This window comes from Geminocystis sp. CENA526, assembly GCF_050753365.1.
Taxonomy (GTDB): Bacteria; Cyanobacteriota; Cyanobacteriia; order Cyanobacteriales; family Cyanobacteriaceae; genus Geminocystis.
Map to the genome: position 1 here is coordinate 1 of NZ_JBLZFY010000012.1, position 57,671 is coordinate 57,671.

The following is a 57,671-nucleotide window of genomic DNA, read 5'->3' on the forward strand; positions in this document are numbered from 1 at the left end:
CTTTCAAAGAGAGTTTATGAGTGTGAAAATTGCGGTTTAAAGATCGATCGTGATCTGAATGCTAGTATTAATTTGGAGTTATATCCAACTACCGATAGCTTGTCGGAAAGTAAAGCCTGTGGAGAGTCAAACCAACTTAATGGCAAGTCTATTAGGGATTCGGTGAAGCAGGAAGTGAACGTCCATCCCATGAAGAGTGGGAACTTGACTATTCTTGATCAAGTTTGAGTAAGTTTCATAGAGCGGCAAAAGAGATTCCTTATTATGGCGTAAGCCATTAGTTTTGGGTACTAACACTATCTCTCGCCCTCTTTATCATTCAAGGAGTTTGAAATATGAATAAAGCAACCTTAAGATTATTTAATACGATCGAAGTTAAAGATAGAGAAAAGAAAAATTTATCTGAGTCAATATTACTGAGAACTATTCCAAATGGTTATATTCTTGAAAATACGATCGAGCCTGATGAAGATTTACTGGAGATAATTGAAAGTGTTGTCGGTATTTCAGGGGTTAAAGCCAATTCCGCCTTCCATAAATCATGGAAAATAATTCAAGATTCTTGGATGGAATCATTAGTTACCCAACAAATCATTCACTACATTACTACCTATGGTTTTGAAAGACTAGGTATTTATCGAGAAGACGCAGTTTATATCCCCAAAGAAATATTAGAATTACCAGCTATTACCGATGATATTCCGTTGGTGATAATTAAAGCCATGACAGCAGAGGAAATTCTTGAGCAGATTATCTATTTAGCCGATGGTATTGCCTTAGCCCAAGAAACCCTCGATGATATAATGGAAATTATCAAAAGTCATAACTTCAATGCTAGTTTTGTTGAAAAAATAGGCAACCGAGAATTAAAAGCCTTATTATATGACTTTTATGGCATTGTACCATCAGAACCTATAGAATTTTTGCGTCATTTGATCAGTAAATTAACCGATGAATCTTTGCTAATAAAAAATAAATATCTTATCGGTAAAATTAAACAATCTAACGGCAAATTTTTAGATACTTTACTAAAAAAAGCTCCCGATAATTTAGCTTCAATTTTCTTTCGCTTTAAGCCATTATTCTTAGCAATGAAATCAATTTCCAGTAATAAAAGATATTTTAATCAACTAAGAAAAAAAGCGAATAAATTACATAAACCTCTCCCCGTTGACTATCTAAATAATGTCACCAGTCAAATAAAATATGAAAAATTAGACTTAGAAACTTTAGCTCAAAAAATCAAAAAAGCAACCATTTTCCGCAAAATTCGTCTCGCTTATGCCTTAAAATACCGCTTGGATATTTCCGATTCGATCGTTTATCGAGTGAGAAATGGTAAAGGTTGGGCAACAGAATTTGATTTTGAATGGTGGTATATGGTTAAAGACAAAACCCAACAAGCCTTAGATATTGTCATCAATTCCATTGTGGAGGATTTGAAAAAAAATGTTGAGGGCAAAACTATTTATATTCCCCATAACGTTCATTATGCTTTACCCGCCACAGAAAAACAATTCACAGGATATTTTCCCACAGGTACTTATGTTACCACTACTGAAGATATGATTGTCGGGATTCATTGGACAAATACGAAGAAAAACAGAGTCGATTTAGACTTATCTGTGATAGGAGAATCAGGAAAAATCGGTTGGGATGCGGATTATTATTCGGAAAAAAAAGAAGTTTTATTTTCTGGAGATGTCACAGACGCACCGCCTCCTAATGGTGCATCTGAGCTTTTTTATCTCAAACAAGCACAGCAAGAAGCTCGAATTTTAATGGTGAATTATTATAATTTTATAAAAGGAGAAAAAGTTGAGGCTAAAATTTTAGTCGCACAGGAAAAACCGAATAACTTTCAGCAAAATTATATGGTAGATGTAAATAAAATTATTGCTTCTGCTAATATAACAATTAGTAAAAAAGAAAATATTTTAGGAGTAATTGTTAATATTAATGGAGAAAATAGAGTTTATTTTGCAAATATAAATATTGGTAATTTTATCACATCTAGTTATAATTATCAGTCAATGAAAGCCCGACAATATCTTGTCAGTAAGTTAGTTAATTCTCTTGATTTTAATGAAATTTTAATAACGGCAGGAGCAAAAATTATCGATAAAATACCAGATAATAAAGAAGAAGAATATATTAATCTTTCTCCAGAAGCATTAGATAAAACAACAGTTATGGCTTTGTTACTCTGATATATACCATTTCTCGTTATATGGATTTAAGTGAATTTTCTCCTAGTCTTACCTTCATCGATAATTTTATATCGAACTCAGGTAATACTTATCTATGCTAAAACAGGTTGTAAAGTAGATTCACTTTTTTTTTGCATTTTGAGGTTAGACTTACGACAAAAAATCTCACAAGAATTATTCGGACTTTCAATTAACTTAACTTTATCAAGTTCCGCTCCCAACTTTTTGATAGGTTCTTGTAATAATTGAGCAATATAAACAGCAATATTTTCCGCCGTAGGTACAACTTCCGCAAAATAAGGAATATCTTTATTTAAGAATGTATGATCGAAGGGTTCAACTACATAGTCATCAATCACTTTTTGTAAAGCAACTAAATCAATAATCATACCCGTACGACTATCCATTTCACCCGTTACTGATACTTCTAAATGATAATTGTGTCCGTGTCCATTAGGACGTGCGCATTTACCATAAATTTCGCTATTTTCTTCAAAACTTAACTCAGGTAAAGCCAAACGATGAGCCGCGCTAAAATGAGTTTGAACAGTTAAAGTGGCTTCCATATTATTTCCTTGATAATTAACCCAAAGTTGTGGATGTTCGTATAATTGTATATCTACTAAGGGTAGATAAGGGGATAAACGCTCCCAGATTACTCTTGCAATATTTTCGGTGGTAGGTAACGTTTGTTGAAACTCTACCCAAGTATCATTGAGATAACTATAATCTAGTTGACTGGTAACTTCCTGTTTGATGACTTTTTTCACCTCAGAAAGATTTTGCACCATGCCATATTTGTCTAACTCTCCAATGATAGAAACGTATAAGACGTAATTATGCCCATGCCCCGGAAAACGAGCATTTGCCCCAAAACGGCTATAGTTTTCTGCTTCTGATAATTCTGGCAACCAATAGCGATGACTGGCGCTAAATTTCGCTCTCCGATTGACAATACATTCCATAAACCAATACAGTTTTTGTTTTTTAATCTTTTTCTAATGTACCATGTTTTTATCGATCGAATTGAGCTTTTAAATGGATATTTTATTGTACATTAAGGGCAGAAAATAATTAAATTTTAGTAATATTTTTTCAATAATGAGTATTATCACCGTTACAACTCAAGCCTTTAATGATCAAAAACCGGGTACATCTGGATTACGCAAAGCCGTTACGGTTTTTCAGCAACCCCACTATTTAGAAAATTTTGTGCAGTCTATTTTTGACAGTCTTGAAGGAATCACTGGACAAACCCTTGTATTGGGAGGCGATGGTCGTTATTATAATCGTCAGGCTATCCAAATTATCCTCAAAATGGCTTCAGCTAATGGTATCGGTAGGGTGTTAGTGGGATTAAATGGTATTCTCTCCACTCCTGCGGCTTCTGCTATCATTCGTAAAAACCAAGCCTACGGGGGAATTATTCTTTCGGCTTCCCACAACCCCGGTGGTATTGATGGAGATTTCGGCATTAAATATAATATCAGTAACGGTGGACCTGCTCCCGAAAAAGTCACTGAAGCGATTTTCGACAAAACTAAAACTATTACTCAGTATCAAATTTTAGAGTCTGCTGACATCAATTTGGATCATGTAGGCTCGTTTAAGTTAGGTACAATGGATGTGGAAGTCATCGATTCTGTACAACCTTATCTTGAGTTGATGGAGTCTTTGTTTGATTTTGACTTACTGCGAAATATGCTCTCTAAGGGAGATTTTGCTATGTGTATGGACTCTTTACACGCTGTTACAGGTCCCTATGCTAAGGCAATTTTTGAGGACAAATTAGGGGCAAAAACTGGCACTGTAATTAATGGTGTACCTTTGGAAGATTTTGGAGGTGGACATCCTGATCCCAATCTCGTCTATGCTAAAAGTTTGGTTGATGTTTTATTCAGTGAGAATGCACCTGATTTTGGGGCGGCTTCCGATGGTGATGGCGATCGAAATATGATATTAGGACGTAATTTTTTCGTTAATCCTAGCGATAGTTTAGCCGTAATTACCGCCAATGCTCATTTAGTGAAAGGATACAAACAAGGTTTAACGGGTGTAGCTCGATCGATGCCCACCAGTGGTGCAGTGGACAAAGTTGCGCAGAAATTAGGCATCAACTGTTATGAAACCCCCACAGGATGGAAATTTTTTGGCAATCTTTTAGATGCCGATAAAGCTACTATTTGTGGGGAAGAAAGTTTCGGCACGAGTTCTAATCATATCCGAGAAAAAGATGGACTTTGGGCAGTGCTTTTCTGGTTAAATATTGTGGCAGTAAGAGGAGAATCTGTAGAAAATATAGTTCGATCGCACTGGAAAGAATACGGGCGGAACTTTTATTCTCGCCACGACTACGAAGAAGTAGCCACCGAAGGAGCAAACGCATTAGTAACCCATGTCAGAAGCCAATTTGAGACATTAAAAGGTAAACAATTTGGTAATTATACCGTTGCCTATGCCGATGACTTCAGCTACACTGATCCAATAGATGGTAGCGTCACCACTAATCAAGGTATTCGTATTGGCTTTACTGACGATTCGAGAATTATCTTCCGCTTATCTGGTACTGGTACGAAAGGAGCTACATTAAGAGTTTACCTCGAAAGCTACGAACCCGATGTGAATAAACAAGATTTAGACACTCAAGAAGCACTAGGGGAATTAATCAATATTGCCGAAGAAATTGCTCAAATCAAGAAATTTATCGATCGTGATGTACCCACCGTCATTACTTAGGGATTGACTCATAGTATTTTGATGGAGATAGTGAATAGTTAATAATGAATAGTTAATAGTGGTTACTGTTAATTCTTCATTCTTCATTCTTCATTCTTCATTCTTCATTTCTATTGACTACGGGTAAAAGATATGGTGTTTAAACTAATGGATTGCCCTTTACCTATATACCCATATAAAAATATTCTCACTAATCTGTTTTGCTCATTATCTTCATGAAGACAAAATCGAAACCCCCCTTTTTCATCCTTCATATCGCCATAAACATCTAAATTTCCCGTCCAATTGACACTATCTTGTGTACAAAAATTATTTTTATCTGTAACTGGATTTGCCTCTTTTTTGCCCAATAATCCATCGGCTACCACAATCCAATTTCCTTGATTATTAATGCCACAGTCAATTTTTCGCCGTAAAATAGCAGGTTTTAACCATATTTGGGGAGATGTACCACTAATATCCCGAAGTCCATAATAAATTTTAGGACTATTCGTACACCCTGCCCTTAATGGTGTGTTATTAGGATAGGTTAAGACTAAACAATATTCAGAGTCCACACCTGAAGAATTACAAACTCCTGTACCCACTTTTTCTTTGGTTACAGACTTTGCCCCTTTGATGTCTTCTTGCAGATAATTTAACGCTTTGATTAATCCAGCGTGGCGTACGGTTTTTGATTCTACGTCTTGATTCGCTCTGAGTAAATTAACGAATCCACTAGCGGCGGCGGTTAAAACTATACTTCCCATGACAACGCCACTCAACAATTCTGTAAATGTTAAACCTTGTTGTGACGATCGATCGGGGAAAATTTTTGTCATTACCATGATTGTTTGTTTCATGGCTTTATTTCTCCTAATACTGAATTTTTTGATTAATTCATAGACAATCCTTTCAATTATGTTATATTATTAACTAATATGATGTTAGGATAATTACATTTTGAAAAAAAATCCGATATAAGTAAATATCATGGCTTTTAACTACCTAATGTCTTGTGACGTATGTTTAAATTTAAGCCATGTTTAGTACCTGAGTACTTTAATATTTACTAAAATCGGATTAAGAAAAAGTCTATATTTACTTATCAGTAGCAAAAGATGATTTTATGCAGTAACTACTGAGAAATTTTAAAATTTCTTTAAAAGGCAACAGGTGAGACTTCTCAAAAAAATAAAAATATCACAAAAAAACATAGAGTTTGATTTTAAATTTGACCAAATGTCAATTTTTTGACACTTAAGTATTGCGTCTTTATTTTCAAGTAATTAATTATTTTAATTCTTACTTTTTAAGTTGATAATTTACAGCCATTCAAAAAATAATTTATTTTTTAGCCCTATATTTATTTTCAGAAAAAACAATTTAAAATATACTCAAAATATTATATTTTAGGGAGATGATTTATATTCTAATAAGTTAAATTCAAATAAATATTTAATCTATATATTTAATCCATAAAAACAATATTCACAAAAATTACAGTTTTTATTACCAATAGTATAAAAATAACTATATAATTTCGATGTTAATTTTACATAAAATTTATAATTAAAATCAGTATTCTTACTGATAGAATCAGGGATTAAAATGTTTATACTGTTAAAATAGCTCTGAAAAAAAACAGTATAAATGCGGGGGTGGGGTATTTTATGCACCTGAAAAAAGAATTGATATTTAAAGTTTTTAAAAGTAGAAAAAAAACTGGTTATACCTTATTAGAATTACTCTGTTTAATGACTATCATGGGAATCATTGGAGTATTAACAGCCCCTCGCTTTTTATTCAATGAATCTAAAAGTGCCAGTGATGGGCGTAATCAAATAAAGGGTATTTTACAACAAACCAGAGGAAGGGCAGTATCTACTACTTCCGCCATGAGAATTAAACCAAGTCCGAATAGTGCAACTAATAAGTTTGCCGTAGAAATCGCTAATACTAGAGGCTGTGAATCCCTGACGAAATTAGCAGAAGATGTCTCTATTACAGATACAGACTTGAAAGTCTTAAAAGTTTATTCTACGAGGGGATTTGTGGTTGGCGATCGAATCAACGTAGGAAGTGAAGACGATAACGAAATAATAGCTATTGACACTACCAATTCTACCATAACTTTAGGAACAGCATTAGGTTCTGATCAAAAAAAAGATGCCACTGTGGAATTGTCAAATAACTGGAGGGCAGATGGCACTTTTCAAGAAGACGATATAACTTTACCAAATCAGGCTTCTTTTACAGCAAATGTATCTAATTGGATGCTGTGTTTTAACAGTAGAGGAATTGCTTATATTTTCGATAATGAAGGTAATTTGAAACCTAATTTAACCTTGACTATTAGTAATAACAATAATGAGGACACTATAACTATTTTGCAAGGTGGAGCTATTGAAACTAATTAATATTAATTAAAAAATTAAACTTATATGATGAAAAATTATCGGCTCAAAAAATTAAAATATCCAGTTTTAAGTAAAAAAAAGAACTTAGAAGGAGGATTTTCTTTTTTAGAAAGTATCGTCGCTATTTTAGTTTTAAGTATGGCTTTTGCCTTTAATTTACAGTTTTTAGTCTTTTTAAAAATTGAGAATTTAAAACAAGAAATACAAACGGGTGCAGTATCTTTATCTAAAGAAATTTTGGATGATATAAGATACCGACTCAGTAATAACATCGGGGGAGTTACTTCAGGGAAAACCCAGATACTGAATAAAAATTCCTTTGGATATGACTACAATGCTGATATATATGTATGTCATACTGAGCCAACTTTAGACGCTCAAAATACAGTGACAACTTGTCCTACTACTACGGATTCCAATATCAGATACATCGTCGTTCAAATATTAGATAAAAACAGAAACAATGAAAAAGTTTATACAGTTCAAACTATATTTACAACTTTACAGCAATAAACACCAAAAGTATGGATTCACCATGCTAGAGGCGATGGCAACTTTATTAATCGGTAGCCTTATTCTGGGTTTTGCCTTTAGTGGCTTTTTGAGTGCGCGACAAATCTTTTTGAGTGACAGGGCAAAAGTGGAAGCGAATCAAAGACTAAGAACTATTTTTACCACGATCGGACCTGACATTCAACAAACGGGAGAAGGGTTAGTTTCTGATCCAAAATTACCTGCGATCGAAATTACGGAAGTAACCATTCCTGATAGCACGGAAAAAACCTCAGAAATCATCGTGAGAAAAGCCGTATCACCCTTATTTTTAAATCTTTGCACAGACATAACAGCAAATACAACAAGCTCTCCTAACGTAATTGATAATAGTGATCCTAACGACAACTTTTGTAAAGTTAATGATTTTCAACCTATTGACGGTTGGCCCGATACTCTCAAAAAATGGCGAGATTTAAGACAAAGTAATGGGGATACACTTTATGCTTACATTTATGATCAAAATGGTGGAGGTGAATTTTTTGATTATACGGGGGAAGAAATCCTCGATGAAGACGGAGAAGATATGACTCCTTCGGTAGATACACCTCCTCATACCGTGAATCTGACAACGAATAACCATACTTGGACTCGTGAATATTTAGAAGGGAGTGTTATTTATCTGATAGATGAGCGGAAATATCGAGTTGTGAATAATAATCTGCAACTGGTGTTAAACAATAGCCAAGTATTAGACATTGTTGAGAATGTTGATAAATTAGACATTACGGTTACTTTACAAATAGAGATGGGAGGAACAGAGTATGTTTGTCGAAAAATTCCGCCCACAGTTTCGGGTGATTGCACTCCTAATTTTCCTACGGATACTGAATATTCTTGGGCGCAAATCAAAAGTATTAACGTTACAGCAAAAATACTACCCGGTGAAGATACCAACTCTACTACGGCAGGGGTTTTACAAGAGGAAGATTTAAGCCTAACCCAGAAATTCTTCCCTCGTAATCGTCTCAGTTTTTAATTTTATTTTTAATAATTTATTTTTCTTACCATTTTTAATCACTATGAAAACCATCGATCGAAATTTCCGTCAAAAATTCCTCAGTTTTTTACTCCAAAGGAAAGCTAATCATCAAGAAGGTTATGTGCTAGTTTTAGCCATTGGTGTTGTTGTCGGTTTAGCAGGATTAGTGGCACTATACGCTCGAACAAGCCGAGTCGAAAAATATAGCAATACCGCTACGGTGGACAGTAATAGTGGATTTTATGGGGCAGAGGCGGGATTAAATTTAAGGGCAAATAAACTCAGGGAAGTCTATTTAAACTCTGAGCAACCAAAAGGAACTTCCCCAACTTCTACTACCGCCTGTTTTGATGATGATACGACCAATGATGGTACTCTTGATTTTAAATGTGACAGATTTGAAGTTCCCTCTGCTGATCCTCGTCGGGGTAGTGGTTCGGTGACAACCTATGTTGTACCAATTAATAACGGAGAAGGTTCGATCGGAGTTGTACCGAGGGGCAATGCTTTTCAGGGTTTAAATATGGTTGAATATGGTCATTCCATCTTCTCTTTAGCCTTTAAGGACAACAATGAAGCCACTGCTCAAGGAAAACAAGCGGTTGCTATTTTACAAATGGATGTGAAAAGTCGTTTAATTCCCATGTTTCAGTTTGCGGCTTTCTATACAGGAGATTTGGAAATCTTACCCGGTCCAAATATGACATTATCCGGACCTGTTCACACTAACGGTGATTTATATTTAGGCAGTGATAACACTTTAAGAATTAGAGGGCAAGTCACTACCGTAAGAGATATTTTTAATCGGAGAAAAAATAATAATACTACCTATCCTGATGGTAGAGTCCAAATTGATAACAGTGTCGCTACAGCCTTAAATTTATTATTTAATGGTACAGGTAGCACAACTCAAACTACCAATGCCATGGATCCGACTCGCATCAGAACCGCTTGGGGTACTCAAGTACAAGTAAGAACGGAAGCTCCTGTTTCTATCCCTACTCCCAGTATTTTAACCACCAGTGGAGACTATTATATAAATGCTGATATTCGCATCAAGTTTAAACCCCAAGCAACAGCAACAAATGGTAATTTTAACTATCTGAAAAACAACATACCTTTTGAAGTGACGGCGATCGATCGAACCAGTAGTACAGGTCAAGCTCTAAGTAGCCCTGTGACGAGAAATTTTACGAATCAACAATTAGCTAGTTTTTATCAACCAGTAATGGTTGGTGCAGATTTAGCCGCCATTCCTAGCACTTCTCCCTATCATATCTGTACCCCCGCAACCTTATCAGGTAGTTTAGCGACTTGGTGGAATGGTTTAACCGCCGTACAAAAAAATAACTTTAGGGAAGAAGCACAAAAATACATTCAAGAACAAATCCAGTCTCAAGATGCCCCCCTTCGTTTTTCTTTCATGTCTTTACCCATCAAAAATGTTAGAAATCAAAATACCAATTTATATGGTAGTTTTGCCACAAATACAGCTCAATTAAGACAAAATAGTAAATTACAACAGGCTTTTACTAATCAAAGCGAAAGAAATCAAGCTACTAATAATTTAGATGACATGACGGCTCAACAAATAGCTGGATTGTCACAATATGATGCTAGTAATAATCCTATTCCTAATACTGCCCGTTGTTTTATCGGAGCACCAATTACAGAAATCGGTCGAGATAATGCCAATCATTTATCTTTCTATCGTTTCTTTAATAACAGAGAAAACCGAGATATGCGTTTATTACAGCTAAATATTCAAAGTATGGCAGTATGGAATCGAGACGGAGTTCATCTTACTACTGGAAACAATTTAGCTTCTGCTAATGGTTTACTTTATATCAAAGCGCCTGCCGACAACAATGCCCCTGAACATTCTTTTCAACGTCTTGGTTTAGCAGCCATTGACAACTCTCAAGGAGGAATGGTTCTTCATGCTACGATCGATGGTGTAACTTATCTTAATGCCGCTACGAATGCAAGTCGCTATGGTTTTGCGGTGATCAAAGGGCAACAATTATTTGGTTTAGCTGAAACTGCCACTTATCCCGATCCTACAGGATTGACGATCGCCACGGATCAAGCCATTTATCCTCAAGGAGATTATAACAACGTCAACAAACAACCAGCCTCTTTTCTAGCAGACACTTTTAATCCCCTTTCTAATGCTTGTATTATCGTTGCCGATAGTGCAATTAATCGTGCCAATAATGCGAATTGTAATCAGCTCAATGGAGACGCTATTACTCCCACAGCCACTGTATTTAATGCGGCGGTGTTAGCAGGTACGGATGTCACTAATGGAACATCCTATAACGGTGGTTTAGAAAACTATCCTCGCTTTTTGGAAAATTGGGGAGGGACTCTTTGGCAATATAGAGGATCATTCGTCAGTATTTCTACTCCTTTACGCTCTAATGGTAACTGGAGTCATGGTGGAAATATTTATACTGCACCCCAACGGGATTGGGATTATGATCAAGATTTTAATAATCCTCTCAATTTACCCCCTTTAACCCCTCAATTTGTATCTTTAACACAGGAATCTTTTATTCGTAGTTTTGAACAATAAAGAAACAAAGCAAAGGTTTATCCTATATTGTCTAAGATAAAGTTTTTAAATTGCTTGAAAAGTTGAGGATTACGCCAACCTTTGTTTACTTCTTCTTCCATAATCTCTAAAGATCGATCGAACGAGTAAGATGGTTTATAGCAACGTTCATTAATCAGCGCATCATAAATATCTACCATCTGAAAAACTTGGGCGAGATAGGGAATATTGTCTTGGGATAATCCATCGGGATAGCCTGTGCCGTTCCATTTTTCATGGTGATGACGAATAATTGCTAGTAAATTTTTTCGACTACTCAAGGGTTGACAAATTTGTTCACCGATAATAACGTGTTGATGAATAATCTCTTTTTCTTCATCGGTGAGGGGTGTGGACTTTCCTAAAATATGCTCTGGAATGCTGATTGTACCTATATCATGGAGATAGGCTGAAGAAATTAAATCTTCTATATCTGTATCCGATAGTTGTAAATATTGCCCGAATTTCATGGCTAAGTTAGCTAACTTTAAGGATGATTGACAACGGTTGATCGATCGTTGTTCAATAGCCATAGCAAGGGTAAACAGTACTTTTTGAGTTTGATTTAATCCTTCATTGAGGCGTTTTTGCTGACTTAGATTGTTCAGTTTCGGATATAGACAACTAGGTTCTAAAGGTTTTAAGATTACTTCTTCTATACCTATTTTAAGGGCTTGTTGCCATAAGTTTGGTTCATCGGAAACAGACATTAAAACAATAGGGATTGATTTGGTTTGAGGTTGTAATTTAAGCATTTTTGCCACTTCAAAACCGTTAATGTCTGGCATAAAAACATCCATCAAAATTACGTCGGGTTGATGTTGAAACGCTAATTCCATCACCTGACGACTATCCATACATTCGATCGAATCATAACCTTTATATTTGATTAAGTCCACAGCTTGTAATAAACTTAAAGGTTGATCATCTACTACCATAATTTTTGTAGGGGTAGAAACCGCCGTCAAAAATCTTTCTTGTCGTTCTAATGTTAGGATATTTTGATAGTTACTCATGACACACAGCTTATGGTAATAATGGGTTAGATTATTTTTCAGACTTTTAACTATTACTTTCAAAAATTGTTTGAATTGCCTAAGTTCTGATTTTCTCTATAGCTATATAGTTCACCATTTCAGCTCGATCGACCTCAGTTAAAATACGCAAATTCAGGTTAAATAAAAATCTATTTCACGACATTTTTTATAAAGACTGATTGAGATTTAAGCATTTGTACCAAGAATTAATAAGCTAAGAAAACCAGCGTTTCTTCCATTGACTTGTGGACTCTAAATTACTTAAAGATTGCTCTTGTTCACGGCGTAATTTTATAATTTCTTTTGTATCTTGTAGAGTTGCATCCCGAAAGGGAATAGAGGCTTTGGTGTGCAAATGTTCTAATTCCATCGGAGAGAGGGGAGACAATAGTTGAAATCCTTTTGTCGCAACAGTACCGGGCGATCGTCTGCCTATACAATAGTTATTCCCGATGGTTAAACCTGCTAATTGAAGGGCTTTGCGTACTCCTGCTGAACAAGAATAGGTGGCAAGGATTCCATTTTCATCTAAACGCTGTGCTACAAGGGTTAAAAATTCGACTGTCCAAAGTTGAGGACATTTAGGGGGAGAAAAAGGATCAAAAAATACGGCATCAGCTTGAAAATTTGGAGGCACTAATTGAGATAATGTTTGTCTTGCATCTCCTATCAATAATTTGATTTTAAGTAAGGGTAAATTAACTTCTTTTTCTGTTAATAATGTGGTTAAAATCTCGATGGTTTTTGAGGAATAATGATGCAATAAATTATTTTTAAGGGCTTCTTTTGGTACGTTTTCATCTAATTCTAAGGCAATAAGTTCGATCGAACATTGGGGATTATTGCTCATAATAAAATCTAATACCGAAGCCGTATTATATCCTAATCCGTAACAAATATCAAGAATTTTTATCTGATTTTTCTCTTGAATTTTACGAGGAATTTGACAACCTTGAATATAAGTAATATCTGCCTCAGATTTAGCTCCATATTTAGTATGAAATGTCTCTCCAAACTCAGCAGAATAAAAGGTTGGTGAACCGTCAGCAGTAATTATTTTTTCCCACAATTTCATTTAATAACTAATATTTTATAATTGATTAATTCTACATTATAAACTTAAAATTCTAAATTTTTTTCGTATTTTCTAAGAAAGGTTTTGCTCGATCGACTATTTCCTTTTCCACTTGTTCGATCGAACCCTCAGCAGATATAGTAATTAAAGTATGCTTATATTCATAATATTCTAAAATGGGAGTAGTGCGTTGTTTAAAAAGCTCAATTCTTTTTTTTACGACATCTAATTTATCATCAATATCCCCTCGATTTAAAGAGCGTTGAATCATAGTTTCTTCCGTAACATCTAAATAAATTGCGTAGTTAATTTTTTGCTCTAAATCTTCTAATAAAAAATCTAATTCTTCCGCCTGAAATGCCGTGCGAGGATAACCTTCCAATACCCAACCCTTCGCTACATCATCTTGCAAAAGACGTTGCTTCATAAATTCAATCATCATTCGATCGGGAACTAACTCGCCTTTTTCCACATATTCCCTTGCTTTTTTGCCCAAATCATCATCGGAAGTAATGGCAGTACGCAAAATATCCCCTGTAGATATGATAGTAATATCAAGGTCTTTACCTATTTTTAATGCTTGAGTACCTTTTCCAGAACCAGGTCCTCCTAACATAATTAATCTAACCATAAATTTGAGCAGTCCCCATAATAAATTCTAAGATAATATTAGATGAATTGTAGCTAAAAATAGCAATTTTTTTGGCTTCTTCTAAACTTATTAGACTATAGCGATCCTATTTGAGTTGTAAGATTATCATAAAGATAGGTGTCAGGTGTCAGGTGTCAGGTAAAATACTGATAAATCAAAGTGTTTAGTCTAATTGTTGGTTTTAAGAGATGTTTCTTATCACGCTATTATTTCTCATAAATGATTTAGGATTGCTATATTTTAATTATAAAAACGAGGAAATAGGCAATAGTGATAAAATTTATTATTATTGACAATAAAATTATTACAAACCATTTAATTATTCTTAAAAAATTGTGCAGTTAAAACAAGTAATTATTGCCTATAAAGCAGGAGACAAAGAAAGTAAGGCATGGGCGGAAAGATGCGCTAAAGAGTTAGAAGCGCGTGATTGTAAAGTATTATTAGGACCTAGTGGCATTAAAGATAATCCCTATCCCGTATTTTTAGCCTCCGCCACCCAATCGATCGATCTGGGAATTATATTAGGAGGAGATGGTACAATATTAGCGGCTGCCCGTCATCTAGCACCAGAAAACATCCCCATTTTAGCGGTAAATGTGGGAGGACATTTAGGGTTTTTAACCGAACCATTTAGCTTATTTCAAGACACTTCAACCCTTTGGCATCGCCTCGAAAATGATTTATATGCCGTAGAAAGACGCATGATGTTAGAGGCGCAAATTTGGGAAAGAAATAGAGATGATGTGGAAGCCGTGAGCGATCGATTTTTCTGCTTAAATGAGATGTGTGTTAAACCCGCCTGTTTAGATAGAATGCCCACCTCTATTCTTGAAATGGAAGTGGATGGCGAAGTAGTAGATCAGTATCATGGAGACGGTTTAATCGTTTCTACCCCTACGGGTTCAACCTGTTATACTGCTTCTGCTAATGGTCCCATTATACACCCCGGCATGAGTACCATTGCAGTAACTCCCATTTGCCCTCTTAGTTTATCCAGTCGCCCTTTACTTTTGCCACCTCGATCGGTTGTAAGTATTTGGACACTAGGAGATTACGAACTAAATAATAAATTATGGATGGATGGAGTATTAGCTACTGCAATATGGCCTGGGCAATGGGTAAGGGTAAGTATGGCAGATTGTCAAGCCCAATTTATCATATTAAGGGAATCTCATTCTTTTTATAAAACACTTCGGGAAAAATTGCAATGGGCAGGGGCGAGAATTTACTGTGAAAATAATCACCGTAACTAGAAATGGTAGTTTAATTCAAAAAAACTTTTATTTCGATCGAACCTCTCCTTTTTGATAAATAGGCTTGACTTTTTGTTTTATATCTGCTATAGTTGACGGTGGCGATAATCAAAATTATTCGCTAGTAAACAAATTTTATTGAAAACTAAGTATATGGAATCTTCTGGTAGTAGTAGCCCGACAGTTAAGCCTGTTGTGGCTTTGGAAGATCCGGACCCTAGACCGAGTCATCATCGGTTTTATTTCTAAAAGTGGTCAAATAGATATAATCTTACTTTTGTTTGTATTTTGTCTCTTTGATCACTGCCGAAGGGTGACTCAAAGGGAACGGATCGAATTTAAACTAATCTTAATCAACAATTAAGAGCTTTTAACTCTGGGTTTTGATGGTGGTTTTTTATGGGAAAATCACTGTTGTTTTTTCATGAAATGCCTAGAGAGGTTTTTTCAACTCGCAACAGTTTTAACAGCATTTATAGGGCTTTTTTATTGCCTAACAAAATTAATTCTAATTCGTGCTTTGCAGTCACTAGCTTTTTGCTATGTGTCAAATGTTTTCGTGGGATAAAATTTAATTTTTCTTAGTCGCTTTAGCCGACTTTTGTTATTAGCTTTGTCAATTTATTGCAAAGCGGTTTATCGGTTACAACCCTTATCCCACAATGAAATTTATTTCATTGCTAATAGCTCAACTCTACTAAAGTGAGTTAAAATTTTCCTACAAAATCAGATTTTTACAGATGAATTGATTATTGTTAAAAAACATCTGCATTTTATACGTCTAGGGAGTTTTGGAAATTAACATTTTTGATAATGAAAACACCCTGCCTTAAATAAAGGGGGAACTTATATCGCAAATGATGATAACCCATGCACCAATTAAAGTTGATGATGTTAGGTATAGATACATACTAGATTTTCTCCTCAATACTTGGCTAACAATCAGTAAGGAGATCGATCGTCATGAGAAATATTTTAAAAGATTTGCTCGAACCCTTTGCCCTCGAAGCGGCTAAAAAAGAAGCTAATCGTCTTCCATCGGCGGAATTAGTGCTACAGTTGATGGACATTGAACCGAAAAAACGTGCTTTAGCCTTCTGGTTAATCGACAAGGATAAAGCTATCCAAGTGTTTGAATATATGCGTCCCGAACAACAGGCAGAATTAATTACTGCCATGAGTAGCGGGGAAATGAATGATTTAATTAACACTTTGGAAATTGACGATCGAGTTCGTTTATTTGGGGAATTACCTGCTAAAGTGACGAAAAAAGTCATTGCTAATCTTAACCCGATCGATCGCACGGGAGTGGATTTATTATTAGGTTTTCCCGAAGACTCCGTTGGGCGCATGATGAATATTCGTTATCTGGCGGTAAAAGAAAATATTACTGTCGGTTTAACTCAAGAGTTAATTCGTGAATCTAACCTCAAAGATAATCAATTAGACTTAATTTTTGTGGTAGATAATCAAAGATATTATCGGGGTTTTGTCCGTACGATCGATTTACTCAAACAAGACTCAGAAGTACTTATCGGCGAATTACTATCTACTCCTGTTGTCGCAATTTCTGCTAAGGAGGAAAATTTAAAAGCCGTCAAGTTATTGCAAGATTATGAACTTCCTGCTATTCCTGTTGTCGATAGCGAAGGGCGTTTAATTGGGGATGTTACCTTTGATGATGTCATTCACTTGGTAGAAGAAGAAATAGACGAAAGCACTTTATCTCAAGCAGGGGTGGGAAATCTTCTCAGTCGGGATAAAATTTGGAGCGATCGCCTTGTAAAAGGTTCTCCTTGGTACTCTATTCGCCTCAGAATTGCCTTTTTAATCGTCACTCTATTAGGAGGAATGTTAGTAGGGGGAGTAATAGAAACATTTGAGGAAGTAATTGAGACTATCCCCGCCGCCGCCGTTTTTATTCCCTTAGTCATGGATATGGGGGGTAATGTTGGCACTCAGTCAACAACAGTATTTGCCAGAGGTATGGCATGGGAGCAAATTAATCTTAACCGTTATTTTTTCTATATCCTCCGAGAAGCTCGAATTGGTTTATTGATGGGCTTAATTTTAGGCTCAGTTTCTGGTGCGATCGCTTATTTCTGGCAAGGTATCCCTAATGATATTCCCCAAATTGGTATTGTCGTTGCTATTGCCTTAGTGGTAGTCGTCATTACGGGGGCTGTATTGGGTGCATTGTTACCTTGGGTGATGTTAAAACTTGGCTTTGATCATGGACCCGGTGCCGATCCTTTAATTACTACTATCAAAGATTTTACAGGACTTTGGGTCTATTTTTCCCTCGCTACATGGCTGATTGAAGCTGTTTAATCTCTTAAATGTAGAGTGGGCATTGCCCACCAAACGAAAAAATCAAAAGCCTTTCAAAGTTGAATATTATTCAACCCCTACGAAACAAATCAACATAATTATTTTGCATAACTTCTATAACCGAAAACCTAAGAGGTGTGATATGAATGAAAGAACAAACAAAATTTCCCGTTACTATGGTGAATTAAATCCAAAACATCTATTATTTAATGCTAATTTACAGGATTTTGTCCAACGAGTTGAGTTGATTTCTTCTCTACAAACGGGGGGTAAAATATCCCCTCAAGAAGCGATCGATCGTATCGATTTAATTTGGGAAAAAGTGAAAAGCTATGAGGAAGAATCAGGGATCAATCTTCCCCCTGCTGACATAGCTGAATTATTGATGGATATTAACCCAGAGCAACGCCCCATGGCTTTTGGCTCTCTGCAAACGGAAAAGGCGATGGAGGTTTTTTCTTATTTACGATCGGAAGATCAAGCAGGTTTAATTTCTGCCCTTGATCAAGAAACGGCAATTAACCTTATTCGTAACCTCGAAATTGACGATCGAGTACACCTATTAGATGAACTTCCAGAAAAACAAGCCATAGAAATCATCAATAATCTTTCTGCTCAAGAACGTAAAAATATTGATGTACTACTGAGTCATGGGGAAGGCACAGTGGGTAGAATGATGAACCCGAATTATTTAGCGATTCAGGGTAGCACTACGGTTCAACAAGCTCTAGAGGCAGTGCGTCGTTCTCGTCTGAGTGCCAATGAACTAGCTATTATTTTTATTGTGGATGAGCAGGGTTTTTATCGTGGTTTTTTCCGTACTGTTCGTTTACTACGATGTGATCCTCATGAACCTATTAACATTCTCTTAGAAGGCACTAACATTGCTGTGGCAACGATCGATCGAGATGAAAGAGCAGTAAGATTACTCAAAGACAATGATCTTCCCCTCATTCCCGTAGTGGACGGTGATGGTAAATTAGTGGGTAGTATTAACTTTGAAGATGCCATCGAATTAGTCCAAGAAGAAGCCACCGATACCGCCCTAGCTCAAGCAGGGGTAGGAAACCTCCTCAGTCGAGATAAAGTCTGGAGTGAAAAACTGGTGAGAGGTGAACTATGGTATGCAGTCAAACTGAGAATTACTTTTCTGATTATCACCCTGATTGGTGGCATGATTGTCGGTGGTGTGATTGAAAATTTTGAGGGAGTTTTAGCCAGTATTCCTGCGGTAGCCATTTTTATCCCCCTTGTGATGGATATGGGAGGAAATGTTGGTACTCAGTCAACTACGATTTTTGCGAGGGGTTTAGCATGGGATCAACTCAACATTAATAACTTTTTCCCCTATCTGTTTCGAGAAAGCCGTATTGGTGTGACTATGGGTCTTATTTTAGGTGCGATCGCAGGAATTATTACTTATTTTTGGCAGGGTGCGCCTAATGACATCCCTCAACTAGCCTTAGTAGTAATCGTGGCTTTGGTTTCTGCTATTACTTTAGGGGCAACTTTAGGGGCGGCACTACCTTGGATTATGCTAAAATTAGGCTTCGATCATGGACCGGGTGCTGATCCTTTTATCACTACGATTCAGGACTTTGTGGGCTTATGGATTTATTTTTCTATGGCTACTTGGTTAATCCAGATTTAGGTGATTGATGGGCAATGCCCACCCTACTCGGTTAATCGAGATTGAATGTATTTTCAGATTGTAGGGGTTGAACATTGTTCAACCCATTTAAACTTAATCCATTTAAACTTTCGGTTTTCTTAATCTTTTCTTTACCAACAATCGTTAGACTATCTCAAAAATAGCTCTTTTATCATCAAATTAAAATATCCATGAGTAGCTTAGAATTTGCCATCAGATTAGCGGTTGCCTTCTTGTTGGGTTCAGGTTTAGGGTTAGAAAGACAATGGCGACAACGTATGGCAGGATTACGCACTAATACTTTAGTTTCCACTGGAGCCGCTTTATTTGTCATGCTCTCAGTTTTAACCCCCGGAGATTCAAGCCCCACTAGAGTATCAGCTCAAGTGGTTTCGGGCATCGGTTTTTTGGCAGGAGGGGTGATTCTCAAGGAAGGATTAAGCGTGAGGGGATTAAATACTGCCGCTACTCTCTGGTGTGCCGCCGCTATTGGTGCTTTAGCTGGAGCTGGTTTTTTAACAGAGGCTTTATTCGGTACGATGGCAGTTTTAATTTCTAATACCGTTTTACGCCCTTTGGGTTATAAAATCAATCAACAGCCTCTGGAAAATACTGAGTTAGAGTTATGTTATGTTTGTTCTCTGATGTGTCATAGCAAAGATGAGGCTCATGTTAGGGCTTTATTACTCCAATCTTTAAGTTTGATTCCCATGAGACTTCGATCGCTACGCAGTGAAGATTTGGAGGATTTTCCCGATAAAGTGGAAGTGGAAGCAGAAATAGTGACACAAACCCGCAATGATGAAATATTAGAACAAATTGTGAGCAGATTAAGTCTCGAACCGGGGGTAACTGCGGCGAATTGGCGTATCATTGAGCAAGAGTTTGGTTAATGGAAATTGCTAAATTTAAAACAATGGCTCTTTTACAGTAGTTATTATATTTTAGTAATAAATAATCGTTAAAAGTGTTGATATATAATAGGTTTAGGATTTTAAAAATACAAATGTTATAAATTTACAGTTTTAATTTAACCTAACAGCTGCCACCTGATACCTGACACCTTTTTTTAGACATAATTTATCATACTCAAAGTAAGAGAGCCAAAACAATTTTATTAATTATTCTTAATTCTTAATTCGATCGTCTTCTTGTTTTTGTGGCAAAATTAGGGAACAATGAAGATAAACAAATTTTAGGTTAAGAGTATGGCAGGTAAAATCAAAAAAGGTACTTATGTTAAAGCTATTCGAGAAAAATTGGTGAATAGCCTTGAAGCTAAAGCTAGTGATAGTCGTTTTCCTTCTTATATTTTCGACAGTAAAGGAGAAGTTTTAGATTTTAATGAGGAATATGCTTTAGTTAGATTTTACACTCCTACTCCTAGTGTATGGTTAAAATTAGATCAGTTAGAGATAGTAGAGTAATTTATGACAAAATCTCTAATCACTTGTAACCCAAAAAATTTTCCTAAAGTATCCATTATCGGGGCTGGAAATGTGGGAAAAACCTTAGCCCAAAGAATTGTGGAGCATAATCTTGCGGATGTGTGTTTACTAGACATTGTGGAAGGTTTACCCCAAGGCATCGCCCTTGATTTGATGGAGGCAAGGGGATTGGAATTACATACCCGTAATGTCATCGGTACTAATAGTTATGAGGATACGGCTAATTCTGATGTGGTGGTTATTACCGCAGGAATTGCCCGTAAACCGGGTATGAGTCGAGAGGATTTGTTAAAAATCAATGCCAAAATCGTTACGGAAGCGGCTCAAAAATGCGTCAATTTCTCTCCTGATGCCCTTTATTTGGTGATTACTAATCCTTTGGATGTGATGACTTATCTGGTGTGGAAAACCACTAATTTAGCCCCATCAAAGGTAATTGGTATGGCAGGAGTTTTAGATTCCGCTCGTTTACAGGCTTTTATTGCTATGGAGTTGGGAGTTTCTTTTAATGATGTGCAGGGTATGGTGTTAGGAGGGCATGGTGATTTGATGTTACCTTTACCTCGTTATTGTACCGTAAGCGGTATTCCCATTACGAAATTAATGGATAAGAAAACCATTGATAGATTAGTGCAGCGCACTAGAGACGGTGGTGCAGAAATTGTTAAGCTATTAAAAACGGGAAGTGCTTTTTATGCTCCTGCTTCTTCGGCTTATTATATGATCGAGTCAGTGTTATTAAATCAGTCTCGTTTGTTACCTGCGGCGGTATATCTTCAAGGGGAGTATGGTTTAAAGGATATTTTCTTGGGTGTGCCTTGTCGTTTGGGTTATTGTGGGGTAGAGGAAGTTTTGGTAATTAATCTTAAGGATTCTGAAATACAGGCTCTACATGATTCGGCTCGATCGGTTCGTGATAATATCAATTTAGCTTTAAATGAATTGAGAATTAAGAATTAAGAATTAAGAATTAAAGGTGTTAATAAATAACCCACCGTGTAATGAATCGCGCAGCGTTGCGAGGCACGAAGCAATCTGACGGCTAACAAAATGAAGTTCAATAAATTGAACTAAAAATTTTTGAGTTTGAATAATATTATTCATTATTAACTATATTAACTATTCATTATTTTAATGCTCGATCGAGAAAAAGATAGACCAACATGGGATGAATATTTTATGCTAATGGCAAAGTTAGCGGCGACTCGCTCAACTTGTCTGGCTTTTCCTGTGGGGGCGGTTATTGTCAAAAATCGTCAGGTGTTGGCAACGGGTTATAATGGTTCTCCTTCTGGTACAATCCATTGTACTGCTCAAGGTTTTTGTTATGAAGGGTTGAGTAGTTGCGATGCTAGTAAGACTTTACCATCAAGGGCAGTTCATGCGGAAGCGAATGCCATCGCCCAAGCGGCTAGGCACGGTATCGCTACGGATGGGGCGACTATTTATGTGACTCTTGAGCCTTGTATTGCCTGTTTAAAGTTGATTATTTCCGCAGGGATTAAAGAGGTTTTCTATGAAACTAATTTTAATGTGGGTGAAAAAGTTATTGTTAGAGATTCTTTTGTAAAAAATAATTTAGTTAATTTACATCCGATGACGGTTAGAGAAAATGTGGCACAAAAAGCATCTACTTTTTTAATTGAAACCGTTTCGATCGTCAAATAATAACATAATATATGCAAATCTTAGAAATTAAGATTAATATAGAACAGGAGAGTTGGCGATAGGAGATTGCTTCGTGCCTCGCAATGACAATAAAAGTGAACTATTATATAATTGTTCTAAGATAATAAATATTTCTATTTTAAATTAGAAACTATGAATAATAACGTACCTGTCAATATTGGCATAGAAGAAGACGATCGAAAAAGCATAGCTGAAGGCTTATGTCGTCTTTTAGCAGATACCTACACCTTATATCTCAAAACCCACTATTTTCACTGGAATGTCACGGGTTCATTGTTTAATTCACTACACTTAATGTTTGAACAACAATACACAGAATTAGCCCTAGCTGTGGACAGTATAGCAGAGAGAATCAGAACCTTGGGATATACTGCCCCAGGTAGTTATAGCCAGTATGCAGAGTTGTCTTCCATCGAAGAAACCAGAGAAGTACCCGAAGCCCTAGAAATGGTGAGATTATTAGTAGAAGGAAATGAAGCAGTAGTGAGAACTGCTCGGAGTATTTTTTCTGTAGTGGAAAAAGCTAACGATGAATCCACCGCCGATTTACTTACTCAACGCATGAGTCTCCATGAAAAAACTGCTTGGATGCTGAGAAGCATACTTTAGCGATTAAAACATTATTTCCCACCGTGTAATGAATTACACGGCTAATAGCTAACGTTCAATAAATTGAACTAATATCTTATTAATTTTTCTAAAGTTGTCACGACTTCTTCAATGGAAATATCTTGAGATTCTTTTGTCGATCGAACCACCAATTCTACTTTACCTTGTTTTAATGATCTTCCCGTCACGATACGATAGGGAATACCGATTAAATCAGCGTCTTTAAATTTAACTCCTGCGCGCTCGTCTCGATCGTCTAAAATAGTCTCAATACCTGCTTGATTCAATTCTTGATAGAGTTTTTCAGCTACGGTAACTTGTTCAGAATCAGTGATATTAGGAATTACGATTACTACATGATAAGGTGCGATCGAAACTGGCCAGATTATACCATCTTTATCGTGACACTGTTCCACCGTCGCTTGGGCTAAACGAGAAACCCCGATACCATAACATCCCATGACAAAAGGCTTTTCTGTACCATCTTCGGCGGTATAGGTTGCACCCATAGCTTCGGAATATTTTGTACCTAATTGGAAAATATGACCAACTTCAATGCCTCTGGCAGTTTGTAGCACTTGATTAGCATCATGGATCGATCGATCTCCTACTTGAGCTTTACGCACATCCACCACTAAAGAAGGTAGAGTAAACTCTTTACCCCAATTTGCACCAACTACATGATAACCAGATTCATTACTACCCGTGACAAAGTTTTCTAAATCAACGGCGGTTCGATCGACTAATCTTAAGAAAGTACCTTCAATTTGTTCTGATTTAGCAATATAATCATCTGCTAGGTTGGGAGCGATATAACCTAAAGGTAAGGGTTTTGTTGACCATTTGTCTTGGGCGGTTCGATCGGGTACTGTTAAACTAAGAAGAGTTTGAGCATTATAATTAGAGGCTAATTTTACTAACTCATTGTTTAATTTAACCTCATTAACATCTTGATCCCCCCTAATACTGACTAAAATTAAGACAGTTTTCTGTGAATCATAGACGGCTTGATATAAAACATTTTTAACTACGTTTGTACCTGAACATCCCAAAAATTCCGTCATTTTAGCAATGGTTTCTGTGTTAGGAGTCGCTTTTTTCTCATAGGAAGTGAAAACAGAAGGAATCACATCAGGGGGAAGGGAAACGGCTTTTTCCACATTTGCCGCATATTTACCATCATCGGTGTAAACAATGTCATCCTCTCCAGCTTCCGCCAACACCATAAATTCTTGAGAGCCAGAACCGCCGATCGCTCCAGAATCCGCCTCTACCGCTTGAAATTTTAAGCCACAGCGAGAAAAAATATTACGATAAGCCTGATCCATGTCATTATAGGTTTTTTTGAGACATTCTGGGGAAATATGAAACGAATAACCATCTTTCATAATAAATTCTCTACCCCGCATCAACCCAAAACGAGGGCGAATTTCATCTCTAAATTTTGTTTGAATTTGATACAAATGTACTGGTAATTGACGATAGGATTTGATCATATCCTTAGCTATAGTAGTTATAACCTCTTCATGGGTCGGTCCTAAAGCTAAAGAGCGATTTTGTCGATCGAGCAAAGAAAACATAATACCTTCAGCTTTCGTATAAGTTTCCCATCTTCCCGATTCCTGCCATAATTCGGCTGGTTGCATTTGGGGGAGTAAACATTCCGTTGCGCCCGTAGCATTCATTTCTTCTCGAACGATATTAGATATTTTTTGTAAAACTCGATGTAAAAGGGGAAGATAAGCATAAACCCCACTACCAATACGACGAATATAACCTGCTCTTAACAATAACTGATGACTTTTAATTTCAGCCTCTGCGGGAACTTCACGCAAAGTCAAGAATAACATCTGAGATAAACGCATAATCTAATTTTTTTTAAGAATAACCCTTTATTATAGCTGAGTTCGATGCGGGATTTATGGCAAGACGGTTAATAATGAAATCCAGAAAATCACTCAACTTTAATTATTATGGCTCTTCGACTTTGAGTATGATAAATTATTGGTGGAGGTAGGTAAAAGGCAAAAGGCAAATGGCAAAAGTTAATTTTATTTGTTTATTTTTGGGAATAGGAAATGTCAGACATAAAAGACTTTAAAGATTTAATAATTTGGCAAAAAGGGATGATAATAGCCGAAAAATGCTTTTTCCTTTGGGAATTATAAACGTTTTTTAAAAATTGCACAAGGTTCAGTTAATGAATTACAAACTTTTTTGATCTTAGCGACTAGAGTTCATTTATGCACGGAAAAAGAGGTAGAATTGATTTTAGAAAATTTAAAAGAAGAAACAAGAATGATTTCATCTCTTATTAATAAACTATCATAATTTATTGCCTTTGCATGAGTGCCTTTTGCCTCTTCCCTCTTTTTTCCTTATCCTAACTAGCAATTTATCATCCCCAAAGTGTAAGAACCAAATTTTTTATGTTAAAACTAGCAACTAATCACTCTTTAATTTATCAAAGATTAAAGATAAAACCTCAAGATTTAATTAGATTTTGTCAAGAAAATTTTATCTCAGAATTAGCAGTTTTTGGCTCTATTTTAAGAGATGATTTTAACTCTCAAAGTGATATAGATTTTCTAGTAACTTATTCTGCCCTTGCCCATCGAGGTTTATTAGAAAAAATTAGGCTCAAAGAAAAGTTAGAAAAAATGTGCGATCGAACTGTGGACTTAGTTAGTAAAAAAGCCATTGACAATAGTAGTAACTGGTTAAAAAAACAGGAAATTTTAAATTCAGCAGAGGTAATTTATCGTGAGTGATTTAATAACTTTATTAGATATTTATCAAGCTATTGAGTTAATTTTTAAATACACAAAAAATGTGAGTTATCAAGAATTAGTAGAAAACCAAGAAAAGCAGGATGCAATTTTAAGAAGAATTATGATTATTGGAGAAGCTACAAAAAGATTGTCTCCAGAATTTCGACAACTACATTTTTCTATTCCATGGAAACAAATAGCAGGAATGAGAGATATTCTTACTCATAATTACGATAATGTAGATTTAGAAGAAGTTTGGACAGTAATAACCGTTAATTTACCTACTTTATATCGATATATTTATCCATTTTTATCAGAAAAAGAATAACAAATTTATAAACAAAATTGAGTTTTAAATATTATGTAATTAGGAATTATTATTATGAAAACTAACCGTCAAAATTTACATAAAAAGTCCCCCATTAGGGGGAACTAGGGCGTTTTCATTCTCCAATTTTAAAAATTGTGAAACTTAGAGATAGTATAAAATACAAAGATTTTGGGAACAAATCACAATTATTTAAGGAGATAATTTTCATTAATTAAAAGGAATTGCTATCATCCATTACGCAAGTATGGCTTCAAAAGCTACTCCCTCATCGACAAAGCCAAAATTACCACTAATGATACTATCTCTTTCTTGCTCACCTACATACATATAACTACCGGGGAGGGTTTGAAAACGGAAAATATCGTCAGCTTTGTTCGCATCTGCACCATAGGCATAAAATGCTAAACCTTCTTCTACAAAAGTATCCGTATAATTAGCTAAAATGCTTTGACGTTCTTCTTCTCCTACATAAATATATGCACCCGCAAGATCAGTATTGCGGAAACGATAAATGGAAATCAAATCATCGTTGGCTTGAGTAGCTACTTTAAAGGCTTCTCCTTCCTCCACAAAACTGGTAAAGTTGGTCAAAATACTTTGACGTTCTTCTTCTCCTACATACATATAAGTACCATCTCCAGTGCGGAATCGATACATAGGAGTAGTTAATAAATCATCATCGTGGGTATGATCTGGCGTTGTGGTAATAATATAGGGAGGATCAGTGAAACGAAAATCTAATTCTAAGATAATATCGTTAAAACTGCCGTCTTGTACGTTATCTTCAATGCCAAAGCCGTTTTCTCCTAAAGAAACGAAATGCCGTGCATTATTGGGGTTGGCTTCATTATAGGCAAAATAACTTAAAGTTCCTCCTTGACTATCCGCAAAAGTGACAAAAGGAGCATAAATTTCTCCTCCCATAATTTCATAATCTTTATGGATATGATTATGATCGTGATCATCTTCCATGCCATGATGATGGTGATCAGAGTGGGAAGGTAAATCAAGGAAAATTTTGTTAAAATCTGTTCCCATGATTACGGAGGCATAATCAGGATTACTAGGATCAATGATTACTCCCGTGCTAGGATCAACGATCGAACCCGAATAGTTTAGCACAGGGTAAAAACCCATAGTTAAGGGTTGATTATCGCCATTGATTAACAGATGAATTTCGGCGGTTAAGGATTTATTAACTAGGGTAGAAGTATCTAAAATATTAAATCCCTCAGTTTGAGGTACGCCAATTTGACCATTTAAACTCTTAATGGGACCATTTAATTGCCCTACTACCGTTAAGCCTTCATCAAAGGCAAACTCGATTTCTGTGCTGTTGGTGGCTCGGAAAAAGTTATCGTTATCGATGGAAAACTCAATGTCAGGAGATTGATCCCAAAGACTACCGTTAGTAACTTGATAAAAACCGTACTGTTGAGCAGTTTCCACAAAAATATCTCGAACGGTATTAATTTTTGGGGCATTGATGGTAGTAAATAAAGTCTCGGCTCTTTCTCTGACTTTTTCTAAATAACCACTATCATTAGGACTTACCCCCTCGATCGAACCAGTGCTATCGTCCACCTCAAAAATACCGTATTCTAGGGGAACTTCACTAACGGAAGTACTATTAAAATTCATTACAATACCAATACCACCAGTATTAGCATCATTCATGACATTCAGGATACCAGAGTCAGGTGTATCTAAACTAACGGTTAACTCAGGAGAACTTTCAAATAACTGAGTTAAAACATCTAAGCCACCTTTCTGCATTTCATAAAAACTGGTTCGATCGGAAAGATCATCAGTAACATAGAAAATAGCACTACCATCGGCGACACCATTGCCAATCAATAAAGGACCAAACTGAGAATCAAATTCCTTAAAATAACTCGTAGAAAAGTGTTCCGTGGTTGCCTGTCCACTAGCATATACTTGAAAGAGAATCCATTGATCTGGTATGAGAGAATTTTCGTAAAACTCAAAAGCGATCGCCCCTTCTTCCTGTAAAGTTTGCTCCTGTAAAGTCGTCAAAATACTAATCATTTCCTCTTTAGTATCAGGTTTAGCTTGAAACCGTCCTACTAAGGTAATATTAGTTAAATCAGGAGAAGCATCTTTCTGAGTGTTAATAGTATCTAAAGCTGTATTTAGTGAACCAAAATTCGACTCAACATTGGTGACAAAATTATTATAGATAGTGGTTTTTTCGTAATTATCAATATTAAAATATTCATCCCAATATTCAATAATCATGTATTGGAGAGGGTTATTCGGGTCTTGATAGGCTTCACTATAAATATTCCCCGTTACCTTTTCCGTGGTTGCGGTATATTCAACTAATAATTCGTTAAATTGTTCTGGATTAGCTGTTTCCTCTAAAGTAATATAGATGCGATTAATCACTTGAGGATTAAAAGGCGTGGAAAAATTAACACTACCTGACGGAGCATTAGGGGCAGGAGCAGGGTAATATAAATCAGCATCGGGATCTCTGAAATCCGTATTCCAAGGTTGATCTAAATCAGGATTCCAATAATCAGGAGGGGGTAAGGGTAAGGCTTCATAATCTTTATAAAGAGAGGGATTCCAGTTGCCTCCTGCCGCCAAGAAATCTCCATAGTTACCACTCATGGCGACATAGTAGTCTGGGAAGGTATTTTTATAATCCACAAAACGCTGTTGATTGCTAACACCATCTTCTGAACCAAAGGTTTTATTGTATAAACTACCGTATTGGGCGGCATCTTCTGCGGTGTCATAAAATCGACCAATTCTCGGTTCAGGGAGAGTGAAAAATTCTTCGATACCCCCTGCTGGATAACCATTTTCGATGTCTCTTGACCAAATAGTTAAAAAGACTAAGGGTTCACCTGTCGGACTGGCATTGCGATAACCATGAGCGTAACCTCTTGGTAAGAAAACCGCTTGACCTGCCGTTAAATGGGCGAAATAAAAATTTTCTACCTTATCTTTACCTAAAGCAGGAGGTCCATTGTATTCGGGGGGAATCATGGGATCGCCATTTTCATCGGAGGGAAACTCGTATAAATCGTAAGCGTCTTCTGTGGGAGACATTACCCATGAGTCAATTTCTCCTTGTAAAATGATAAACCATTCATCCTCTGCCCAGTGAATATGAGGGATAGGACCAGCATTAAAAGGTGTTACCGTTGTGGCAATGGTAAAAGGTCTGCCTGTTTCAGATGTACTAATTGCTTCTAATTCTACGGGTTCATCGTTATCTCCCCTTAACGGAGTATTTTCGACATTAATTTTATTGAGATCAACACTAATGGTTAAAAATTGTTGAGCCTCCCCTGCGGGAAATGAATCCCATTGATAAGAATTAGGAGATTTTAATGCTGGAATACCGGGATAGAAGGGCAAATCACTGCCGTTAGGTAGGTTAAGGGGATCGTTTCCTGAGATAGTTTTGATAAAATCCTCAAAGTTGAGGTTACGGGTTAAGGGTAAACCGATATTGGAAGGGAAAGTATAAGTTGGTGCTTTATTGTAAGACGCATTGGGGTTGTATCGATCGAAATCCGAAAAAGAGGGAACGATAAACGGTTCTGTGGGAGTTCCCGTCAAAGAATGATCGTGACTACCGTGATCATGATGGTGATGATGATTTCCAGACATATTTTTTTAGAATAATAAACAGGTGGAAGAAAGAGGGGAGAGTTTCTTAATTCTTAATTCTTAATTCTTAATTCATTTTTCTTAATTCTTAATTCTTAATTCATTTTTCTGTTTCTGCAAAAATTTCATTGAGCATTCCAAAACCTGCGGCTGCTTTATTAAAACCAGCATAAACACAAAGAAAGATTAATAATTCTTCTATTTCTTCTCTGGTAGCACCCTGCTTAATAGCCATAGCAACATGAGCTCCAAAAGGATTCCCTTCACAGGCTAAAGGTTGATTAACTACATCAATGGCGATCGTAATTAAAGCCTTAGTTTTTTGATCAATTAAGGGTAAACCCCAAGCCTCACCAGCGACACGGGTGCAAAAATCCCCGAATTTGGGATGAATACTACTTAATCCTGCTTGTAATTCTTGATCATCTAAAACAGCATTTTTATAAGCCATTCCAATAAAACTCCTAAGCTGTGGTAATTAATTTTAATAATTCATCGGGAGCAAAAACATCACGATAGAAGGTGAGTTGCTCAGTTTTTAGGTAGCATCCGCCACGATTTCCTCGACGTACCCAAGTTACGTTTCCTTTTGCGATCGTCTCATTAGTTTCATCATCAACACATTTCCACTCAAAGAAAGTATGTTCACCCCAAAACATGACGATAGGCCAACACATGGTAACACCGGGTTGTGCAATCAATGCCCACCAATGTTGTTCTCTTTCCTTCTGTTGATCAAGTCCACGATAGGGACCATCTTGGCAAAAATACACTAAGTCTGGACGGTATTCTCCCGTTAGAATATCACCTCTACCTTGTCGTAATGCTTCACAATGAGTAGGCCACCATTCTTTATTTTCTTTCTCAATAGTTTCTAAAGTATAGTTCTCATCAATGACAGGAAGTTCCGCTTCCATTTGTTTGACAATAGCTTCTCCTTTAGCGATAAGCTGTGCTTTTAATTCATCAGGCACTAAATTTGGACGAGAATAATCTGCATCTAAATCTTTGTAGTAGTTAATTCTCTTAATCATTTGTAACGAACCTAGAATGGTTTAATTTTCTCGAATTATAATTCTCTTTTTTTTTCTGATTTAGTAAATGCAACAAAACTTAATAGTGGAGAGTGAATAGTGGAGAGTGAATAGTGAAGAGTGAATAGTGGTTAACTAGGGTTTGCTAAATAAATCAGAAGGCTATAAAAATAAAGGCTTAGGGCATCGTTAAATTAATAAAAAAGTGTGGGATTTTTAGCAATTTTTCATCAAAAACAGAGCATTTAAAACCTGATTTTCACAGCACTTCTATGTTTTGTTGATAATACAAGCGACTGGCAATCTTGATTTTGAATCACCTGACACCCGATACCTGATACCTGACACCTAAGTAGATAGGCAAAATTAATTGTATGTTTACTTTGTGAAAGGCACTCATGCAAGAGGCAAGAGGCAACAAAGATTATGGGTTATTTCCATTAATTTTAAAATATACAATCTATTTTGCTTTAGTACTTATCCCCATTAAAAGACTTTTTCAGCACCCCCTATTTAAGCATAAGTTCTTTGTTTGATGATTCTTGTTTACGTTTCTGAGAATAAAAAGAGGCTGATTCTTGTCCTTGAGTACATTCTTGGGTAAATTTGATCAAGTGATGAGATACTAAGGCAGTGTGGATTAAACCTTCAATGTCAAGGTTTTTAAAGGCTGGTATCGCCATTTTCCAGAAGGTTTGACGATAATCACTTAATACCCCTACATTCCACAATAAACTGCCTAATATCTGCAATCCTTTTTTGATGTTACTCCATGACGCTCTTTGAGAATCAGGAATTTCGATACGATTACAGTAGGTATGTTTAACGTTATAGGCAAATCTCTCATATAGGTATTCTGGATTATAGGCGATCGAAATACATCTTTTCCACATATTAACCACTTCTTCATAAGGTAAAAGAAAATCAATATTCGACTCTCGACTTTCATCTTGAATAATGCGCCCTTCTTTTTCTAAACGATTCCATAAAGGAGTTTTCGGTAAGGCAAAAAGAAGATTAATCGTTAAGACGGGTATTTGAGAAGCCTTGATAAATTCAAGGATATTATCTGCCGTTTCGGGAGTATCCGTGTCAAAACCGATGATGATACCAGATACCACTTCTAAGCCATAACGATTAAAAGTTTTTACGGCTTCTAAAATGGGCATACTGAGATTATGTTGCTTAGAAATAGCTTTTAGTGCCGAAGGTTCAGGGGTTTCTATGCCACAAAAAACTGTGGTAAAATAAGCCTCCCGCATCATTTCTAATAATTTTGGACTTTGGGCAAGGTTGAGAGTCGCTTCACAGGTAAACTCTACGGGATAGCCGTTTTTTTTCTGCCAGTCAATCAAATGGGGTAACAATTCCATCAAGGCGCGTCTATTACCGACAAAGTTATCATCGACAAAATAAATCGCCCCCGGATTACCAGAAGCTAACATGGCATCTAATTCTGCTATCACCTGAGTTGGGGTTTTTAAACGGGGAGAATTGCCATACAATTCAGGAATGTCGCAAAATTCGCAGTTATAGGGGCAACCACTGGAAAATTGAATATTGCCTAAAAAATACTGTTCTAATTTGATTAGATTATAAGCTGGTATGGGAAATCGATCGAGGGGCAGTCTTTCAATAGTTTCAAAACGTATTTGTTGAGTTGGTCTTTGAGTATGCTTATCTAAGTATTCTATAGCTCGATCGGTGGCATCCCCTAATTCGCCTATGTGTAGCAAATCAAAATCAGGGTAATATTCAGGACAACCAGAAACCGATGGTCCACCCAATAAAGTTATTTTACCCTCTTTGTGCGCTAATTCGTTAATATGATTAATGCGAGGTTTTTGAATGTGCATTCCACTAACTATCACCGCATCAGCCCATTGATAATCGGCTTTGGTAGCCATAGTAATATTTTCATCAATAAATCTCACTTCCCATGACTCAGGAAGATAAGCGGCAACCACTAAAATCCCTTGAGGAGGCATAAATCCTTTCACTCCTTTAATTAACGGATAGGCATGGTGAAAAGTACCGAACGATCGACTATATTGAGGGAAGACACATAAAATTTTTCTTTTGTTTTGGGGAATATAGCTAGTTTTGCCTTGGGGATTGCTGTTGATTGTCATTAGTTTTTCTCCTCACGAAAAATATTCAGTAGGTAGTCAAAATTAATTTGAAAGTTACGCACTTGTACCAAAAATCAGGGGATTGAGATTCCGTGACACAGGCTGATATGCCTGTATTGACTCGTAACTTCTATAATTGATCATACTTAGGGTTTGCTGAATAAAACCAATAAAATTAAAATAGTATTGATGATATAAAATGATCCCACAATTTGAGTTTCTGACCAACCACTTAATTCTAAATGATGATGAATAGGTGCCATTTTAAATAGTCTTTTCCCTTTTCCTTCAGCGTCTTTTGTGGCTTTATAATAAGTCACTTGGGCAATAACGGATAAAGATTCGATAAAAAATAATAAACTGATAATGAATAACGCCCATAAATTTTGACTTAAAATTCCTACGGCGGCTAAACTTGCACCTAGTGCTAATGAACCAGTATCTCCCATAAATACGGAGGCTTTATTGCGGTTATGCACCACAAAACCAAGACAACCGCCACTAATGGCTAAACAAAAAGCTAACAAGTCAGGATGATTAACCCCTGCTAAAATTCCTAAACCCAAAAATGCGATCGAACTTGTACCTCCTGCTAAACCGTCAACACCATCGGTTAAATTAGTAGCATTACTTTCCGCAACGATAACAAAAATAGCCACGAACCAGAAAAGAAAACTCAGGGGTAAAATGATATTGAAGGGTAAACTAACATTAGTGATAGATTCTGGTTGACTCATATACATCCAAACACAGAAAACCACCGCAAAACCGATTTGTAAAACTAACTTTTGCTTCGGAGTTAATCCCATATTGGTTTTTTTGCGTAAAATTTGCCAATCATCCACCCAACCGATAAAACCATAGGCAAGGGTGACAAAACCAACAGCAATCACCTCATGGGTGAATCCTCCCGTGATTAAACCGATAATTACCGCCGTAGGAATAAAAAAAATTCCCCCCATGGTAGGTGTACCAGCTTTTTTGAGATGACTTTGAGGGCCGTCTTCTTGTATTATTTGTGACGCTTTTATTTTTTGTAAAACGGGTACAACGATATAACCTAATATAGCAGTTACGATCGAGGTTAAGAACAGAGGTAAAATTTGTATAGTAGAAAGAAAACTGAAGCCAACGACAATTAAAATAAAAGTCAAAAAACCGAGCAAAAACCATCCTGACGGATTAAAAATACGATTCACAGAGGAAGTGTTAGTTTCCATAGCCTTGAAAGAATAAACAATGAACAACTAATCATTATCAATGATCCTATTCTTTCTGACTAATTTTTTTATGTAGGGTCTGCTGAAAAAGTATATAGAGAGGGTTGTGTGAAGTGGACGTATCGTGACTCGAACACGAGACCCCATCGATGTCAACGACAATAAATGTTATTATATACCATAAATTAACCTTCCCTGATTCATTTTTGTCTTTTTTTATAACAAAATTGGTCTAAAAATGGTCTAAAAAAATATGGCACAAAATCAACGTTTTAGACCTGATGGTCTTAAAGTATCTATTGAAAATAATAATGGTACTGTTAGATTACGTTTCACATATCAAGGTAAACGTGAATCTATTAATTATCCTCTCAATTATTTTGATCCTCAAAATCAACAAATTGCGATCGCTAAAGCTACTGAGATTCATAATGATATTTACCTTTACCAGAAATATGATGAAACAAAGGAAAAATATCAATTAAAGTCAAAGGTAGTAAAACATGATTTTGGATTAAAAGAAATTACTCTCAGAGAGATTTGGGAATTTTACAAAGACTTTAAAAAAGATGACATAGCAGTTACTACTCAGAAAAATAACTGGTCAAAAATAGATAAAACTTTAGATGAAAATTTAACTGTTGATCAGATAGCTAATTATGTAATTTTGCTTTTGAATAAATATGCAAAAAGTACAGTTAAGCGATTATTACAAGACATATCAGCAAGTATTGGAATTGCTATTTCTTTTGGTAAATTCAAAGGTGATAATAATGTTATTAAAATCATTGAATCTTTAGGAGTTAATAAGAAAAAAACTATAAAATCTTTTAGTAAAGATGAAGTAACAGTGATTTTAGATGCTTTTAAAAACGATAAATATTTACTAGATAAAGGACTGTTAAACTATCAATATTATTATAATTTTGTTGCTTTTAGATTCTTAACAGGGACTAGACCTAGTGAAGCTATCGCTGTTACTTGGAATGATATTTTTGAAAAAAATGGGAAAACTTGGTTAAGAATAAACAAACGTTACACTGGTAGCAAAATTGTTAAGGGTACAAAAAATGGTGTTGATATTAGAATGTTTCCTGTTAATGATCAACTAAAAGAATTAATTGATAATATCCCTAAAAATGATAACCCTGATAATTTAATTTTTCCTAGTCTTACTGGTATTTATATCGATCGAAAAAACTTTAGTACTAGAATTTGGAAACCCTTAATTTTGAAATTAGTTGATGAAGGTTTAGTCAAAGAATATTTAACTTTTTATGATGTCAGACATACTTTTATAACTCACCTATGTCGATCAGGAAAAGCTGATTTACAAACTATAGCTAATATTGTAGGTAATTCAGTACCAACTTTGATCAGAAATTATTTAGCAGTAGATGAAAGTTTAGAATTACCAGAATTATTTTAGGATAAACAAACATTCATTTTAAGGTACATTAAAGGGCAAAATAAACCCTTTAATTACTTTAAGGATTAATCCTAAAGAGTATAGCGTAAACAACGCAAATAAACGTATATATTCTAAGAGTTAATAACTACAATAATTCTAGGATTAAAACTTACAAAGTAATCATAATACCTCAATCTCACTTGTTACAGTGAAAAGATGCTTATTATATATGCTATAATCAAGTCGTAAATAATAGCTAAAGTTCACTTGTTACAGTGAAAAAATTGCATCCATGCACAAATACAACTTAGATAACCTAAAACCATTTAGAAGTAAATGGCAAAATTCTAAAACAAAGTTAATTAGAGTACCTGAGATATTTGAAGATGAAATATTAACTTATGCTCATCAATTAGACTCAGGAATAAATAATCCTAATTCACTTGTTACAGAGAAACTTAAGGAAATAGTCAATAAAATTGATAATCAAGAATCTGGTTATAAGGTAAAGTATGCTAATAACTTAATCAAAGATATTAAACAATTAGTTAATGAAGGAAAAAACAATGGTTAAAAGAAATAAAAAAACATTTGTTGCTTATCTTAATCCTAATTTAGTTAGTGCTTTTGATTCTTATTGTTCAGAAAATAAAGTATTAAAAAGTGAAATTTTATCAATGCTTTTATTGGAGTTTTTATTGTCCTCAGAGTCTTTACCAGAAAAAGCAAAAAAGGAACTATATCAAATTAAAAATTTAGATGAAATTTTAGCTCATAAACTTAGCCCAAAAACTTCTTTAATACAAGAAAATGAAGAATTAAAAAGAGGTCTAGAAACTTTAGATACCTTGATGAATCAATGGCATTCTTGTTTGAAAAAAATTATTGAAACAAAAGATTCAGAAATTGAATTATAATAGTGTCTATGCACAAAAAATCCTTTCAAAGATTTACTTGAAAGGATAGACAAAAAAGCAAAAAGGTGTTTACGGTACACCTACCAAAACCGTTTTTACTGTAATCAGCAGTAAAAATAATCAAATTAATAAATTTTAATATAGCTCTATGTTACCAGAAAATAGCCAAATTAACGAGTTTTTAGAGTGTCTAGGATACTGTGAAGGTGAAAAAGTTTTTATTAGAACAATTCCCATAGACAAGAATGATAAAGAAAAATCACCTAAAAATCTTACACTCACTTATCCCATAAATAATTTACCAAAACAAGAATCAGGTTATAGTGTCTATTTTGTAGTCAATGGTCAAGGTAATTCCAAAAAAGATATTAAAACCGCAAAAGCCTTATTTTGTGAGTTTGATAACCTATCCTATGATGAACAATTAACCATTATTGAGAAATTTCAATTACCTTATCCCACAATCAGATTATTTACGGGAGGTAAAAGCATTCATCATTACTGGGTATTTGATCAACCGGTACCTATTGAACAATGACAAGAATTAATTAAAGACTTAATTGATTATGTCGGATCAGACCAAGCAGTTAAAGACCCTTCAAGAATAATGAGATTACCAGATTATACACACTACTCAAAAGATGAAAAAGGTAATCTAATTCAAGGGGAAAAATCAAAGGTGATCGGCGGTTCTTTAAATACTTACTCTTATCAAGAATTAAGAGATTTAATTCCTAGAAATATTCCCAAAGAGATAAAAAGAGTTATCAGCAATCATCAAGTTACTGATAATCAGGTTATTAGCTTTATAAAAGATGTTATTAAACCTCATCAAAAAGGTAGTAATACTTATCAAAACTATAGAGAACTATTAGGAGCGATCAAACAACTTTATGGACAAGATACAGCTTTAGATTTTATTGATATTATTGGTTCAAATGATGATTATAATTGGTCACAAATTATTGAATCAACTAATGGCAATTTTACTTTAGGTACTATTTATTATCAGTTAATGGAGTTAGGATTAATCACTAAAAATCAATGGACAAATCTATTTAAGTCTAATAACTTAAAATCTTCTAAGCTCACTGTAACAAGTGAAAAAAAGACTCTCAGAATAATACTACAAACGATGAAAATATCATCAATGATTCTTGGGTAAATATTGCCACTGAAGAATTATTTAGTGGTTATTGGATTAGTTTAAATGGTATTTTATATCAATTTAATGGTCAATATTATGAAGAAATAGAAGATGGAATAGTGAAACAAAAAATTAATTATTGGTGTGCTAATTATATTGATGATAAAGGTAAAAAAAGTAAAGCTAGTCCTAGCAGTGTTAAAAATCTGTATGAATGGGTAAATCAAAAGTTTTATGTTTCACCATCAAAAATTAATTGTGAGGGAATACCAGTAAAGAATGGTTACTTAGCATTAACCAAAGATGAAAATAATAAGCCTAAATTTGAGTTAAAAAACTACTCTCACGATGTTTATTTTACTTATCAAAGTCAAGTTAACTATGATCCAAAAGCAAGTAAAGAACCAGCAATTAAATTATTAGAATGCTTAGATGAACCATATAAAAGTTTATTTGTTAAAAGTCTTAGTACAATTTTAGAATTTAAGACAATTAAGGAAGAATGGGATCGAATAAAAGCCCTTTTATTAATTGGTGATGGTAGCAACGGAAAAGACACTTTAAGGGAAGTCATTAGTTTAATTTTAGGTGAACAGGGCATAACATCCTGTTCTCTCAATGATTTTTCACAATCACGAGGTTTTAATGTAGCTAGACTTGCCACTAATCCTAAACTTAATTGGAGTAGTGAAAACAGGGAAATTAACATTGATTCAATTCAATCATTAAAACAAGCTATCACGGGCGATCCATTGTTTATTGAAGGCAAAGGTAAAGATGGTTTTGAAGTCAAATTAAATACCTTATTCATTTTCAATACTAACCATAAACCAGATTTAAAAGGGAATCAATTTGCTATTCAGTCACGACTTACCTTAATCCCCTTTACTAAAACCTATTCTATGACACCCAAAAAAGGTGAATTACAAGCCGATCCAAGATTTAAGCATGATAAAAACTTTCTGGTTAGTGTGGTAGCTCCAGCATTCTTAAATTTATTGATTGATGCTTTTGGAGATGTTTACCAAAAAGGCATTAATTATCAAGAATCAGAAACTTATTTTAATGAGGTTATTGAAGAAAATAATCACCTTAGAAAATTTGCTAAAGATTTAGGATTAACTTTCACTGGTGATGATTCAGATCGGTTAAGTGTTAGTGATATATATAGCCATTTAATGCAATGGTATTTTGATAATGGGTATGTAGATTTTGAAACCAAAAATGAGAAAGTTAAAAATATTTGGTTAGATGATGACAAAAGAGACCCTGTTGTCAAACTCAGTAAAGATTTAAAACCAAGAATTTTAGAGTTATTCCCAAAAGTCCAAGAATATTCTCACAACAGGAAAAAATATTTATGTGGATTAAAATTTGATTTAGACTCATTAGACTCATACGAAAAAGCTGAAAGTATTGATAATAAAGAGTTTGAGGACACTCATGTTGACTCATTTTTAGACTCATTTCAGACTCATAAACAGACTCATTCATTGACTCATAGTGACTCATTTTGCTCTAACAATCACTCAAAAACTAATGATCAGGTTACTTCTTCTAACTCTGAACTCAACAAACAAGAAAAACCTGATTTAACTATTGATCAAAATGAAAAAAATGAGTCAACTGAATCTAAAAATGAGTCAACGAATGAGTCTAAAATGAGTCAAGATATGAGTCAAGATATGAGTCAACAAAAACCTGAAAACCCTAATAAAATCAATAGTTCTCAGAATACCTATGAGTCAACACAAGAAAAAGTGAGTCAAGAAAAAAATGAAGTTGATTTTAAGGAAGCAGTGAAAACTATTAATGACTTTTTAGAAACTAAGAAGGGAGTAGTTAATAAAGAACAAAAAAGACTTTATATCAAGGCTTTTATCCAAAGAGACTATAAAAATCTCTATGACTTATCTGATGATGAGTTAGTGAAGCTATATAATCACTGTTTTGACAATCAAACTAATGATTTACCAGAACACAAAAAACCTGATTTTAAAATAGGTGATAAAGTCCGTAGTTGTGGCAATGCTATCTATGAGATTGTTAAAGTTAATGACAATGATTCAGTGGAAGGAAAATGTTTAGAGTATTCTGAGTTTCCTGAGTTTATTGGTCAAACATGGAATATCAAAAAGAAAGAGATTAAAGAGATTGTTGAATCAAGTCTTTTTGATTATTGTGTAGGTGAAAAAGTCTATGTTTTCGATAATAAAGAAGGTAATTGGCTATTGGCAACGGTAGAAAACAATTATGGTTATGGAGTAAAAGTTAAACTAGATACTTTCAGATTAGGGTCTTTTTTGATGATCGCTAATTCTAAATCTATTTGTAGAAAAGTGTCTTAATCATAAAATTTGCTAAATATATTTTAGACAAGATTGAGAGTAAACAAAAAAGTTATAGAAGTAATGGTAAGAGATTAATTAATTTCAGATATTAAAAAATTAGTTGAGAAATTATTAGCTAAATTATCATTACAAACATATCTTTTATTAACTACTGATAATCGTGAGTCATGGTTACAATTTACATCAAGTCTAATGATGTAATGGGAAAAGGACAAAAGACTTAAGAACATTTTGCTGATAATAGCTATTTGAGAGAAAAGTTAGGGAATTTTTGGAAGCGGTAGTTAACCATAGGGACTAATGGGGAAAGTAAACAAGATTTTGCTAAAAACTACTAAGGAAAAATAACTAATTTATAAGGGTTTTAACTTCCTGTACATTTTTGGTCTTTTATAGGGTCATAATTGAGCGATTTTTTATTTTTCTAAACTATCGGTACTTATACCAACACCTAAGCCCAAAATATGCACGGAAGATTATTGCACAGACTTGCTTAAGTCTGCTGTCAACCCCTTAAGGGGTTTTAAGGGTTCATACTCTACTGACAAACCTTTAAGGGTTGGAAATTATTAAACACAGTTGGATAAATGTTAAAACAGCAATTTAGTAAACATTTATAACTTTTTAAGTGTAATTGGTCTAAATTTGGTCTAAAAATATTTGAACAATTAAAAAAGAAAAAGAAAAACCGATAAAGGAAAGCCTAGAATGATTGTATAGAGAGGGTTTTGTTAAGTGGACGTAGCCTGACTCGAACAGGCGACCCCATCGATGTCAACGATGTACTCTAACCAACTGAGCTATACGTCCTAGCAGTAAATTATTATATCTTCAATTAAGAAATAATGCAAGTCGATCTTCAATAAAGCGGTAATTCTCAGATTTTTCTCTCTCTAAATTGTCTGTCTAATCTATTTTGAGTATGATAAATTATTGATGAAGGTTTAATATCACCTATTTTCCTTAATAATTGTCTTGTCCTAATAGTTTCAATAAAATTTTGAGGTGTTGTATTTCCATAGGTACGATCGATCTATTCTTTTACCAAGCATATTTTTGATTTTATAACATACTTTTGGACAAAAATACTATTATTTTAACAAGTTTCTGATTATACCATATTAAAGAGTTTTAAAAAAAATTTAATATTTTGTAAATTTAAGTTAAGATTAATGTTCTAATATCAATCATAATTTAATAAGCATATATACTCATGACTACCCAAGTTAAAACTAAAAACTATAATATAGAACAGTTACAGAGAGCCTATCAAGCTGATCAACAATTAAAATATATGAGTTTAGAAGCAGAATTAGAACTTCTTTTACATCAAATTCAAGCTAGTAAAGCTAACAATAATTAAGGTTGCCTCTTGATAAAGACAGAAGATGAAAGATATTCATAATAATCAATCAAAAGGAGAAGAACACATTGTTAACATTAGGGGTTAATATTGATCATGTTGCAACTATTCGTCAAGCAAGGCGTACAGTTGAACCCGATCCTGTAGCGGCTGCTGTATTAGCTGAGTTAGCAGGGGCAGATGGTATTACAACTCATTTACGAGAAGATAGACGACATATTTGCGATCGAGATGTGCGTATTTTAAGAGAAACAGTGCGGACTCATCTGAATTTAGAAATGGCGCCCACAGAAGAAATGATTTCGATCGCGCTGGACATTAAACCCGATTATGTTACCCTAGTACCAGAGAAAAGGGAAGAAGTGACAACAGAAGGTGGTATTGATATAGTCAACAACCTTGACAAATTTACTGCCGTAGTGGACAAATTGCAGTCAGCAGAAATTCCTGTCAGTTGGTTTATTGATGCCGATGAGCAACAAATTGAAGCGGCGGCGAAAACTCAGGCTAAATTTATCGAATTACATACGGGTAAATATGCCGATGCCGTCAAAGAAGAAATAAGGCAACAAGAATTAATGGCTTTGCAAAAAGGCACACAACAGGCTTTAGAATTAGGCTTAAGGGTAAATGCAGGGCATGGTTTAACCTATTGGAATGTGTATCCTGTGGCTTCTATTGCGGGGATGGAGGAGTTGAATATAGGACATAGTATCATTAGTCGTGCCGTTTTAGTTGGTTTAGAAAGAGCAGTAAGAGAGATGAAACAAGCAATGTTTAATCCTTAGAGTTTTGAGGTGAAGGGGTGTGAAAATAACGAGATTCAATTAATCTTAAGGATAGTAGAATTTCTGCAAACATTCTTTGAAAGGCATAATACCATCCATGCCAACCGTCAAATATGCCTCCTTTAACAATTAAGCAGTAAATGAGTATGATAAAGGGGGCAATAATGATTTGTTTACGGATTTTATCTCCTATACTTAATTCATTGGTGGGAGTCTTTAATATTTTCTCAACTTCTAATACCATATATCTATCCTGCGCCCATAACCATCTACTCAGGGGTTTTCGATCGTCATGATAAATGGGATAATTAAGATAACTGGTTTGACCTTTATTTTCTAATAATTGAGTGTGTCCATCGTCAATATAAATAGCTTGATGTTTGAGAAATAAACATTGACGAGGAGGTAATATTGTTTGAGTTAAAGGTTTTCCAAAGACGCAATATTTGAAAGGAATAAAGTAACCATCAGCTAAAGAATTTGATTTTTGATTTTTGATTTCATCTAATAAATCTTCAGTCAGGCAATAATCAGCATCCATTGACAATACCCACTGAGAATTAACTTGTTGTAAACCATAATTCCACTGTTGAGCGTGAGTGTCAAATTTTCGTTGATATAGTTTGACATTGCTATAATTTTCAATAATTTCTAAGGTTTTATCACTACTAAAGCTATCAATGACAATAATCTCTTTTGCCCATGTTAGCTTACTCAGGGTTCGATCGATATTTGGTTCTTCGTTATAGGTTAAAATGAGGGGGGTGATAGTAGCTAAGTCCATAAAAAAGATTAAGGGTTTTTTTGACTATCTCTAATATACTTTCTAAAAGCTCTTAATACTGCCGTTTCTCTCTCGATCGAACTTTGTTGAATTAACTCTGGAATTAAACTTAAGTCGAGAAAAGGAAAGACAAAACTTTGATCGCACTCTTGATAATTATTTGTCTCTTTTTCAAAGATAAAAACCGTTAATTTTTCAGCATGATAACGCCATATTTCTGGTACTCCCAAGTTAGCATAAATCGGTAATTTATGTAATGAACCGCTCGTTATATCTATTTCTAACACTAAATCAGGAGGAGGATTGATCGTTAAATCAATTTGTTGTTTATTTCTTACCTTTGGCTCATTTTGTAAATAATAACAAGAATCTGGCTCAACCGCTTGTTGAAATTGAGGGGATTTGAGAGTAAGTGAACCAAATTTCTTTAAATTCAAACCTAACTCATCGGCAATGACAAAGATTAAACTTTCAATAAAACGGTTATTATTTTCGTGTATTCCTAATGGACTCATAATTTCTAAAATATGATTATAGTAAGTTAAACGTTGACTTCTTTTATTACCTAATTCATCGAGAAGGTGATTAAAAGTCGCCCAACTAACGGAATTTAACTTAACAATATTTTCGCCGATGGGTTTAGTTATAATTGCTGTCATAAGGCTTAGTTAATGATTGCTGGTAATATTTTATGTTGCATAAACCTAAAAATTGAAACTATTGCATTTTTTTGTCAAATACATAAATATCAAAATTGGGTTTATATATTATATGAACCTTGACTGAATCTCTATCAGAAGATAATTTTATAGGTTCTTTTCCTTTATATTGTAGACCAAGATTAATTACCCATTCCTCATCGAATGAATGACTTAATGTACCATTCATACTCTTCCAAGCAAAATAAAGTGGAGGTTCAAATTGAAGATTAATTGTTTTTTCAATTTTGTTTTCTGCTAGAAAATTGATAAGATTATGATGTCTAGTCAATTCAAATTTATTAATTCCAGTCACTAACCAAGTTGTAGTAACGCCGATAAAAATTAATAAAAATAAAAATAACTGTGATTTAAAAGTCTTAAATTGGAAATATTTAATCATGAAGGTTTTTGAACAAATAACCCCTATAAACATTAAAAATAAAGCAATAGGAACATATTGATGACGAGATGAAGCAGAATAACCTCCTGCTAAAGCATGAACTCCTGATATACTTAACATCATTATAAAAATAGTAATTATATCCCACATTTCACTAATATAAGTAGAATTTCTATTTTTTGTATTAAAGGTTTTTGAAACTCTATTTTTTGGAGAAGCATCCAAATTTAAAAAGATTTTTACTAAAGCTACACTCAGTAATAATATTAATAACCCAATCAAAATTTTCACCCACCCCATGTTATTTATTGTAATTCTAATTGCTTCTGCATTTGTCCATATTTGAAACATCTGTAAATTTTTAATCAGATAAAACCAAACAGATATTACTGTAGTTAAATTTATACTAGAAACAGACTTCTCATTTCCACGAATATCTGTAATATTGATGCCACCTTGTTGAGTTACAATAACTAGGAGTAAATAAACAATTATGACAATAAAAGGAGTAAATACCCATGTTTTTTTCACGTCTGAAATCTGAATATTTTTATTCATTGACACCAACGCAAGTAAACCAATAAATGCTGTTGCAAAAATTAGATGTTCACCAATTAAACAGCTAATAAAAATTAATACCCCTGTAACCAAACTTATTACCCAATCTTTTGCGATAGGTCGAAAAGCATGATATAAAAGTATTAGGAGTGCCGCAAGAAAGAAAATAAAATGAGTAATAATGTAGGTTCCACTTGCCCAAGTAACTGCACCATAACCAAATGGAAATACTCCAAAGAGTATAGAACAAATAAAGCTAATCTTATTTGACTTCGCCAACAATTTGACAACTTGGTAAAAGAGCAATGTAGCAGTAAAATGGAGAGCAAGACAGAAATAATTAATGACGTCAACTGGTAATCCTAGAAGTGGAACATTTGATAAAAAGCCAATAGAACGACGAATACCCGTAACCTGATAAGCAGAGATAATCATGTCCCAAATACCGTTTTTAAATGACTCTGCAAAAGCAAAATCATCAGCAACAAAAAGATATGTGTACATCTGTCCAATCCAAGCGGCAAATAAAGCAAGTATTAGAGATAAAACTAATAATTTTTCTTTATTTTGATTTAAATTAATCATGAAAACTTTTTATTTTTAACTAAGATTTTTGATAATTTGATGTATTTACTTAATATTAATGGAGATGATAAATCACGGAATTTTTCTAAATAATTATCAGCATACGAAGTTTCATAAAAAAGAGTAATATCGCCAAAATACCAAACCAAAGTAACCAAAAATTATTTTTAAAACGATCGAACTGCTCTCTTAAAAACACTTTAATTCACCCCTCTAAAAAAATCTTAATTAAACTCACAATCCTTTCTATCTCCGAAAACTGTAAAAGAGGAAATAAAGGCAATCTCACTAAATTATCAGATAGTTGATTTGTAATCGTCATTGAACCATGAACCCTGCCATAATGTTCACCAGCAGGAGAACTATGCAACGGCACATAATGAAAAACAGAGTAAATACCTTCCGCTTTTAAGTATTCAATCAGACGAGTACGAGTGTCTAAATTTTCCAGCAAAATATAATACATATGACCATTATGTTGGCATTCTTTTGGTATAATTGGACGGCGTAGTTTACCCTCTTTTTCTAAAGGCTCTAAAAGTTCATGATAATAATCCCATACCTTTAAACGAGAAGCAATAATTTGTTCTGCTTCTTCTAGTTGAGCGTACAAGAAAGCGGCGATTAATTCTCCGGGTAGGTAACTTGAACCTTTTTCAATCCAAGTATATTTATCTACTTGCCCTCGGAAAAACTGACTTCTATTTGTGCCTTTTTCTCTAATAATTTCTGCTTCTTCGGTAAAGCGAGAATTATTGATGATTAAAGCACCGCCTTCCCCTGAAATGATATTTTTCGTTTCGTGAAAACTAAAACAACTCAAATCGCCAAAACTACCTAAAGGCTTATCTTTATAAGTTGCCATTAATCCTTGAGCGGCATCTTCAATCAACAAAAGTTGATGTTTCTGAGCAATATTTTGTAAGGTGTCCATTTCACAACCAACTCCTGCGTAGTGAACAGGGACGATCGCACGGGTTTTATCAGTAATAGCTGACTCAACTAGGGTTTCATCTAAGTTTAGAGTATCAGGACGAATATCGATAAATACAGGAACTGCACCCCTTAACACAAAGGCATTAGCCGTACTGACAAAAGTATAACTAGGCATAATTACCTCATCACCCTCTTTAACATCTGCTAATATAGCTGACATTTCTAGGGCTGCAGTACAGGAATGAGTCAAAAGAGCCTTACTACAGTCATGTTTTTTTTGTAACCAAGTATGACATTTTTTAGTATAAGTGCCATCTCCTGCTAGTTGTCCTGCATGATGAGCTTGGCTAATATACCATAGCTCTTTTCCCGTCATATATGGCTTATTAAAAGGAACGATCGTCATATTTTATTTATTTTTTGATGGCGATTAATAATAAACTTCCCCCGAAAGGGAAAGATACACCCATTTTAATCAAAATTAATTCAATGGTTAATTTTTTTATTCTTCTGCTATCGAAAAAACTCTTCTATTACCATACAGTTAGACCATAAAAACTAGATATTACCTCATCTTTGGTAATTAGTTGAGCCTGATATTTGTTAGCCAAAGCCACTATCACCCTATCGGCTGGATCTCTTCTCTCTCTATGTTGCCAATCTAAATTAACACTATCAACCCATAAATTAACGTCTATAGGGATAATTTGAATCACATTAGAACAGAGTAAAGTATTGATATAATAATTCAAGTCAATGCCTAAATCTAGCTTTCCCCTTTTTATCTTAAGAGCAATTTCCCATAAAGAGATAGAGGCGACTAAACCGCTTTTTTCTCTTTCCATAACATCACAAAGATTTCTGGCGGAAGATGAAAGCATTTCAGTATCTAAACTCCACCAAATTAAAGCACAAGTATCTAAAACAACTGTCATACTTCGCTCCATTCTTCCGTAGTGGGAGAAGTTAAATCCTCATAATATTTGATTTTACCTCGTAGAGGAGCAAATAATTCCGCCGTAGTTAGAGATTTGTTCTTATACTTAGAAAGAGTAAATACTGGCTGTCCATTATCAATAATAATAATGTCTTCATTTTCTTGATTTAATTTATCTAAAATCTCTTCAAATTTGGCTTTAAATTGTATTTTTGTTATTTCCATTTTCCTCTATTATTGAAAGTAGTCTTAATTTTTTATCTAAAATTATTTAACTTTTACTGCGATTAATAATAAACTTCCCCCGAATGAGAAAGATACACCCATTTTAATCAAAATTAATTCAATGGTTAAAATTATTTCTAATATTTTATTCAGAAGGGGACTAATTTTAAATTCCGATAATATATCAAATTGTTGATTTGGTTTTCTGGGTTTTAGTCGAGATATAATCATCAATGGCAGGAGTAAAGATACGAAAGATGTCATTTTTAGCACTTTAAAACCTGCGGATTCGACTTTATTCTTTAATTCTTTAGCCGTATAACGTCTCACATGGTGGGCGTATTCATCGGCTTGACTCCATAACCAACGGTGTTGGGGAACAGTTAGTATTACCCCCCCCTTCATTAATAGCGAGTTGTTCATTTCTTTTAAAACATCTTCATCTTCTTTGATATGTTCAATAACATCAAACGCTCCAATAACGTCAAATTCTTGCATAAAGGGGATTTTTCGGGCATCCATCTGCAAAAGTTGGGCATTTTTCAATCTTTGAGATGCAAATGTTAAGCCATTACTATAAATTTCACTGCCATAAATTTGAAGTTGAGGAAAATTCTTTTCAATGGCGGACAAAACAAAACCAGTACCGCATCCAATTTCTAAAAAGTTTTTTGCCTGTTTAAAATATTTATTAAATGCCCAAATAATTAATCTATTTCGATTACGAAACCAAAAATTTTTCCCTTCTAATTTGGCTAACAGGGCAAATGATTCGGGATTAAACCCTTCATTTTCTTGGGCTAATTCAGGAGCGAAGGAAAGAAAATTATTGATTAATATTGGTTCATAACTACATTGCATACACTGCCAAGATTCACTATTAAATTCATGGTTACAGTTTAAGCATTTTTTCATGGGATTATCAATTCATTAGTGGTGGAATATTTATTTTAGCCCCTACTGCCAACAATAATGCCTAAAACAATAAAAGCCATTCCAATACTTTTACCGATGGTAATTGGTTCTTTAAAGAATATATTACTTAAAATTAGCACCAATACAAAAGCAAAACTCATAAAGGGATAAGCATAACTTAATTGAAATTTAGTCATTGCCGCCATCCAACATAGGGAAGCTAAAAATGCCGACACAAATCCACTGAAAATAAAGGGATCTAACAACAAACGTAATAAAAATAAAATTCGATCGAGCAATATTTCGGGTAAACTTCCGTATAAGCCAATACGCCATTTGAGGATTAATTGCCCGTAAACTGTGAAAAAGATTGTGCCAAATATATAAAGATAGTTCATGAAAAATCAGTTGTGATGAGATTATTTTATTCTACACTAACCAATTTTCGATACAAAAATTATGTACTTGTTTGATTCTTAAAAAGTCTTTATCTGTGGACACTAAGATTAAATTCTCTTGAATAACTGTTGAAGCAATCCACAGATCATTATCGCTAATCCCTAAGTTTTGAATAGTAAATTTTCGTTTCTTAACTTTTTCTTTCGGTCCAAATTTATCAATTATTTTCGCTTTTAGTTCACCGTAAATATATATTGTTTCTTCATTAAAACTATAAATATTAATATCATTTAAAAAACTTTTAACTTTAGCTAAATTGTCATCTTTATACAAAGAGTTTTGAGCCATAAAAATTAATTCTCCTGCGACAATTACACTGGTAGCAATTAATTCTTCTTCTATTTGTTCTAACTTTTCTCTAATAATTTTATTGCCAAAAATTATCTGACTACAATGATTTGTGTCTAGCAAATACATGAATTAAATTTCTATTTGACTACGATTATTATAAACTATTTCTAAACATTCTTGAAGATCATCCCCTTTCCATGTTCCAGCGTGTCTCAAAATCGATTTTCCTGAACCTTTTCTCAAAAGGGATGATGTTTTTTTCACTGAAGGGATTACTTTTTTGAAAATAATTTCTTCCTCACTAAAAATAATTTCATATTCGGTATTCGGCTCTAGTTTTTCTTTTATTTCTGTTGCTATTTCTAAATTTTTATCATTTAATACCTTAGCTAATAATTTATTTGTCATAATCTTAACCTCCCTTTTTTACTTTAACTTTATACTTAAAAATCAGTTCTTGATGAGATTATTTAATCAAACGAATAAATCCCGCTTGTTCAAAGTGTTTATCAGTAGTAAAAGCCTCTGTAATTCCTTCTCTTTGCATAACCACAAAACTAATACAATCAGTTAAGCCCCAATCTTTATCTAAGCGTTGACAATAAAAATTCCATCCCTCAAAAAAAATTTCACTACTAACGGGAATAATGAACAAATCAGGTAAATTTCTCAAACGATTGATAAAGTTAATGGTTTGCTGTCTAAACTTAGGTGAATTTAAGGCATCTGCTACTTCTAAAAATACAAAATCAGTGGTGACAAAATAATAACCTTGTACCTTCAACTTTTTTCTAATTTCAACGACTAAATCGTGAAAATAATCTTTGTTATTAATTAATGCTAACCAAGCGGCAGTATCCACAAAAACTTTTTTCATTTACTCTACTTCTATTTTTGGCGTACCATGAATATAATGATGATGCTGATAAGCTAAATCACTAATACCAGTGTCAATTTGGCATTCTTGAATAATTAAATCCCACTCATCTATTTCTTCTGGTTTTTGTCTTTGACTACGACTTTTCAATAGTTGATAAAATTCTTGTAAATCTTTTTCCGATACATAATCTAATTCAGCTTTGATTAACTCCTTAATAGTCATGTTTTGTTCCTCTTTAGTTACTCTTTAAATACGAATATAGCAAAAAATTCAGAATAATATGAATCATTTTCTGATCTTCATTTTAGCTTTTACTCTCCATAAGGCTAATCAAAAGAAAATTCGATCGCACCTTTTTTGTAAACACTCAACATCAAGATTAAATTTTAACTACATTTCTAGTCCCATTTAGCATAAATATAATTATTTAAAATAACATGATCTTTTGTGAGTAAAATATCATTATTTAGATGAGCATTAGCGGTAATAATTCGATCGAACGGATCACGAATCCAATTAATAGTTAATGATTTATTGATAATCAGATTAAAATTTTGATCACACACTTTTAGATTGATACGATTAGAAAGATCAGAAATGATCAAATCGGAGTCATCAGTAATACGTTTAATCTCATGTAAATATTGTAATTCTAGTCTGACAATTGCTGAAATATAAAGTTCATTCTCATTGATCAGGGTTTTAGCTCAATCACTGAATTTATCTGTCACCCCAGCGTATAACCAGACAACAACGTGAGTATCAAGGTAAATCAAGATTCACCTCATCTTTCCATTGGATGTTAACTAAATCATCAGGATTACCTTGAATAACTTGAGATCTATATACCAATTTTTGTAGTTTGTCTGTTTTGTGGATGGGAGAAATTAACAACAACTTTCCTTCTTTATTTATTTCAATAGGAATGCCTGTTGTCAGTACTTCTTCTAGTAAACTATTGATATTATTTTTTAACTCTGTTGGTGTAATTGTTTTCATTTTTTTGTAGTTTAAAGTATTAAGAATTATTAATTATCCTCTAATCTTTATTTTAGCTTTTACTCTCCATAAGGCTAATCAAAAGAAGATTCGATCGCACCTTCTTTCAGATAAACCCCCAATATAAAGATTAAATCTTAACTATTAAATTTGAGCTATATGTTCGATCGCCCTTTCTAACTTTGGTAAATCATTGTCTACAAACGATAATTTTTCATAGATTGATCGCCTCCTTTAATATTTTATACCTAATAAAATAATGCAAAGATTTAACTGTTATAACATCAACTTTTCTCTCTAATAATTCTTCTAAATCAGTAATTAACCCTGTGAGAAACCAAGGAGAAATTTTCTGAAGATCATAATCGATTAAAAAATCAATATCGCTGTTTTCTGTTTCCTCTCCTCTTGCTACTGAACCAAAAATTCTAATATTAAAAGCACCATGTTTACTAGCAATTTCCAGAATTTTCTCTCTTTTTTTCTCTAATATTTGTTTTAATTCCATAAATTTAAACTGGTTATATTTTTATAAATTTATTTATTTCCTCTCATAAATATTAGAGTAAAGAATAGTTTATTAAATGAATATTTATATTTTTAATTACTATTTAATAATTTAAAGAACTCCAATAATGGAAAGTTGCTAAAGGAAATTTATACTTAAATCCAATTCTCGAATAAAGATTCAATACGGGGGTATTGTTGATAGAAATAACTGTTGTTGCATTTTTATATCCCTCAAGCATCATTTTTTCCAAAACTGATAACCAAAAAAAATCACCTAATCCACTATTAACATAATTAGAAGCAAAACCTGCTAAAATAAGGTTATCTTCGTTTCTAGCAAAGAAAGCAATTTCATTATCTAAATAAGAAAGATAATCAAAGGTTACTTTTTCATTGTTTAACAAATCATCTACCCAAAAAGAAAATCTTTGATCTGCAATTTGTTTTGGGCAGTTAAAATCAAGATGAAATCTGTCATCAGAAAATGAACCTTGTGCAATTATTTTTATTTTCTCAACTTGTACTAAATCACTTTTGTTCAATGATAATAATTTAAAATTTTCGTACTTATATTTTTTAGGAATAAAATTACTCTTATTCTCAATAAAATTTTGTAAAATTAGATTTTTCTTAAAATTAGTTTGAGGTGAAACAATAACTTCAACAAAATAAAATCCGCATCGACTTAAAATATGTGCATATTTTAGGTTAGTTTTACTAATACGGCATTGTGTAAAAAAAGAGCCATATTCTTGATATTTTTCATCGAGGCATATTTTTAAAGTATCTTCATCAATTTGCGTTAAAGTGTTTTCTGATAACTCAAAACTAGGAACACTTAAATTTCTTGTCTCATAGGATAAGTCTTTTAAAAGTATTGTGTTCATAAACTTTTTTTCCTTTTTTCTCTAAATTTATTGGACAATTTTTAATTAACATTAGTAGATTTTCTAATAACATACAAAGGTCTTTTTTTTGTTTCATCAAAGGTTTTACCCAAATAAATGCCAATGATACCTAGTATGGAAATAATTATACCCCCTAAAAAATACAGGGAGACAATTAAACTTGCCCAACCTGTTACCGAAGAACCGTAAAATAAAACTCTCAATAAAATAAAACATCCAAATATCAAAGATACAACGGAAATAAAAAAGCCAAAACCGATCGATATTCTGAGGGGTTTATCGGAGTAGGCGATAATAGTGTCGATCGCCAATTTGCATAGTTTTTTGAATGTATAGGTACTTTTTCCTTCTAATCTGGCATCGTGTTGCACATTAATACTAGCAGTTGGATAACCCATCCAATCAACAATGCCACCAAAAAATCTTAATTGTTCTCTAATATTACAAAAGTTACTGACTACTTGACGAGAGATAATTCTAAAATTACCCACTTCAGCATCATATTTTAAATCTGCTAAATAGTTAAAAACTTGGTAAAACCATTTGGAGGTTAATTTCTTGAAAAAACCATGTTGCCTATTTTTTCTTTTTGCCAAAACTACGTCATAGCCTTTTTGTGCTTTTTCGTAAAGTCTTGGTATTTCTTCGGGGCGATCTTGTAAGTCACAATCCATAACTATTACCCAATCACCGTTACAATGATCTAATCCTGCGGTTATGCCATAATGTTGTCCAAAGTTACGGCTAAATTGAATACCTTTGACTCTGCTATCTTTTTCTGCCAATTCTAAAATAATATCCCAAGATCGATCGCCCCCGCAATCTTCTACTAAGATAATCTCAAAGTCATCGGTAATAGTGGAGACAGAAGTACAAAGTCGATCGTATAACTCATAGAGAGATTTTTCGGCTTTATAAACAGGAATAACAACGGATATGTGACTCATAGTTAAGATTTAATAATATTTTCTCCTAAAAGCTCTAAAGAGCTTACTGTTAAGTATTTTCTTCTAACCATAACTCCAAATCTCCCAAATAATCCATTTTCAAGAGTGCGATCGCCAAATCTTCCATTTTTTCGAGGGTTAAACCTTCAATTTGACGAAATAAATCTCGATCGAATAATTCTAGTTTACTCTTAATCATTTTTTGTAATAAGTTTAAGGCTTCTTCCTTTTTACCCTGCCTGTTACCCTGAGTTTTAGCATCTTGCACTATTTCTTGGTATGTAACAGAATTTTTCATAATTTCCTCCTTTAATAGTGATTTAATTAATCTTTTTTCTAATTTTAAACCCGCTAAAATATAGGTACAAGCCATCAATTCTGGTTGTAACTCCTTATCTACTTCATTAATTTTAGTGGCTACCTTTTCTAATAATATCTCTGGTGATTCCGATTTGGCTAAAACTGCAAAGGGATATAAAATCGGTTGCTGTAAAAATAATTCTGTATCTTCCTCCCATAAGCGAATTACCCTATATTTATGATCGTAGTTCGATCTCGATATTCTTCTTGAAAAACCACTTCTGATTCAGTTTTCTTGAGAAAAATAATAATTTGCATGACATCAAGTCCGTATTTTCTTTTGAGTCTTACGGAATAGTCAAGCATCCTCAACGGCATAGGCGGTTTAGATTGTGCCTCAGTTTGAAATTCAAGATGTAAAATGCGTTGATCTAATCTTAACAGTAATAGTTCCAAAAAATATAGTCAAATATGACATTGACTTGGAGTCCATTTCAGGCACTCCCCTTCATTTTTTGTTTCGTAGGTATTACCAACCGTGGGTGAACTACGCACCTCTGGAATCCCTTCCGCAAATGCGTTAGGGAATGCTTTTCTTAATATGTTATAACTGGCATTTACATCTGCATTAATCAGTTTTCCACTGTTGCTACGATATAAACCTCTTTTTATTCTTTTACCACTAAATTTTACTTTTTCCCCATCAGTAACATCACCATAAATTGGTATTTCATCTAAATCTAAAAAACTAGCTACACTTGTATAGGATTCTTCCCTCTCTATTACTTTTATTCCTACTAATTGACATTTATATTTTATTTTTTCTATCAATTTATTGTGAGGAATATTTGTAAAATTTTGGTTGTTTCTTTTGCCCAATTCTACTCCTTGTTTCCAGTTTTTATTTTTTCCTATTACTAAAGTATCTATTTCCCACTCTAATAAAAGTTTTACTAAATAATTACTCACTTGATGAAAATAATTATTTATTTTTTCCTCTCTTTTTCTTGTCAATAAACTTAGACGATTTGACCAATGTTGTTCTGATGGTAGTTGTTTTTGTAATTTAGATTTTTTAAGATTGTAAAATTGATTTATGCTCTTTAATATTCGTCCGTTAATCATAACTGGTATGAATCCTAGCTGATTTGATGTTAACGCTATTAAATTATTTATGCCTAAATCGATCGAGGCTATTTTTTCTGTTTTATCTTTTGCGTTTACCTCCTCTTTTTCATAAATTACCTCTATTATATAGTAATTATTTTTGGGAATTACTCTTACTTGATTTAACTTATCACTATTAATTTTTGTAGGCAAAGAAAAGTCTAAACCTGATAATTTTATTAACCCTTGTTTTAAGCTCTTTTTACTTACCGCCTGAGCCGTATAAATTACTAAATGTCTTCCATTTTTGTCTTTATATTTAAGCAATTTTGGTTTTCCTAAAAACTTTTCTGGATGCAATTTATACTCTTTAATAGCTAGAAAAAAAGAACGCCAATTTTGTTCTAAATTTCTCAAAGTTTGTTGAGCTACTTTAGCGGGTAAGGCTCGATATTCGGGAGTTAATTTTAAGACTTTATCAAGGAGATTATAGTTAGAAAATTCTCCACAAAAAATTAGACTTTGTCGGATATTGTAGTTAGCTTTATTATACAGATTTTTAGAAGCAAAACACACTTGATCTAAGGATAACCAGAAAGGATGAGTTTTTGTAATAATATGTCTTTCTACTAACTGCATAATCTAATCAAGGGGAGTAACCACAATTCTATGTTACTATAAAACTAAAAAGAACAAGAAAAATTCAACCTTTTCTCTAATTTTGAGGAGATATTTGACATCTATTATCAATATTTGTCTATATTTTCAGCAAAGTTTCCTAATACCGAATCTGCTCTGATGGGATCAAGGTTTAATTCAGTTTTTAGCACTTTCACGGGAGAATTTTTGATGCCTAACAACCATTCTATAAAGGGTTGAGGATATTGCTCTGCTAAATATTTACAAACATTGTCAAAACTCATGGGTTTTAATTTGTGATCGATGTCATTATATTAATATATTATGATTGACCATGAATAAGTAGAAAATAAGGTTAATGAATCAAAAAACTATTTCTCTCAAGAAAAAGAAAAGTATCTGGCAGTTGGCAAAAGAGGGTATTATTGACGGTGGACCTAGTATGTGTCAATTTGCTATTACTAGCGCTTGTAATGCTAGGTGCGGATTTTGCAACTTTGCGGTGGATAAAATGCCGATCGAGCAACGGCAATATGTTACTTTAGAGGAAGCAAAACAAGCCTCCGAAATTCTCTACAAAAACGGAGTTTATTTTATTATTTATGTCGGTGGTGAACCAATGTTACACCCTAACTTAACAGAAATTATCACCCATGCTTCCAGTATTGGCATGGCGCCGATGTTAGTTACTAACGCTTCATTGTTAACCAAAGAGAAAATAGACGAGTTAGCTACTACTGGATTAGTTAGTGTTATTATATCGATCGACGCCACAGAAATCGACAAACACGAAGAAAATAGAGGCTTAAGGGGTGTATGTCAACGCATCAAAACCGCCAATGAGCATTTTAAAAACTATAATATCAGTACAACGGCTTCCGTCACCATGTCAAGACTGATTGATGATTATAGTCAACTTCCCTCTTTTTTAAAGTCTTTAGGCTTTGATAGCGTCACTTTTTCTTATCCTTTAACTACCCTTGCTTCTTCTTATTTAGGTTATGCCGATTCTAATTTAGTGGATTATACCAAAGAAGAACTGCTCGATCGATTTGAAGCCGTGAAAGCCTTAAAAAAAGAGTTTCATGTGGTTAACCCTACGGCATCCATTGAGGATATGCAAAGACACTTAAAAGGAGAAACCGAGAAATTTGGTTGTCTGGGGGGTTGGAAATTCTTTTATTTAGACTGGTTTTTAAACCTTTATCGTTGCCATAATTGGGCTGAACCCATGTGTCACATTACCGAATTTGATGGTTCACAACGTATAAAAGACAACTGTACTGCTTGTATGATGGACTGTTATCGAGATTCTAGCGTCATGCAACACATTGCAGTTTCCGTCAGCGATGGAGTACAAGCCTTAAGACGAGGTAATATTAAACAAGCCTTTACCCATTGGTTTAACCATAATAATCTAATTTCCGTTCGATCGGTTCTCGAAGAAGCAAAATGGCTTAAAAAACTCTGATAGCGTATAGTGTATAGTGTATAGTGTATAGTGTATAATTGTTAATTGTTAATTGTTAATTTTTAATTGTTAATTACTCAAAAAGGATTGCTTCAAAGCAACTTTCTCCTACTTCCCGTAACTCTCTAGCAATTTTTGGGTTAGTATCCGCCTGTTTGCTTATCTCTCTAAATTTTTCCGTGCTATAACGTTTTCTAAACTCTTTAATAGTGCAATTACACACACTTCGAGCAGATTCGAGGGGTAATCCTTCTCGTTGCGATCGAGCTAAACATTCTCTAGTATAATTACACCATACTGAAGCCTGATCAGGTTTTAACCCTTCTTTTACTAAACCATCAATACATTGTTGTTGATTAAAATTTGACGAGGAAGATTGAGCAATAGAAGGGGAAGCCAAAAAAGAAAAAGAAACGGCAACAAGGGAAAAATTAATTACGGAGGAAAAAAGTTGAGATTTCATAATTTATGCTAAATTTTAACTAATAAATAAGATACATTAGTTAAGACGAAATATTAGCAAAAAAGTTCCCTTAAAATAATTTGTAAAGTTATTAAAAACCTCCCCCTCACTTGATATATAAATTAATAATTTTTTTTACTAATTAGTTTGAATTTTTATCTCACTATCAGGTGCTTCTGGTACATTCTCATCTACAGATGTCTCAATAGCGGGTTTTTCTTCGATCGAAACATCGTCATCTTTTTTAATTTCTAATGTACTTTCAAGATTTTCTTCTTTAACTTCTTTTTCTTCCTCTAAGGCTTCTACATTTCCTTGTT

General features: G+C 34.0%; 60 protein-coding genes, 1 tRNA gene and 1 pseudogene (1 of these 62 running past the window's edge). 27 read left to right on the forward strand and 35 right to left on the reverse strand.

The window, feature by feature from the left end; translation table 11 throughout:
* Both ACN4EE_RS05345 and ACN4EE_RS05350 read left to right on the forward strand, forming a co-directional pair.
* Nucleotides 1-228, forward strand: a 228-nt coding sequence (locus ACN4EE_RS05345; RefSeq protein ID WP_431705377.1) for a zinc ribbon domain-containing protein, incomplete at its 5' end; no start/stop codon positions are given.
* Nucleotides 229-335: 107 nt separating this feature from the next.
* A complete protein-coding gene (locus ACN4EE_RS05350; RefSeq protein WP_431705378.1) occupies nt 336-2,210 on the forward strand; it encodes a hypothetical protein in 1,875 nt (624 codons plus the stop codon).
* A 92-nt stretch (nt 2,211-2,302) separates the two neighbouring features.
* Here the strand turns inward: ACN4EE_RS05350 and ACN4EE_RS05355 are convergent, their stop codons facing one another.
* Complete coding sequence (locus tag ACN4EE_RS05355) at nt 2,303-3,175, reverse strand: 6-pyruvoyl trahydropterin synthase family protein (protein ID WP_431705379.1); 873 nt, start codon at nt 3,173-3,175, stop codon at nt 2,303-2,305.
* 136 nt (nt 3,176-3,311) lie between these two features.
* On the opposite strand from ACN4EE_RS05355, the gene ACN4EE_RS05360 reads away from it, so the two are divergent.
* Nucleotides 3,312-4,946, forward strand: a complete 1,635-nt coding sequence (locus ACN4EE_RS05360; RefSeq protein WP_431705380.1) for an alpha-D-glucose phosphate-specific phosphoglucomutase — start codon at nt 3,312-3,314, stop codon at nt 4,944-4,946.
* A 110-nt stretch (nt 4,947-5,056) separates the two neighbouring features.
* Here the strand turns inward: ACN4EE_RS05360 and ACN4EE_RS05365 are convergent, their stop codons facing one another.
* Nucleotides 5,057-5,788 carry a PulJ/GspJ family protein gene (locus ACN4EE_RS05365; RefSeq protein WP_431705381.1) on the reverse strand — a complete coding sequence of 244 codons (732 nt, stop codon included), beginning with the start codon at nt 5,786-5,788 and terminating at the stop codon, nt 5,057-5,059.
* Between the two features lie 810 nt (nt 5,789-6,598).
* Here ACN4EE_RS05365 and ACN4EE_RS05370 point away from each other — a divergent pair.
* From ACN4EE_RS05370 to ACN4EE_RS05385, 4 genes are read left to right on the forward strand one after another with little or no spacing between them, the layout of a single operon-like run.
* Nucleotides 6,599-7,345 carry a pilus assembly FimT family protein gene (locus ACN4EE_RS05370; protein ID WP_431705382.1) on the forward strand — a complete coding sequence of 249 codons (747 nt, stop codon included), beginning with the start codon at nt 6,599-6,601 and terminating at the stop codon, nt 7,343-7,345.
* Nucleotides 7,346-7,369: 24 nt separating this feature from the next.
* Complete coding sequence (locus ACN4EE_RS05375) at nt 7,370-7,858, forward strand: type IV pilus modification PilV family protein (protein ID WP_431705383.1); 489 nt, start codon at nt 7,370-7,372, stop codon at nt 7,856-7,858.
* The gene (locus ACN4EE_RS05380) at nt 7,809-8,876 is read left to right on the forward strand and encodes a hypothetical protein (protein WP_431705384.1); all 1,068 of its coding nucleotides are present in this window, start codon (nt 7,809-7,811) and stop codon (nt 8,874-8,876) included. The genes ACN4EE_RS05375 and ACN4EE_RS05380 overlap by 50 nt, the downstream gene beginning before the upstream one ends.
* Before the next feature lie 43 nt (nt 8,877-8,919).
* The gene (locus ACN4EE_RS05385; RefSeq protein WP_431705385.1) at nt 8,920-11,457 is read left to right on the forward strand and encodes a hypothetical protein; all 2,538 of its coding nucleotides are present in this window, start codon (nt 8,920-8,922) and stop codon (nt 11,455-11,457) included.
* A gap of 17 nt (nt 11,458-11,474) precedes the next feature.
* Here the strand turns inward: ACN4EE_RS05385 and ACN4EE_RS05390 are convergent, their stop codons facing one another.
* The 3 genes from ACN4EE_RS05390 to ACN4EE_RS05400 all read right to left on the reverse strand — a co-directional run bounded on the left by ACN4EE_RS05390 (nt 11,475) and on the right by ACN4EE_RS05400 (nt 14,218).
* On the reverse strand, nt 11,475-12,491 hold the full coding sequence (locus ACN4EE_RS05390; RefSeq protein ID WP_431705386.1) for a response regulator: 1,017 nt from the start codon (nt 12,489-12,491) through the stop codon (nt 11,475-11,477).
* Nucleotides 12,492-12,726: 235 nt separating this feature from the next.
* Complete coding sequence (locus ACN4EE_RS05395; protein ID WP_431705387.1) at nt 12,727-13,587, reverse strand: tRNA (5-methylaminomethyl-2-thiouridine)(34)-methyltransferase MnmD; 861 nt, start codon at nt 13,585-13,587, stop codon at nt 12,727-12,729.
* Between the two features lie 52 nt (nt 13,588-13,639).
* Nucleotides 13,640-14,218, reverse strand: a complete 579-nt coding sequence (locus ACN4EE_RS05400) for an adenylate kinase (protein ID WP_431705388.1) — start codon at nt 14,216-14,218, stop codon at nt 13,640-13,642.
* Nucleotides 14,219-14,574: 356 nt separating this feature from the next.
* Here ACN4EE_RS05400 and ACN4EE_RS05405 point away from each other — a divergent pair, with 356 nt between their 5' ends.
* The 8 genes from ACN4EE_RS05405 to ACN4EE_RS05440 all read left to right on the forward strand — a co-directional run bounded on the left by ACN4EE_RS05405 (nt 14,575) and on the right by ACN4EE_RS05440 (nt 23,223).
* On the forward strand, nt 14,575-15,495 hold the full coding sequence (locus tag ACN4EE_RS05405; RefSeq protein WP_431705389.1) for an NAD(+) kinase: 921 nt from the start codon (nt 14,575-14,577) through the stop codon (nt 15,493-15,495).
* 963 nt (nt 15,496-16,458) lie between these two features.
* A complete protein-coding gene (mgtE, locus tag ACN4EE_RS05410) occupies nt 16,459-17,826 on the forward strand; it encodes a magnesium transporter (protein ID WP_431705390.1) in 1,368 nt (455 codons plus the stop codon).
* A gap of 142 nt (nt 17,827-17,968) precedes the next feature.
* Complete coding sequence (gene mgtE, locus ACN4EE_RS05415; RefSeq protein ID WP_431705391.1) at nt 17,969-19,477, forward strand: magnesium transporter; 1,509 nt, start codon at nt 17,969-17,971, stop codon at nt 19,475-19,477.
* A 191-nt stretch (nt 19,478-19,668) separates the two neighbouring features.
* Nucleotides 19,669-20,370, forward strand: a complete 702-nt coding sequence (locus ACN4EE_RS05420; protein WP_431705392.1) for an MgtC/SapB family protein — start codon at nt 19,669-19,671, stop codon at nt 20,368-20,370.
* 315 nt (nt 20,371-20,685) lie between these two features.
* A complete protein-coding gene (ndhO, locus tag ACN4EE_RS05425; protein WP_431705393.1) occupies nt 20,686-20,904 on the forward strand; it encodes an NAD(P)H-quinone oxidoreductase subunit O in 219 nt (72 codons plus the stop codon).
* A gap of 3 nt (nt 20,905-20,907) precedes the next feature.
* Nucleotides 20,908-21,885 carry a malate dehydrogenase gene (mdh, locus tag ACN4EE_RS05430; RefSeq protein ID WP_431705394.1) on the forward strand — a complete coding sequence of 326 codons (978 nt, stop codon included), beginning with the start codon at nt 20,908-20,910 and terminating at the stop codon, nt 21,883-21,885.
* Nucleotides 21,886-22,059: 174 nt separating this feature from the next.
* Nucleotides 22,060-22,593 carry a deoxycytidylate deaminase gene (locus ACN4EE_RS05435; RefSeq protein ID WP_431705395.1) on the forward strand — a complete coding sequence of 178 codons (534 nt, stop codon included), beginning with the start codon at nt 22,060-22,062 and terminating at the stop codon, nt 22,591-22,593.
* 153 nt (nt 22,594-22,746) lie between these two features.
* Nucleotides 22,747-23,223 (forward strand): Dps family protein, encoded by a 477-nt coding sequence (locus ACN4EE_RS05440; RefSeq protein ID WP_431705396.1) that lies wholly within the window; start codon nt 22,747-22,749, stop codon nt 23,221-23,223.
* A 68-nt stretch (nt 23,224-23,291) separates the two neighbouring features.
* Here ACN4EE_RS05440 and proS read toward each other — a convergent pair whose 3' ends face one another.
* Nucleotides 23,292-25,088, reverse strand: coding sequence for a proline--tRNA ligase (gene proS / locus ACN4EE_RS05445; protein ID WP_431705397.1), 1,797 nt, complete (start codon nt 25,086-25,088; stop codon nt 23,292-23,294).
* A gap of 316 nt (nt 25,089-25,404) precedes the next feature.
* Between proS and ACN4EE_RS05450 the strand changes: the two genes are divergently transcribed.
* The 3 genes from ACN4EE_RS05450 to ACN4EE_RS05460 all read left to right on the forward strand — a co-directional run bounded on the left by ACN4EE_RS05450 (nt 25,405) and on the right by ACN4EE_RS05460 (nt 26,322).
* The gene (locus ACN4EE_RS05450; RefSeq protein ID WP_431705448.1) at nt 25,405-25,554 is read left to right on the forward strand and encodes a four helix bundle protein; all 150 of its coding nucleotides are present in this window, start codon (nt 25,405-25,407) and stop codon (nt 25,552-25,554) included.
* Nucleotides 25,555-25,652: 98 nt separating this feature from the next.
* Nucleotides 25,653-25,994, forward strand: coding sequence for a nucleotidyltransferase family protein (locus ACN4EE_RS05455; protein ID WP_431705398.1), 342 nt, complete (start codon nt 25,653-25,655; stop codon nt 25,992-25,994).
* Nucleotides 25,987-26,322 (forward strand): HepT-like ribonuclease domain-containing protein, encoded by a 336-nt coding sequence (locus tag ACN4EE_RS05460; protein ID WP_431705399.1) that lies wholly within the window; start codon nt 25,987-25,989, stop codon nt 26,320-26,322. Before ACN4EE_RS05455 ends, ACN4EE_RS05460 begins: the two co-directional genes overlap by 8 nt.
* Before the next feature lie 237 nt (nt 26,323-26,559).
* Here the strand turns inward: ACN4EE_RS05460 and ACN4EE_RS05465 are convergent, their stop codons facing one another.
* The 5 genes from ACN4EE_RS05465 to mraY form a co-directional block, all read right to left on the reverse strand.
* Complete coding sequence (locus ACN4EE_RS05465; RefSeq protein WP_431705400.1) at nt 26,560-29,973, reverse strand: antibiotic biosynthesis monooxygenase; 3,414 nt, start codon at nt 29,971-29,973, stop codon at nt 26,560-26,562.
* 100 nt (nt 29,974-30,073) lie between these two features.
* Nucleotides 30,074-30,424 (reverse strand): carboxymuconolactone decarboxylase family protein, encoded by a 351-nt coding sequence (locus ACN4EE_RS05470; protein WP_431705401.1) that lies wholly within the window; start codon nt 30,422-30,424, stop codon nt 30,074-30,076.
* 13 nt (nt 30,425-30,437) lie between these two features.
* Complete coding sequence (locus ACN4EE_RS05475) at nt 30,438-31,007, reverse strand: hypothetical protein (protein ID WP_431705402.1); 570 nt, start codon at nt 31,005-31,007, stop codon at nt 30,438-30,440.
* A 509-nt stretch (nt 31,008-31,516) separates the two neighbouring features.
* Nucleotides 31,517-33,139 (reverse strand): B12-binding domain-containing radical SAM protein, encoded by a 1,623-nt coding sequence (locus ACN4EE_RS05480; RefSeq protein ID WP_431705403.1) that lies wholly within the window; start codon nt 33,137-33,139, stop codon nt 31,517-31,519.
* Between the two features lie 146 nt (nt 33,140-33,285).
* Nucleotides 33,286-34,359, reverse strand: a complete 1,074-nt coding sequence (mraY, locus tag ACN4EE_RS05485; RefSeq protein WP_431705404.1) for a phospho-N-acetylmuramoyl-pentapeptide-transferase — start codon at nt 34,357-34,359, stop codon at nt 33,286-33,288.
* 253 nt (nt 34,360-34,612) lie between these two features.
* Here mraY and ACN4EE_RS05490 point away from each other — a divergent pair, with 253 nt between their 5' ends.
* From ACN4EE_RS05490 to ACN4EE_RS05515, 6 genes are all read left to right on the forward strand, one after another.
* Complete coding sequence (locus ACN4EE_RS05490) at nt 34,613-35,788, forward strand: tyrosine-type recombinase/integrase (RefSeq protein ID WP_431705405.1); 1,176 nt, start codon at nt 34,613-34,615, stop codon at nt 35,786-35,788.
* A 274-nt stretch (nt 35,789-36,062) separates the two neighbouring features.
* A complete protein-coding gene (locus ACN4EE_RS05495) occupies nt 36,063-36,344 on the forward strand; it encodes a hypothetical protein (protein ID WP_431705406.1) in 282 nt (93 codons plus the stop codon).
* Nucleotides 36,337-36,687, forward strand: a complete 351-nt coding sequence (locus ACN4EE_RS05500) for a hypothetical protein (protein WP_431705407.1) — start codon at nt 36,337-36,339, stop codon at nt 36,685-36,687. Before ACN4EE_RS05495 ends, ACN4EE_RS05500 begins: the two co-directional genes overlap by 8 nt.
* 148 nt (nt 36,688-36,835) lie before the next feature.
* Nucleotides 36,836-37,225, forward strand: a complete 390-nt coding sequence (locus ACN4EE_RS05505; protein ID WP_431705408.1) for a hypothetical protein — start codon at nt 36,836-36,838, stop codon at nt 37,223-37,225.
* A gap of 69 nt (nt 37,226-37,294) precedes the next feature.
* Entirely contained in the window at nt 37,295-37,852 is a 558-nt protein-coding gene (locus ACN4EE_RS05510) for a hypothetical protein (protein ID WP_431705409.1), read from the forward strand.
* Nucleotides 37,853-37,902: 50 nt separating this feature from the next.
* Nucleotides 37,903-40,182, forward strand: coding sequence for a DUF5906 domain-containing protein (locus tag ACN4EE_RS05515; RefSeq protein WP_431705449.1), 2,280 nt, complete (start codon nt 37,903-37,905; stop codon nt 40,180-40,182).
* 739 nt (nt 40,183-40,921) lie between these two features.
* Here the strand turns inward: ACN4EE_RS05515 and ACN4EE_RS05520 are convergent.
* A tRNA-Val gene (locus ACN4EE_RS05520) sits at nt 40,922-40,995 on the reverse strand.
* Nucleotides 40,996-41,398: 403 nt separating this feature from the next.
* Between ACN4EE_RS05520 and ACN4EE_RS05525 the strand changes: the two genes are divergently transcribed.
* Nucleotides 41,399-41,548, forward strand: a complete 150-nt coding sequence (locus ACN4EE_RS05525; RefSeq protein WP_431705410.1) for a hypothetical protein — start codon at nt 41,399-41,401, stop codon at nt 41,546-41,548.
* Between the two features lie 68 nt (nt 41,549-41,616).
* Complete coding sequence (locus ACN4EE_RS05530; RefSeq protein ID WP_431705411.1) at nt 41,617-42,336, forward strand: pyridoxine 5'-phosphate synthase; 720 nt, start codon at nt 41,617-41,619, stop codon at nt 42,334-42,336.
* Here the strand turns inward: ACN4EE_RS05530 and ACN4EE_RS05535 are convergent.
* The 21 genes and pseudogenes from ACN4EE_RS05535 to ACN4EE_RS05635 form a co-directional block, all read right to left on the reverse strand.
* Nucleotides 42,326-43,120 carry a glycosyltransferase family 2 protein gene (locus ACN4EE_RS05535; protein ID WP_431705412.1) on the reverse strand — a complete coding sequence of 265 codons (795 nt, stop codon included), beginning with the start codon at nt 43,118-43,120 and terminating at the stop codon, nt 42,326-42,328. The genes ACN4EE_RS05530 and ACN4EE_RS05535 overlap by 11 nt on opposite strands.
* 8 nt (nt 43,121-43,128) lie before the next feature.
* Nucleotides 43,129-43,779, reverse strand: a complete 651-nt coding sequence (locus ACN4EE_RS05540; protein WP_431705413.1) for a Uma2 family endonuclease — start codon at nt 43,777-43,779, stop codon at nt 43,129-43,131.
* Between the two features lie 58 nt (nt 43,780-43,837).
* On the reverse strand, nt 43,838-45,364 hold the full coding sequence (locus tag ACN4EE_RS05545; protein ID WP_431705414.1) for a hypothetical protein: 1,527 nt from the start codon (nt 45,362-45,364) through the stop codon (nt 43,838-43,840).
* A 205-nt stretch (nt 45,365-45,569) separates the two neighbouring features.
* On the reverse strand, nt 45,570-46,706 hold the full coding sequence (gene rffA, locus ACN4EE_RS05550; protein ID WP_431705415.1) for a dTDP-4-amino-4,6-dideoxygalactose transaminase: 1,137 nt from the start codon (nt 46,704-46,706) through the stop codon (nt 45,570-45,572).
* A gap of 127 nt (nt 46,707-46,833) precedes the next feature.
* Entirely contained in the window at nt 46,834-47,235 is a 402-nt protein-coding gene (locus tag ACN4EE_RS05555) for a type II toxin-antitoxin system VapC family toxin (protein WP_431705416.1), read from the reverse strand.
* Nucleotides 47,232-47,462, reverse strand: a complete 231-nt coding sequence (locus ACN4EE_RS05560; RefSeq protein WP_431705417.1) for a type II toxin-antitoxin system Phd/YefM family antitoxin — start codon at nt 47,460-47,462, stop codon at nt 47,232-47,234. The genes ACN4EE_RS05555 and ACN4EE_RS05560 overlap by 4 nt, the downstream gene beginning before the upstream one ends.
* 42 nt (nt 47,463-47,504) lie before the next feature.
* On the reverse strand, nt 47,505-48,377 hold the full coding sequence (locus ACN4EE_RS05565; RefSeq protein WP_431705418.1) for a class I SAM-dependent methyltransferase: 873 nt from the start codon (nt 48,375-48,377) through the stop codon (nt 47,505-47,507).
* 35 nt (nt 48,378-48,412) lie between these two features.
* Nucleotides 48,413-48,775: an EamA family transporter gene (locus tag ACN4EE_RS05570; protein WP_431705419.1), complete on the reverse strand. Its 363-nt coding sequence runs from the start codon at nt 48,773-48,775 to the stop codon at nt 48,413-48,415.
* 31 nt (nt 48,776-48,806) lie between these two features.
* Nucleotides 48,807-49,253 (reverse strand): type II toxin-antitoxin system VapC family toxin, encoded by a 447-nt coding sequence (locus tag ACN4EE_RS05575; RefSeq protein ID WP_431705420.1) that lies wholly within the window; start codon nt 49,251-49,253, stop codon nt 48,807-48,809.
* A gap of 3 nt (nt 49,254-49,256) precedes the next feature.
* Nucleotides 49,257-49,535, reverse strand: a complete 279-nt coding sequence (locus ACN4EE_RS05580; RefSeq protein ID WP_431705421.1) for a hypothetical protein — start codon at nt 49,533-49,535, stop codon at nt 49,257-49,259.
* Nucleotides 49,536-49,593: 58 nt separating this feature from the next.
* A complete protein-coding gene (locus ACN4EE_RS05585) occupies nt 49,594-50,004 on the reverse strand; it encodes a type II toxin-antitoxin system VapC family toxin (protein ID WP_431705422.1) in 411 nt (136 codons plus the stop codon).
* Nucleotides 50,005-50,229, reverse strand: a complete 225-nt coding sequence (locus tag ACN4EE_RS05590) for a hypothetical protein (protein ID WP_431705423.1) — start codon at nt 50,227-50,229, stop codon at nt 50,005-50,007.
* Nucleotides 50,230-50,405: 176 nt separating this feature from the next.
* The gene (locus ACN4EE_RS05595; RefSeq protein WP_431705424.1) at nt 50,406-50,573 is read right to left on the reverse strand and encodes a hypothetical protein; all 168 of its coding nucleotides are present in this window, start codon (nt 50,571-50,573) and stop codon (nt 50,406-50,408) included.
* 196 nt (nt 50,574-50,769) lie between these two features.
* Nucleotides 50,770-51,006 (reverse strand): type II toxin-antitoxin system prevent-host-death family antitoxin, encoded by a 237-nt coding sequence (locus ACN4EE_RS05600; RefSeq protein WP_431705425.1) that lies wholly within the window; start codon nt 51,004-51,006, stop codon nt 50,770-50,772.
* 214 nt (nt 51,007-51,220) lie between these two features.
* Nucleotides 51,221-51,514, reverse strand: coding sequence for a nucleotidyltransferase family protein (locus tag ACN4EE_RS05605; RefSeq protein WP_431705426.1), 294 nt, complete (start codon nt 51,512-51,514; stop codon nt 51,221-51,223).
* 103 nt (nt 51,515-51,617) lie between these two features.
* The gene (locus tag ACN4EE_RS05610; protein ID WP_431705427.1) at nt 51,618-52,403 is read right to left on the reverse strand and encodes a hypothetical protein; all 786 of its coding nucleotides are present in this window, start codon (nt 52,401-52,403) and stop codon (nt 51,618-51,620) included.
* Nucleotides 52,404-52,444: 41 nt separating this feature from the next.
* The gene (locus tag ACN4EE_RS05615) at nt 52,445-53,371 is read right to left on the reverse strand and encodes a glycosyltransferase family 2 protein (protein ID WP_431705428.1); all 927 of its coding nucleotides are present in this window, start codon (nt 53,369-53,371) and stop codon (nt 52,445-52,447) included.
* 49 nt (nt 53,372-53,420) lie between these two features.
* On the reverse strand, nt 53,421-53,744 hold the full coding sequence (locus ACN4EE_RS05620; RefSeq protein ID WP_431705429.1) for a DUF4351 domain-containing protein: 324 nt from the start codon (nt 53,742-53,744) through the stop codon (nt 53,421-53,423).
* A gap of 152 nt (nt 53,745-53,896) precedes the next feature.
* The gene (locus ACN4EE_RS05625) at nt 53,897-54,127 is read right to left on the reverse strand and encodes a hypothetical protein (protein ID WP_431705430.1); all 231 of its coding nucleotides are present in this window, start codon (nt 54,125-54,127) and stop codon (nt 53,897-53,899) included.
* A gap of 38 nt (nt 54,128-54,165) precedes the next feature.
* Nucleotides 54,166-55,417, reverse strand: a pseudogene (locus ACN4EE_RS05630) (RNA-guided endonuclease InsQ/TnpB family protein).
* A gap of 107 nt (nt 55,418-55,524) precedes the next feature.
* Nucleotides 55,525-55,701 carry a hypothetical protein gene (locus ACN4EE_RS05635; RefSeq protein WP_431705431.1) on the reverse strand — a complete coding sequence of 59 codons (177 nt, stop codon included), beginning with the start codon at nt 55,699-55,701 and terminating at the stop codon, nt 55,525-55,527.
* 74 nt (nt 55,702-55,775) lie between these two features.
* Here ACN4EE_RS05635 and ACN4EE_RS05640 point away from each other — a divergent pair, with 74 nt between their 5' ends.
* Entirely contained in the window at nt 55,776-56,888 is a 1,113-nt protein-coding gene (locus tag ACN4EE_RS05640; protein WP_431705432.1) for a radical SAM protein, read from the forward strand.
* 73 nt (nt 56,889-56,961) lie between these two features.
* Here the strand turns inward: ACN4EE_RS05640 and ACN4EE_RS05645 are convergent, their stop codons facing one another.
* Both ACN4EE_RS05645 and ACN4EE_RS05650 read right to left on the reverse strand, forming a co-directional pair.
* Nucleotides 56,962-57,351 carry a hypothetical protein gene (locus tag ACN4EE_RS05645; protein ID WP_431705433.1) on the reverse strand — a complete coding sequence of 130 codons (390 nt, stop codon included), beginning with the start codon at nt 57,349-57,351 and terminating at the stop codon, nt 56,962-56,964.
* Nucleotides 57,352-57,489: 138 nt separating this feature from the next.
* Nucleotides 57,490-57,671 carry the 3' portion of a hypothetical protein gene (locus ACN4EE_RS05650; protein ID WP_431705434.1) on the reverse strand. The gene runs 166 nt beyond the window's last position, so only the last 182 of its 348 coding nucleotides appear in the window; its start codon lies off the right edge, out of view; it ends in the stop codon at nt 57,490-57,492.

Bases quoted from the DNA above. Each gene is read 5' to 3' on its own strand.
- ACN4EE_RS05350 (WP_431705378.1), top strand. From the start codon at position 336: ATGAATAAAGCAACCTTAAGATTATTTAATACGATCGAAGTTAAAGAT.
- ACN4EE_RS05355 (WP_431705379.1), bottom strand. From the start codon at position 3,175: ATGGAATGTATTGTCAATCGGAGAGCGAAATTTAGCGCCAGTCATCGC.
- ACN4EE_RS05360 (WP_431705380.1), top strand. From the start codon at position 3,312: ATGAGTATTATCACCGTTACAACTCAAGCCTTTAATGATCAAAAACCG.
- ACN4EE_RS05365 (WP_431705381.1), bottom strand. From the start codon at position 5,788: ATGAAACAAACAATCATGGTAATGACAAAAATTTTCCCCGATCGATCG.
- ACN4EE_RS05370 (WP_431705382.1), top strand. From the start codon at position 6,599: ATGCACCTGAAAAAAGAATTGATATTTAAAGTTTTTAAAAGTAGAAAA.
- ACN4EE_RS05375 (WP_431705383.1), top strand. From the start codon at position 7,370: ATGATGAAAAATTATCGGCTCAAAAAATTAAAATATCCAGTTTTAAGT.
- ACN4EE_RS05380 (WP_431705384.1), top strand. From the start codon at position 7,809: ATGAAAAAGTTTATACAGTTCAAACTATATTTACAACTTTACAGCAAT.
- ACN4EE_RS05385 (WP_431705385.1), top strand. From the start codon at position 8,920: ATGAAAACCATCGATCGAAATTTCCGTCAAAAATTCCTCAGTTTTTTA.
- ACN4EE_RS05390 (WP_431705386.1), bottom strand. From the start codon at position 12,491: ATGAGTAACTATCAAAATATCCTAACATTAGAACGACAAGAAAGATTT.
- ACN4EE_RS05395 (WP_431705387.1), bottom strand. From the start codon at position 13,587: ATGAAATTGTGGGAAAAAATAATTACTGCTGACGGTTCACCAACCTTT.
- ACN4EE_RS05400 (WP_431705388.1), bottom strand. From the start codon at position 14,218: ATGGTTAGATTAATTATGTTAGGAGGACCTGGTTCTGGAAAAGGTACT.
- mgtE (WP_431705390.1), top strand. From the start codon at position 16,459: ATGAGAAATATTTTAAAAGATTTGCTCGAACCCTTTGCCCTCGAAGCG.
- mgtE (WP_431705391.1), top strand. From the start codon at position 17,969: ATGAATGAAAGAACAAACAAAATTTCCCGTTACTATGGTGAATTAAAT.
- ACN4EE_RS05420 (WP_431705392.1), top strand. From the start codon at position 19,669: ATGAGTAGCTTAGAATTTGCCATCAGATTAGCGGTTGCCTTCTTGTTG.
- ndhO (WP_431705393.1), top strand. From the start codon at position 20,686: ATGGCAGGTAAAATCAAAAAAGGTACTTATGTTAAAGCTATTCGAGAA.
- mdh (WP_431705394.1), top strand. From the start codon at position 20,908: ATGACAAAATCTCTAATCACTTGTAACCCAAAAAATTTTCCTAAAGTA.
- ACN4EE_RS05435 (WP_431705395.1), top strand. From the start codon at position 22,060: ATGCTCGATCGAGAAAAAGATAGACCAACATGGGATGAATATTTTATG.
- ACN4EE_RS05440 (WP_431705396.1), top strand. From the start codon at position 22,747: ATGAATAATAACGTACCTGTCAATATTGGCATAGAAGAAGACGATCGA.
- proS (WP_431705397.1), bottom strand. From the start codon at position 25,088: ATGCGTTTATCTCAGATGTTATTCTTGACTTTGCGTGAAGTTCCCGCA.
- ACN4EE_RS05455 (WP_431705398.1), top strand. From the start codon at position 25,653: ATGTTAAAACTAGCAACTAATCACTCTTTAATTTATCAAAGATTAAAG.
- ACN4EE_RS05465 (WP_431705400.1), bottom strand. From the start codon at position 29,973: ATGTCTGGAAATCATCATCACCATCATGATCACGGTAGTCACGATCAT.
- ACN4EE_RS05470 (WP_431705401.1), bottom strand. From the start codon at position 30,424: ATGGCTTATAAAAATGCTGTTTTAGATGATCAAGAATTACAAGCAGGA.
- ACN4EE_RS05475 (WP_431705402.1), bottom strand. From the start codon at position 31,007: ATGATTAAGAGAATTAACTACTACAAAGATTTAGATGCAGATTATTCT.
- ACN4EE_RS05480 (WP_431705403.1), bottom strand. From the start codon at position 33,139: ATGACAATCAACAGCAATCCCCAAGGCAAAACTAGCTATATTCCCCAA.
- mraY (WP_431705404.1), bottom strand. From the start codon at position 34,359: ATGGAAACTAACACTTCCTCTGTGAATCGTATTTTTAATCCGTCAGGA.
- ACN4EE_RS05490 (WP_431705405.1), top strand. From the start codon at position 34,613: ATGGCACAAAATCAACGTTTTAGACCTGATGGTCTTAAAGTATCTATT.
- ACN4EE_RS05495 (WP_431705406.1), top strand. From the start codon at position 36,063: ATGCACAAATACAACTTAGATAACCTAAAACCATTTAGAAGTAAATGG.
- ACN4EE_RS05500 (WP_431705407.1), top strand. From the start codon at position 36,337: ATGGTTAAAAGAAATAAAAAAACATTTGTTGCTTATCTTAATCCTAAT.
- ACN4EE_RS05505 (WP_431705408.1), top strand. From the start codon at position 36,836: ATGTTACCAGAAAATAGCCAAATTAACGAGTTTTTAGAGTGTCTAGGA.
- ACN4EE_RS05510 (WP_431705409.1), top strand. From the start codon at position 37,295: ATGAGATTACCAGATTATACACACTACTCAAAAGATGAAAAAGGTAAT.
- ACN4EE_RS05525 (WP_431705410.1), top strand. From the start codon at position 41,399: ATGACTACCCAAGTTAAAACTAAAAACTATAATATAGAACAGTTACAG.
- ACN4EE_RS05535 (WP_431705412.1), bottom strand. From the start codon at position 43,120: ATGGACTTAGCTACTATCACCCCCCTCATTTTAACCTATAACGAAGAA.
- ACN4EE_RS05540 (WP_431705413.1), bottom strand. From the start codon at position 43,779: ATGACAGCAATTATAACTAAACCCATCGGCGAAAATATTGTTAAGTTA.
- ACN4EE_RS05545 (WP_431705414.1), bottom strand. From the start codon at position 45,364: ATGATTAATTTAAATCAAAATAAAGAAAAATTATTAGTTTTATCTCTA.
- rffA (WP_431705415.1), bottom strand. From the start codon at position 46,706: ATGACGATCGTTCCTTTTAATAAGCCATATATGACGGGAAAAGAGCTA.
- ACN4EE_RS05555 (WP_431705416.1), bottom strand. From the start codon at position 47,235: ATGACAGTTGTTTTAGATACTTGTGCTTTAATTTGGTGGAGTTTAGAT.
- ACN4EE_RS05560 (WP_431705417.1), bottom strand. From the start codon at position 47,462: ATGGAAATAACAAAAATACAATTTAAAGCCAAATTTGAAGAGATTTTA.
- ACN4EE_RS05565 (WP_431705418.1), bottom strand. From the start codon at position 48,377: ATGAAAAAATGCTTAAACTGTAACCATGAATTTAATAGTGAATCTTGG.
- ACN4EE_RS05570 (WP_431705419.1), bottom strand. From the start codon at position 48,775: ATGAACTATCTTTATATATTTGGCACAATCTTTTTCACAGTTTACGGG.
- ACN4EE_RS05575 (WP_431705420.1), bottom strand. From the start codon at position 49,253: ATGTATTTGCTAGACACAAATCATTGTAGTCAGATAATTTTTGGCAAT.
- ACN4EE_RS05580 (WP_431705421.1), bottom strand. From the start codon at position 49,535: ATGACAAATAAATTATTAGCTAAGGTATTAAATGATAAAAATTTAGAA.
- ACN4EE_RS05585 (WP_431705422.1), bottom strand. From the start codon at position 50,004: ATGAAAAAAGTTTTTGTGGATACTGCCGCTTGGTTAGCATTAATTAAT.
- ACN4EE_RS05590 (WP_431705423.1), bottom strand. From the start codon at position 50,229: ATGACTATTAAGGAGTTAATCAAAGCTGAATTAGATTATGTATCGGAA.
- ACN4EE_RS05600 (WP_431705425.1), bottom strand. From the start codon at position 51,006: ATGAAAACAATTACACCAACAGAGTTAAAAAATAATATCAATAGTTTA.
- ACN4EE_RS05605 (WP_431705426.1), bottom strand. From the start codon at position 51,514: ATGGAATTAAAACAAATATTAGAGAAAAAAAGAGAGAAAATTCTGGAA.
- ACN4EE_RS05610 (WP_431705427.1), bottom strand. From the start codon at position 52,403: ATGAACACAATACTTTTAAAAGACTTATCCTATGAGACAAGAAATTTA.
- ACN4EE_RS05615 (WP_431705428.1), bottom strand. From the start codon at position 53,371: ATGAGTCACATATCCGTTGTTATTCCTGTTTATAAAGCCGAAAAATCT.
- ACN4EE_RS05620 (WP_431705429.1), bottom strand. From the start codon at position 53,744: ATGGCTTGTACCTATATTTTAGCGGGTTTAAAATTAGAAAAAAGATTA.
- ACN4EE_RS05635 (WP_431705431.1), bottom strand. From the start codon at position 55,701: ATGAGTTTTGACAATGTTTGTAAATATTTAGCAGAGCAATATCCTCAA.
- ACN4EE_RS05640 (WP_431705432.1), top strand. From the start codon at position 55,776: ATGAATCAAAAAACTATTTCTCTCAAGAAAAAGAAAAGTATCTGGCAG.
- ACN4EE_RS05645 (WP_431705433.1), bottom strand. From the start codon at position 57,351: ATGAAATCTCAACTTTTTTCCTCCGTAATTAATTTTTCCCTTGTTGCC.